Consider the following 56,330-nt stretch of genomic DNA (forward strand, 5'->3'; position numbering starts at 1 on the left):
GCGGTGGCCATCGGGCGGAGTGCCGCTTCGGCCGGCGGGGCGGCGGGCCGGGCCCCGCCGGCGGCCCGCCGCCGCCGACGGCCACCTCGCCGCCCACCTCGCGGCCGCTTCACCGCCCGGGTTGGGCCGCCCGGAGCCGGGACAGGAGCGCTTCCTGGCCGGCCGTGCCTTCCCGGATGGCCGCCGCCCGGTCCATCCGCCCCCAGCCCGCGCCGCTCTCGGCGTTCACCTCTTCCCTGGCGTCCCGGATCCCGTAATGCGCGAACAACTGCTGCTCCTCCGCCACCGAGAGGACGCTGCCGCAGTCCAGCGCCGCGCAGGGGGCCCGTTCGATCAGGGAGACGGCGTACGGCAGCACCAGACGCTGGTCCTCCAGTTCCGCGTGGCGCAACGGGACGAAGACGCCTCCCAGCCCGGAGGCCCGGTCGGTGATCCGGACCCATTCGGGCCTGCCGGTGGTGTCGTCCACCAGGACGTAGTCCACCCCGCCCACCCGCTGGCCCTGGTCCGTGTACGCCGTACACCCGACCATGGCCGTCACCTGCTCCTGCGTGATCATCGTTTCCCCTTGTCTTCGCGCCGTGCGCTGCTGTCACCGCCCGGCTACCCGTACTCGGCCCGGCGAAGCGGACGAATCCGCTCCGTCCGGTGTGCGGGCAACGGCAGACCGCGTCACGCGCTGTCCTGCGGAGGGGTGGGATGCAGGCCGCGGCCCGCCGCCGGGCCGGCCAGGGAGGTGGGGGAAAGGGTGGCGGGTTCTTCTCCCGGCTCCAGCAGGGTGTCGGCGGCGCCGACGATCAGGGGGTCGGGGCGGCCGACGGCCCGGTCGTCCTTGTTGTCGTAGTCGACGCGCCACAGCAGGTAGCGCATCGCCGCCAGCCGGGCCCGCCGTTTGTCGTTGCTCTTGACCACCGTCCACGGCGCCTCGGCGGTGTCGGTCGCGCGGAACATCTCCACCTTGGCGACGGTGTACGCGTCCCACCGGTCCAGCGAGGCGAGGTCGGTCGGGGACAGTTTCCACTGGCGCACCGGATCGACCTGCCTGATCGCGAAACGGGTGCGCTGCTCCGCGCGGGAGACCGAGAACCAGAACTTGACCAGCAGCATGCCGTCCTCGACCAGCATGGCTTCGAACTCCGGGCACTGCCGCAGGAAGAGGGCGTGCTCCTCCTCCGTGCAGAAGCCCATGACCTTCTCGACGCCCGAGCGGTTGTACCAGGAACGGTCGAAGAAGACGATCTCTCCCTTGGCCGGGAGGTGGGAGATGTACCGCTGGAAGTACCACTGCCCCGCCTCCCGCTCGGTCGGCTTGTCGAGGGCGACGATCCGAGCGCCCCGGGGGTTGAGCCGTTCGGTGAACCGCTGGATGGTTCCGCCCTTGCCCGCGGCGTCCCTGCCTTCGCAGATCACCACCAGCCGCGCCCCTGAGGCCTTCACCCAGCGTTGCAGCTTCAGCAGCTCGATCTGCAGGACCCGCTTCGTCCTTTCGTACTCCTTCCGGCCGATCTTGCGCTCGTAGGGGTAGTTCTCGCGCCATGTGCGGATGGGAGCGCCGTCCGCCTCCAGCAGCACGGGCTGTTCCGGCTGGCTCGTGTCCACGCGCAAGCCCGCGAGCAAATCATCGGCCTTCGGTTCGTTCCGCATACCGTCCATGTCCCGTACCTACCCGGCAACGGCGCCCTCACGTGCGCCACCGGCAATGCCTCCGAGGGGGTGCGGGGAGTCCCCGCCGGGCGGTGCGGGGGCGGGGGATGCCCGGTACTCCGTACGAGGGTCCGGCCGGCCCGCACGGCCGTGCCCGGTAGGCGCGGGACGCGCCCGCGCGGCGCGCACCGCGGAAGACCGTCGCGTTTTCCCCGGCGTTGTCAGTGGCTCCGCCCAGCTTTCCGGTCATGACACGGAGCGCACACACTTCGCCTATGCCCGCCCGTCCTCGCCGACCGCGCGGAGACGGGGCAGGCACTCGGCCTGGAGACGGCGGGTGGTCTGACCCCTGCCGGGGCGGAGGCCCATCCACGGTTCTTCGCCGGGTTCCTGAGCCCGCCTCAGGCGGCGGCGCGGGCGCTGCTCACGGTCGCGGCCACGGACGTGGCCGCGGCCCGCAACCACCGGCGCACCCTGCGCGCCTCCCTCGACCCGGTGGTCACGGGCAACCGACACGGGGCACGGCACCACCGACGTGGACGTCAAGAATCCGCTGCGCGAGACGTTGTCCCGGCTCACGGGTGATCATCCGCCGCACCCACGGGTCGGTCCCGACGAGATGGCGGTGACCACGCTGGAAGGCCCGGTCGTCGAGAAGAAGGTTCCGCTGCCCGAGCACTGGCTGCGCGGCTTCGCCGAATCGCAGGTCGTCACCACCGGGTTCGACCTGCGGGCCCGACTGAGCGGCGCCGAGGCGACCCCGATTCCCACGCTCCCTCCCCCGCACCCGGCGGGCGGCGCCCTGTGGGTGGTTCCCTCGGGCCGTACGCTGCGCCCCACCACCCGTCCGGTGCCCGGCGCGGTCTGTCTGCCCGGTCCCGAGCGCCTCTCCGCCCTCCAGCGGGTACTGCGGCACCCCACACCGGCCTGCGGGTGTACGGCTCCCTGGCCGCCTGGTGGCTCCCGGCGGTCACGGCCTGCGTCCTCCATGACGGGCGCGGCGGGACCGCCGTACCGACCTCGCTCGCCGCGGCCGGCGGAGAGGCCGGCCCGGCGCTGCACCTCGGGGTCGCCACGGGCCCGGGCGTCCGGAGGACCGGCTGAGGGCCGTGGACGCGCTAGTCACCCTCGCCGCCGCCGATGAGCTGGATGCCGCGCGCCTCGGCGGTGACCTGAGCGAGCTGCTCGCTCTGGGGACGGTCAGGCCCAGCCGGCTCGGGGATGCGCTGCGCACCGCCGCCGCGACGGGCGCCTGCGCCACCACCCGGGCCGCGAAGGCGGCCGTACTGCCCGCACCGCCCGCGCTGCTCACCACCGCGGGTGACCCGCGGGGCACCGGGGAACTCCTCGCGACGGCGACGGACTGCGTGGAAGAGGCCGGAGCGTCCTCGCCCGAACCGGCCGGGCTCGCCGGGGTCGTCGCCCCGGGGGGCCGGTCCCGCCTGGTCACGGAAGCCGGCCGGCTGCGGGAGGCACTGCGCCGCAATCGGGAGGGGTGATCGGCTTCAGGGGGCGCCGTGGGCCCGGACGGGTCCCTCCGTCCTCCGGTCGGCCCGTGCGACGGCCCCGCGGCTCATCGCCGTGTGGAGGAGCCAGCCGGCCGCCGCGCCGACGGCGTACCAGAGGAGATCGGGTGCGTTGAAGGTGGAGCCGAGTACCAGCCGGGCGACGGTGCTGTGCTGCGAGAGTTCCGCGGGCAGGGTGCTGAGCTGGAGGAGTTCGACGGCCCAGCTCGCGGCCAGCGCCGACGCGGCGGCCTTCGCGGGCCGCATCCGGGGCGCTGCCAGGACGATGAGGGTGAGCAGCAGGACGGTGTACAGCGCGTCTCCGCCGTACTTGGCCACGCTGCCCGCCGCCACGGCCCTCAGCCCCAGCCCCGCGCCGACGGTCAGCACCGCGGCCGCGGCGGCGGCCCGGCGGATCCGCACGGCCCCGGGGGCGGGTCCGGCGGCGCGGTCACGGGTTCGGGTCAGGGGGTCCACGGGGTCATCCTGCCGCAGCGGGTGCGGGGCACTCCGGCCCCGGGCCCCCGGTGGTGCCCCGGGAGCGGGCGGCAGCCGCGCAGGCCGCCGGCCGGGAGCGGCGCCCGCGTGTTCGCGGCAACCCGTACGTGATCATCGCGGTGGACGGGGAACAGGCGAGGGTATGCCCCGATTCGCACGTCCCTTCCCTCCCTTCCCTCCCGCCCGTCACCTCCTGCGCCGGCTGCTGTCCCGGCGGCGGGACCCCGTGGTGGTGCAGAGCGTCCGGTCGACCGGGGCCGCCGTGGTGTCGTACGTCGTCGCGCTCCGCCTCAGCCACGAGCCCGCGCCGCTGACGGCCCCTCTCACGGCCCTGCTCGTGGTCCAGGTGACCCTCTTCTCCACCCTCACCACGGGGGTGCGCCGCGTGAACTCGGTCGTGGCCGGCGTCCTGATCGCGATCGGCTTCAGCGCGCTCGTGGGCCTGACCTGGTGGAGCCTCGGGCTGGTCATCCTGGCCTCGCTGGTGGTCGGACACCTGGTCAGGGTGGACGAGTTCGTCCCCGAGGTGGCGATCAGCGCGATGCTGGTCCTCGGCGTCACACGGGTGGCCGACACCGCCTGGGACAGGGTGCTGGAGACGCTGATCGGCGCGGTGGTCGGGCTGGGCTTCAACCTGCTGTTCGCCCCGCCGGTCTGGGTGGAGCCCGCCAGCCGGGCCATCGACGACCTCGCCTCCCGCATGGCGGCGCTCATGACCGGTATGTCGGACGAGCTCACCGGGCGCACCACCCTGGCCGGGGCCTCGCTGCGGCTGCACGAGGCACGCCGGCTCGACAACGACATCGCCGAGGTGGACGCCGCCCTGCGCCAGGCGGAGGACAGCCTGCGCATGAACCCGCGCGTACGGGAAGGGCTGATGTTCCGGCTGGTCCTGCGTACGGGCCTGGACACACTGGAGATCTGCGCGGTGGTCCTGCGCGTCTCGGCGCGGGCGCTCACCGACCTGGCGAAGGCCCGCGCCGACGAGCCGCTGTTCACGCCGGCGGTGACCGCGGCCCTGCAGGACCTCTTCGGGCACATGGCACTCGCCGTGCACAGCTTCTCCCGGCTGATCACCGCCCAGGTCACCACGAACGCCGAGGAGCAGGAGGAGCGGCTGACGCGCGAGCTGGGGATGGCGCGGGAGAGCCGGGACCTGCTGGCGCGCCTGCTGCTAGAGCAGTTGCACACCTCGCCGGCGCAGTGGCAGCTGCACGGCGCCCTGCTCGCCGACGTCGACCGGGTGCTGGACGAACTCGACGTGGACAAGCGGTCCCAGCGGCTCATGGAGGAACTGGACCGGCACTCCCGGCTGCGCCACGAGCGCGGCAGCCGGGTCCACCGCGCGGTACGCCGGGTGGGCCGGCGCCGGCCCGGCTAGTGTGCCCGCAGCGCGGCCAGTCGCTGTTCGAAGGGCACCACCGTGAAGCCGTCGGCCGGGTCCACCGAGGTGACCGCCCCCGTCGCGGAACGGGGTGCGACCGCGGCCGCGGTGTCGGCGTCCGGGGCGTTCCTCCCGGCGGCGGAGTTCATGGAGCGCGCCAGCTCCGCGCCCGCACGGGTGATCCGCTGCGCCGGCCCCTCTTCGCCCCAGTCCTCCGAGGCCGCGTACACGGCGGTCGGTACGACGAGCGCGCGCAGGTGGGTGAAGAGCGGGCGCAGGGCGTGTTCGGTGACCAGGGAGTGGCGGGCGGTGCCGCCCGTCGCTCCGAGGAGCGCCGGCTTCCCCGTCAGGGCGTCCTTGTGGATGAGGTCGAAGAACGATTTGAACAGGCCGCTGTACGAGGCCGCGAACACCGGTGTCACGGCGATCAGGCCGTCCGCGGCGGCCACCGCGTCGAGAGCGGCGGCCAGCCGGGCGGGCGGGAACCCGGTGACGAAGTGCTGGGCGATCTCCGTCGCCAGGTCCCTCAGCTCGATCACCTCGGAGTCGGCCGGCACCCGGTCGAGCGTCGCGGCCGCGAGGCGGTCGGCGAGCAGACGGGTCGAGGAGGGGGAGCTCAGCCCCGCCGATACGACGACGAGCTTCATGCCCGTCCCTCCCCCGTCGTGGTGGTGTTCCGGGCCGCCGCCACGCGGGCCGCGTGCGTCGGGGCGTCCGGCACACCGGCCGGGCGCAGGTTCGCGAACTCCTCGTGGAGCACCGGGACGACCTCCTCGCCCAGCAGGTCGAGCTGCTCCAGGACGGTCTTCAGGGGCAGGCCCGCGTGGTCGAGCAGGAACAGCTGGCGCTGGTAGTCGCCGGCGTAGTCCCTGAAGGAGAGGGTCCGCTCGATGACCTGCTGCGGCGAGCCGACGGTCAGCGGGGTCTGGGAGGTGAACTCCTCCAGGGAGGGGCCGTGGCCGTACACCGGCGCGTTGTCGAAGTAGGGGCGGAACTCGCGGACCGCGTCCTGCGAGTTCTTGCGCATGAACACCTGGCCGCCGAGTCCGACGATGGCCTGCTCGGGGGTGCCGTGCCCGTAGTGGGCGTACCGCCGGCGGTAGAGGTTCACCATCTGCCGGGTGTGGGAGGCCGGCCAGAAGATGTTGTTGTGGAAGAACCCGTCGCCGTAGTACGCGGCCTGTTCGGCGATCTCCGGCGAGCGGATGGAGCCGTGCCACACGAAGGGGGCGACGCCGTCGAGCGGGCGCGGGGTCGCGGTGAAGGACTGGAGCGGCGTACGGAACTTGCCGTTCCAGGTGACCACGTCCTCGTCCCACAGGCGGCGCAGCAGCGCGTAGTTCTCGATGGCGAGGTCGATGCCGTCGCGGATGTCCTTGCCGAACCAGGGATAGACCGGACCGGTGTTGCCGCGTCCCGTCATGAGGTCGACGCGTCCGTCCGCGATGTGCTGGAGCATCGCGAAGTCCTCGGCGATCTTCACCGGGTCGTTCGTGGTGATCAGCGTCGTGGAGGTGGACAGGATCAGCTTCTCGGTGCGCGCGGCGATGTAGCCGAGCATCGTCGTCGGCGAGGAGGGGACGAACGGCGGGTTGTGGTGCTCACCGGTGGCGAAGACGTCGAGGCCGACCTCCTCGGCCTTCTCCGCGATCGCGAGCATCGCCTTGATCCGCTCGTGCTCGGCGGGCGCCCGTCCGGTCGTCGGATCGGGCGTGACGTCACCGACGGTGAAGATCCCGAACTGCATGGCTCCCCTTCCCAAGATTGTTTACAATTCAACCACACTCGGAACGGAAGGGGGTACCGCGGTATTCCCGACTCCCATGGGTTCACCGCAGCGGGGCGCACGTCGCAGGCCTGGATGACGGCACGGCGGGTAGACGCGGCGCATGACCGACGAGAAGACCTCCTGGCACCCGGGCGAGATCGTGCCGGCCAGCGGGATCTACGAGTGCGACTGCGGCGGCGAGCACCACTGGAGCACCGACGTGAAGGGGCACCGCTTCCCGCCGCTGCAGGACGTGTGCCTGGGCGAGTACTGGACGCTGAAGACGCAGGCGCATCCGGACAACGAGCCCGGCTGACCCCCGGGTCCGGACTGCCGACGTGACCGCCGCACCCGGGCCGCCGGAGCGCCCTGTGCCCGTACGGAGTCGCCCGTGGCCGCGCGTGCGCCCGGCCGGCCGCCGTGACCGAGCGGCGGTCACGCCGGCCGGCCGGTCCCGTTCAGAAGCCGCAGGCCGCTCGCGCGTCCCGGAAGCGGTCGGGGATCCGCCGCCGGTACTCGACCAGGGACTGGGCGACCGCGGCGCCCTCGCCGACCGCGGCACCGACCCGCTTGACGGATCCCGACCGTACGTCGCCCACCGCGAACACCCCGGGCACGCTGGTCTCCATCTGCAGGGCGTCGGGGCCGGCTCCGCCGCTTCCGGTCAGGACGTAGCCGCGCTCGTCGAGCTTCAGCGCGCCGCCGAGCCACTCGGTCGAGGGGCGGCCGCCGATGAGGACGTACAGACAGTGCGCGGTGACGGTCCGCTCGCAGCCGTCGCGCTCGCGCAGCCTGAGCCCGGTGAGGCATGCCCCGCCGAGGCATTCGGCCACCTCGGTGCCCAACAGGACCCGCAGCCCCGGGGCCCGCTCGATGCGCTGCACCAGGTAGCTGGACATGGACGCGCGGAGGTCGGTGCCGCGTACCAGCAGGGTGACGGAGCGGGCGTAGCGCGCGAAGTAGAGGGCGGCCTGTCCGGCGGAGTTGCCCGCGCCCACCATGTACACGTCCTCCCCGACGGTGGAGGGGGCGTCGGACAGGCACGAGCCGTAGTACACCCCCGAGTGGAGGAGGCGGTCGACGCCGGGAGCGGTCAGGCGGTTCCATTCCACTCCGGTGGCGACCACCACCGCGGCGGCGGTGACCGAGGCCGTCTCCTCCGTGCCGGCCTTGACGAACTCGACGCGGTGGTCACCGGTACCCGTGGGGGTGACCCGGCTGGCCACCCGGGTCGGCTGCCACTCGACGCGTGCCCTGCGGGCCTGTTGCAGGGCGCGCTGGGCCAGGTCGCCGCCGGTGAGGCCCACGGGGAAGCCGAGGTAGTTCTCGATCCGCGAGGTCGATCCCGCCTGCCCGCCGGGCGCGTCGTCCTCGATCACGACGACGCTCATGCCCTCGGCGGCGGCGTACACGGCCGCGGACAGGCCTCCGGGGCCGCCGCCGATCACGGCGACGTCGTAGTGGTCCTGCTCGGCCGGCCGGATGAGGCCCAGCCGCTCGGCCAGCTCGCTGATCGAGGGGTCGGTCATCCGCGTGCCGTCGCCGAGCCGGACGGTCACCGGGGCCTCCCGCCCGTCCTCCTCGGGCAGCCAGCGGAAGATCACGCCGCTGCGGCCGAGGAAGTCGCGCACCGCGTAGGCGGCGGGCGAGAAACGGCTTCCGCGCACCTCGGCGGTCGGCAGATCACCGTGGAAGTCGGCGTTCCAGGTACACAGGGAGTCGTCGAGCGCGCCGCGGAGGTGCTCGGCCTGGTCCTCGTCGCTCCCGGACCCGCCGCGGGCGCCGGGCACTGCGCCGGAGTGCCCGGCCAGGGGCAGCCAGCGCACACCGGGGTGGGCGGCGCCGGGCTCGGGTGCCTCGTCGGCGAGCACGGCCGCGACGGGCACGTTCCGATCGGCGAGCGAGTGCAGCGCGCGGACCACCTCCGCCGGCCCGCCGACCTGGAGCACGCGGAACGACGTCCGGTACCAGCTTTGCACCAGCTCGGCCGTCTCGTGCCGGCGGAGCGGATCGGAGTCGGAGAGAACGATCACCGGCAGTGCCGCATCGGCCATCAAGGGGTCCTCCAGGGTTGTGCGAAGATCGGCTTCCCTCCGGTCAACGAGCGGGGACGCGATACGAATCGGCCGCGGAGCGGCCGCTGCGGCCCGGCGGGAACGTCCCCCGGACGGGGGGCGGGGAGCCGCGGTGCCGCTCCCCGCCCCCGTGCACGTCTCAGAGACGGCCGAAGAACTGGTTGCCGCGGGCCGCGTGGTTCTCGCTCGTGTAGTACTCCTTCATCGCGGAGCTGATCTCCTCACGGCTCAGCTGCCCGTCGCCGTCGACGTCGAGCCGGTCGAAGGCCTCGTCGCAGGTCTGGTGGGGCAGGCGGAACATGCCGTGCAGCAGGGAGGTGTACTCGTCGCGGCTCAGCATGCCGTCGCCGTCACGGTCGCCGAGTTCGGTCCAGGCGTTGCTCATGTTCCTGATCCGCTCCCAGATCCGGTTCTGGTCCGTGACGATCCGGGCCCGGAACGCCGCCCGGAACTCCTGCCGGTCGACTCCGCCGTCGTCGTTCCGGTCCATCCGCTGGAAGACGGTGTCCCAGAGTTCCGCCAGCGAGTCGCGGAGCCCGGCCACGGCGTCCGGGGCCAGACCGAGCGACTCGGCGAGCCTGTCCGAGAGGCCGATGACGTCGGACTTGTCGAGCCGCCCGTCGCGGTCCGCGTCGAAGACGTCGAACGACCGGTCCAGCTTCATGTCCAGAACGCTCATGACACCATCCCCTTCACTGCACGTAGCCGCACCGCCACGGTGCGAAGCGGGCCCAGGAAACCACAGGCCGGGGCCCGCCCGCATGGAAGGAACGGGAGGAATGGGCATTCCGGGTGACGGCACCCGCCCGGGGCCGGAGCCGGCTCACCGCGCGCCGGCCCCCGTGCCGGGGCGCCGCTGGTGGCGCAGCCAGGCCGTCAGAGCGGCCTGGAGCTCGGCGACTTCGCGGTGGGTGAGGTCCTCGCCGACGGCACCGGCGTGCAGGCGCACGCCCGCGCCCGTGACGGTCCATCCGGCGCCGCGCCTCGGGCGGGAGGCGAGGGTGTGGCCGTCGGCGAGGGTGGTCAGGGCCTGGCGGACCGCCGGGGGGATGCCGGCCGGGCCGGGCGGGAGGGCGGTGCGGGGCCGGGGGACGAGGCCGATCGCCGCGTAGAAGGTGCTCAGCGCGTCGTCGAGGGTTCCGGGGCCGGCGGGGGCGGCGCCGGTGAATTCGGCGATCAGCTCCGGATGCGCGCGGGGTGCGTGCTCGCCCCACGGGCGGGGGTGGAGCGGGTGTTCGTCGGTGTCGAGGCGGACACAGACCGGCGGGATCAGCTCCCGGCCGTACCCCTGATGGACCAGCCCCGCGTACACCCGGCGCAACGTCGCGGCCTGGCGCGGCACCGGATGCGGGTCCGGGGCTGCCGGAGCCTGCGGCCGTGAAGGGCGCGGCGGCAGCCCGAGGAGGCCACTGCTGTGGTGCAGGACGCCCGCCCGCGTGAGCACCACCGTGGCCTGCCGGCCCTTCCTGTCCCAGCCGAGCCGGAACCCCACCGCTACGGTCCCCATCCACCCGCTCCTCCCCGGCCGCCGCCGGGGGCCGGCCGTCCCTCAGCACGGTAGCCACGGCCGCGTACCCCCGGACGGGCATCCCCGAGGTCCTCCCCCGGCCGGCCCGAGTGTGCTACGGCGCACGACCCGGCGACGGCTCTGCCTGGGGGGCGGGTGGGCTACGTGCGCAGGGGGGCGGGTTCCGGGTCGTTCAGCTCGGCGATCAGGGCGTTGCGGCCGGCCAGCATCTCCGTGAGGATCCTGCGGGCCGCACGCAGGAGTTCGGCGACGTCGCCGCCGGCGAGGGCGTAGGTGACCGTCGACCCCTCACGGGTGGAGACGACGATGCCCGAGCGTCGCAGGACGCCCAGTTGCTGCGAGAGGTTGGACGCCTCGATGTCGATCTCGGCCAGCAGGTCCCGTACGGGCATCGGGCCGTCCTGGAGGAGCTCCAGGACGCGGATGCGGACCGGGTGGCCGAGCATCCGGAAGAACTCGGCCTTGGCCTGGTACAGCGGGACCTGCATGGCCACGACGCTCCTGTTCTCCTGCGGACGGGCTCCGGCTCGGGTGGGGATCACCACCTCACCCATCGTCGCGTCCTGCCGGCCCACGCCGAACCGATGTTGACCGATTTCACATGTGCCGAGTTGAAGAGTTCTTCAACTCATGGGCGTGCGTGGGCCCGACGGACACGACGGTCAGACCTCCAGATCCGCTTCGATGCGGCTCAGCTGGTGGCGGGCCATCGCCAGGTTCGACCTGCCCCGGTCGAGCACCAGGTAGAGGAAGAGACCGCCGCCCGAGCGGCTGCGCCGGATCCGGATCAGGTGGTACTGGCTGCCGAGGGTGATCAGTACGTCCTCGATCTCGTCCTGCATGCCGAGCATTTCCATCGTGCGGATCTTGGCCCGGATGACGTCGGTGTTCCCGGCGGCCGCCACCGTCAGGTCCAGGTCCTTGCCCCCGCCGAGCGTGCCCAGGGCCATCCCGCTGGCGTAGTCCACCAGCGCCACTCCCAGCGCCCCCTCGATCGAGGTCATCGCTTCCTTCAGTGACACTTCCACGTTCGCCACGGCTGTCCTCCGGGTGTCATGTGCCGGGACCGGCACGGGTGTTCCGTACGGGGACGCTACCGAGCGTGCGGCTCCGTACGGCCGGATCAACGGAAATGGCGTGATCGCGCCCGTCGTTACTCGGCGTGCGCGGCCGGCTCGCGCAGACGCGCGGCCGCCGTGCGCCAGGCGTCGGTGACGGCGGCGTGCGCTTGGAGGGTGCGGGCGGCGGTGTCCCCGGTGAGTCGCAGCGGGGGTCCGACGTGGACGTGCAGCCTCGGCCGCCGCAGCGGGGCGGTGACGAGCCCGGCGACCTGTTTGGCGGCGCCGCCCGAGGTGACGCGTCTGGCCCCGGCCTGGCCCACCGGGACGACGGGCACTCCGGTGCGCGCGACGAGCCGGGCGAGCCCGGTGCGGAAGGCCAGGGGCGCGGCTTCGGCGGCGTCGCGGCGGGTGGGCAGGCCGCCCTCGGCGTACATGAGGACCGAGCGGCCCACCGCCAGCGCCGACGCGGCGTGGTCGAGGGCTTCGGCGGCCCGCCGGTCCCCCCGGTGGACGGGGATGTGGCCCTCCCGGACGAGCAGCCGGCCCAGGACCGGGGTGCGCCACAGCCCGGCGGCGGCCATGACGACGGGCTCGACGCCGCAACGGCGCAGGGCGGCGAGGACCACGGCCGGATCGGCGAGGGAGGTGTGGTTGGCGACGATGACGCTGCCGGGCGGCAGGTGGGCGCCGGGCGCCGTGGTGACGCGGACGCGTCCGAAGGCGGGGACCAGGAGCTGGGCGAGGCGGCTGAGCATGGCGTTCTGTCCCGTTCGTGACGGCGGCTGTGAGGGCTGCCCCCAGCGTCGTCGGTGACGTGCTGGGGCCGCCTGAGTCGTCGTACTCAAACCCGCCGGTCGCCCTACTCGGAGGACGCGCGGGCTCCGGGGGCCGGCGGGGCGGCGTCAGCTCCGGTGGAGGACGTCCCGGGCCCGTCCCTTCCGCGTGATCGGGCAGGGTGGTGAGCACCCTGGCGGCCTGCGGGGAGAGCCAGACCGCGTACGGCCGGCCGGTCATCGGCGCCTGCTCCGGAGCTCTTCCACGCCGACGAACGCGGTCTCGTCCCGGCCGGTGGTGAGGAAGGCGTCCACCGCCGGGGCTGAGGCGAGGCGGGCCTGCCAGGTGTGGGCGACGCCGCCCCGCCGGGCCCGCTCGCGGTCGGGCGGAACCGGTCATCCTGCGGTCACGGAGCGCCGGTCCCAGGACGACAAGTGGTCACGGGCGTCCACGCTCAGGAGGTCTCGGCTGTCGGGCCAAGGGCGTTGAGGTCGCCGTACGCCCTGGGCCGGGCGCCGGGGCGGGTGACTCTCGGTCAGGCCCGCGGCGGGCCGGTTTGACGGGCAACCCTCCGTGCCCGTCTCGCCCCGCCCCCGCGGTGCTGATAGATCCCTCTCCGTACGGAGTCTGCCCCGGGCGACCACCCATCGGAAGAACGGGAACAACCATGCTCACACGCGCGAAGGCCGCTGTCGGTGTCACGGCCGCCGGTCTGGTCCTCGGTCTGACCGGCGCCCTCACCGGTGCGACCGCCGCCACCGCGGCGCCGGTACCGCAGGCGACCGTCCGGACCGTCACCGTCCAGGCCGTCAACAACCTCGGCCTCAACACCGGCGAAGCCAAGAGCGTGCAGTGCTACGTCCGCATCGCCGGATTCAGCCCCGGCCCCATCGACGGCCGGCTCGGCCCCGACAGCTGGAAGGCCTGGCAGCGCTTCCTCAACGACCGCGGGTACCCGGCCGGGGCCGTCGACGGGGAGGTCGGGCCCAACACCATCCGCGGCCTGCAGAGGTTCCTCAACTACGTGGGCTACGACACCGGCGGCGTCGACGGCGTCGCCGGTACGAAGACCAGGGCTGCCTGGAAGGCGTTCTCGCACATCGGCGACAACGGAACCTGGTGCTGACACCTCGCGCTCCCGGCCGTCCCGGGCACGTGCCCGGGACGGCCCTCGCCGGACGGCCGCTACGGTCGCCCCGTCGGCAGCGGCCGGAGGCCGGGCCAGCGGGCGAGCACGCGCCGGCGCATCCCGGTGCTGAGGCGGCTCACGCTGCCGAGCGCCGCGTGACCATCCGTCATGTCCGCTACGACGCCGAGCCGGTGGACGAGCCGTTGCCTGGCCGTGGCGGTGCCCCACTTCCAGTCCTTGTGCGGGATCCGGGCCAGGTGATCGGTGCTCTGGCGGCGGGCACGTTCCACCAGTCCGTCGCCGCGGAGCAGCCAGCCGGCGCACGCGTCGGTGAGGTCGGCCGGGGTTTCCGAGCCGGTCGCGGTGCGCCACGCGTCGCGGTACGCGTCCTCCGCCCGTTCCAGCAGCCGCGCCGGTGCCGAAGTGACGCACCAGCAGGTCGGGAAGCCGATGCGCAGATAGGCGAGTTCCATCAGGCCGCTGCCCAGTGAGGCTTGTTCCAAGTCGACGAATCTGACCCCCCTGTCGGTGTGGAGATCGTTTCCGGGGCAGGGGTCCCCGTGGAGCAGGGCATGCCCGCCCGTCCGGGCGAGTCGCTCGACCAGTTCCCCGAGTTCGCCGGATGCGCCGGGCGGCACGGGAACCTCCAGGGCCCCGGCCAGCCGCAGGAAGGCTTCGACATCGGCCTGGTCCGGGCCCTGCCACCGGGGCAGCGAACCGGCGTCCTCCGGGCGGCCGGTGGCGTGCAGCCGTGCCAGCGCCTCCGCATGGCCGACGATCCAGTCACCGGCCGGGCGCCGGTGATCCAGATGCTCCAGCACCAGGACCCGTTCGCCGGGATCGGTGGCCAGCAACGCGGGCACCACGGGAGCTTCCCCCCGGGCGGCGAGCCGCAGGGCCGTCACCTCGCGGACGTATCGCTCGTCGGCGTCAGGACCGCCGACGATCTGCTTCATCACCACCGTCGCCCCCGGCAGCACGACGCGCCACACCCGCGAGCGAGGGCTGCTGCCCAGCCTGCGCCACCGTACCGGCGGCCCCAGCTCGGCCCGTAACGCGTCCCCGAAGGGCGGCAGTCGCAACCACATGCGCCCAGCCTCCCACGGGGGCCGCCGGCCTGCCCCGGGCGGCCGGCGCCCTCAGGCCGTCGGCCGGCCGTCCACGGGGATGTCCAGCCGCTCGGCGACGGCGGTGAGGGCGGCCCCCAGGGGGAGGGCGATCCGCGTGACGGCATACCGGTCGCCGCGGGTCGGTTCCTGGTTGACGATCAGTACGGGCTTTCCCGCGCGGGCCGCCTCGCGGACGAACCGGAGTCCGGACATCACCGTCAGGGAGGAGCCGAGGACCAGCAGCGCGGTGGCCTCGCCGACCAGTTCGCGGCAGCGTTCGACCCGCCGCGCGGGGACTGACTCCCCGAAGAAGACCACGTCCGGTTTGAGGATGCCGCCGCATCGTGCGCAGGGCACCACGCGGAAATCGCCGACCTGCCGGTCCGTGAGGTCGGCGTCACCGTCCGGGTTCATCGCGGCCGCCACCGGCTCGAAGCCCCGGTTGGCCTCCTCAAGCCGGCGGGCGAGTCCGTCTCGCGAGCCGGTGTCCCCGCAGTCGAGGCAGACGACCCGCGCCAGGTTTCCGTGGAGCTCCACCACACCGTCGCTGCCGGCCGCCTGGTGCAGGCCGTCGACGTTCTGCGTGATCACCCCGGTGAGCAGGCCGTGCCGCCCGAAGGCCTCCACCGCCCGGTGCCCGGCGTTGGGCCGGGCCCGGCCGAAGGTGCGCCAGCCGAGGTGGCTGCGCGCCCAGTACCGGCGGCGGGCCTGAGCACTGGCGGTGAAGTCCTGGTAGGTCATCGGGGTGTGCCTGGTGAGGCTGCCGCCCTCGCCGCGGTAGGCGGGGATCCCTGACTCGGTGGAGATGCCCGCGCCGGTGAGCACCAGCACCCCTCCGGTGCCGAGCGCGTCGGCGACCGGGCCGGGATCCGTGGTGGCCGGCGGCGGGTCCTCGCTCGGGGTCCAGCTCAGAGTGGGGCGCATGCGCATGCTGCCAGCGTACGGAAGCGGCAGGGTGCGGGCACCCGGCCGGCTCCCCCGCCGGGCCGTCGGGCGGGCGGCCGCTCCAGGGCGCCCGGCCGTGCGGGCAGGCTCCGCCGCGCCCCGCTCCGCCGTGCCCGCCTGCCGCGCGCGGCGGCCGTACCCGGCGGAGCCTGCGGCGTGAGCGGGGCATCCACGTCCGGGCCGGCCGCCGCCGGGGTGTCGGAGTCGGAGCGGCTGCTGTTCGGCGGGCCCCGGGCGTACGACATCGGCTGGGACCAGCACGAGGGGGCCTGGCTGAAGCTCGGCCGGTGGACGATGGCCCGGGATGCCCGCCATGGTGGGCACCGCCTTACGGCTGGCCCGCCTGGCCGACGCGCCGGCGCTGCGGACGGTCCTGGGCGCCGAGCTGGGGCTGGGCATCGGCCAGGCCGCCGGGCTGGGCGCGGTGAACTCGGTCCACGGCCACCTCATGGCCCCGGGCCCGACCACGGCCCGGCTCACGGCAGCGGTCCCGGCGCTGGTCCTCGTAGCGGTGACGGGGGTGCTCGGAGCACTGCTGCGGTCGGCCTCCACCGCGGCGACGGGTGCGCTGGAGCCGAAGGTGCACCGGCCGGTCACCGAGCAGTACCTGGCCCTGGGGCACCGGGTGGAGCTGACGGCGATCGAGGACGACGAGTTCCACCGGCTGATGGACGCCGCCCGGTACGGCGCCGACTCGGCCCGCCGCATGATCCGTTACTGCGCCAACGTGCTCAACTCGGCGGTCTCCCTGATCGCCGCGGCCGGCATGCTGACCGTGTTCCATCCGCTGCTGCTGCCCCTGCTGGTCCTGATGACGTTCCCCAGCGCGTGGGGCCCTCGTCATCAGCCGTCAGCGCTACGTCTCCTTCCGCTCCTTCCTGCAGCACGCCCGTGCCGGGCACCTCCTCGGCCAGCTGCTCACCCAGCAGCAGGCCGCCGCCGAGGTACGGGTCCACTACGTGGGACCGTTCCTGCTCACTCACTTCCGCGGCATGGCCGAGACCAACGAACGCGAGCAGACCCGGCTGGCCGGGACGTTCCGAGCACGGCCCCCGCGCGCGCCACCGGCCGCCGCATCCTGCTGATCGCGTCCGGAGGCGCCGCCGACCTGCGCCAAGTCGACCCGGCTCTCCTGCACCCCGCCGACCGCCTGGTCCTCAACGACGTCGGCCCCAATGCCCTCCAGTACGCCTCACGCACCTGCCGCCCGCGGCCGCGCCCAGACCGCCGCGCGGAGGCCTCTTCGACTACCTCGAAGAACGCTTCACCCGAGCCCTGATCCGCACCACCCTGTCCCGCCTGTGCCGCCCCGGAGACACGTTCTACTTCTCCAGCATCGCGACCGCGAGCCCGTACGCCGCCCTGATGACCCGCATCGGCCGCTGGAACCTCGTCGAACGCACCCCCGCCGACATCGAGGCCGACGTCCGAGCCGCCGGGCCGGCGGGAACCGTCGCCGGACCGGACATCACCGCCGATGCCAGGGCCTGACGCCTTTCGCGACGGTGCGGCGCGCTGACGAGCCTCCCTGACGCAGCATCGGTCGTCAGTCGAGGCCTTCGATGATGCGGAAGTCGCGCTCGAAGCCGTCGGGGAGTTCGGCCAGCGCCTTCTTGTAAGCCGCACTCTCGTATGCGGCGACCGCCTGTTCGAAGCTGTCGAACTCGATCAGGACAACGCGCTCGGCGATTCCGGCTTCGTGTGCGACGACCCGGCTGCCGATGCCGGCGAGCACCCGCCCGCCTGCGGCCCTGACGGCCAGACCGGCCAGTTCGTTGTAGACATCAAGCCCCTCAAGGTCCGTGATGGTGGGGTAGACGCTGACCCAGTAGCCATTGGCCACGGTTCCTCCTGTATTCGGAATTGATCACCAGAAACATACTCAGATCCATCGCCGGCGCGCTGTGGGTCAGCGAGCCGACGGAGACGGCGTCGAAGTCGGACGGCTGCGATCAACCGGCTGGGGCTGCGGTCGGAACCGGTCGAGTCGATGACCGGCCTCGCCGGAAGGGCGGCGGCCTGAACTGGAACGAAGAGAAGCCGACAAGTAGGGAGGAGTCGCACCAGTACGGCGTGATCGGCCATCAAGCCTGAGCCCCTGCCACAGATGCCGCCAGAACTGGCCGCGCTCTCACCGGAGCAGTTGGACCTGCTGCGCACCGGCACCCCCGCCTTGGGCGCGGGCCTCAGCGCATGACCGTGCGCACGATCGCTGCCTGGCCGCCGACTCGGATCCGGTGTCCCGTGCGGTCCCGGTGGACGGTCGCCGTGATGGTGGACGGGCTGCCGAGGTGGTCCCCCATGTCGACAGCGAGGCGGTGTGTGCCGAACCCGGCAGCGTGCGCTGCCAGGCAGGCCGTGCTGTTGGCGTTGGCGATGTCCTCGGGGACGCCGATTGACGGGGCGAACATCCGGGCTGCTGCTCGGCCGTGTCGGTCCGGGGGCGAGTAGGCGTAGCACCCCAGCAGGCCGTAGCGGTCACAGGCTGCGCGTAACAGGGTCGAGTCCGGGGTGAGTTCGGCCAATGCGGCGCGGGATCGGATGGGCAGCAGAAGCCTCGGCCGCCCGTTCGACGCCACGCAGGCGTCGCCGGCGACCGCGTCCTCCGTCAGTCCGAGGCCGCCTGCGACTGCCCTCAGTTCGGGTCCACCGGCGCTACGCAGGCTGACCGGGCCCGGGTCGAACGACGCCGTCAGGCCGTCACCGTCTCGGCTTGCCCGACCGTCGAAGCTGCGGTGGGCTGTACGCAGGACGGCGCGGTAGTCGTGGTCTCCGCCTTCCCGTTCGGCGAGCACGGCGAGGGCGGCGACGGTGCCGTGGCCGCAGGCGGGCAGTTCGCCCTGGGCGGTGAAGAACCGCAGTGTGTACGCGGGCCGGCGACGCTCGATTCCGGTCGCGCGGAGGAAGACGGCGTGCGATGTTCCCAACTCCGTGGGAATGCGGCATCGCTCCTCGTCAGTGAACGGCGCATCATCCAGAACGGCGGTCGGGCTGCCACCCGCGCCGTCTCGCTGACACGCGTCGACGACCGCTACCTCGGACATGGCACCGGGCCGGCGGTCGGCAGCATGGTCAGGTCCAATGCGGGCGCGCTGCGCGTCAACGCCCCGACCGAGATGAGGTCGACGCCCGTCCCGGCGATGGCGAGAACTGTGTCCAGGCGGATGGTGCACGAGGCCTCCAGCAGGATCCGGGAAGCGTCGGCCCGCCCGGCCCGGAGCTTCACGACCTGCTCGATGTCAGCCACCGGCATGTTGTCGAGCATGATCCAGCGGGCTCCGGCGCCGAGGGCCTCGACGGCCTGTGTGACGGTCTGCACCTCGACATCGCTCTCCACGGTCTGCCCGGTGCGCGCCATCGCGCGCCTGACCGCCTCGATCGCGGCGGTCACCCCGCCCGCCGCGGCGATGTGGTTCTCCTTGGGCAGGACCATCGCCGCGAGATCGAGGCGGTGGTTGTGGCCGCCGTCGGCGGTGACCGCGTACTTGTCCAGGGCGCGCAGGCCCGGCGGCGTCTTGCGCGTGTCCAGGATGCGCGCCCTGGTCCCTGCCACAGCTCGGACGTAGCGGTCGGTCAGCGTCGCGAAGCCGCACATGCGCTGCAGGAAGTTCAGCGCCGTACGCTCCCCGGTGATCAGGCTGCGCGCCGAACCGGACAGGTGCACCAGGACCTGGCCGTCGGGCCAGTCGGGCGCCGTCGGCGACGGCCGGCTCGACCTTGACCTCGGGGTCGACCTGCGCGAAGACCTCGGCGACCACGGGGAGGCCGGCGGCGATGCCGCTTTGCCGGGTGCGGATCTCGGCCGTGGCCGCCAGGTCCTCGGGAACGCTCCACTCGGTGGTGATGTCCTTCCCTGAGGCGTCCTCGGCCAGGGCGGCAGCGGTGGCCCGTGCTGCCGCCGAGGGAAACTCGGTCGTGGCCATCTGGTCTTCAGCTCTGAGTGGATGTCGGCTTGGTGGCGGCAACCGCTGACGAAGCAGCACTGAAGTTCCGCTGGGCCGGTTTGCGGGACCTGGTGGATCCTGTAATCGATCTCCCGCGTGCCGGTCACCCGTCCCCCGCCACGAACAGGTTCCGGGTGAGCCGTCCGTGCGACTCGGCGCCGGCGTAGAACTCGGGGCACCATGCGCATGTACTGGTCCTCCCGGCCGGTCTCGCCTCCGTCGTCTCGGGCTTTCAGGAACGCCTCTCTCCCAGGCCGTCAGGGTAGGTGCCACAACAGACTCCTCCGTTTCGGTTTCCGAAGCGGTCACCGATGCTAGCGTGTCGGAATTCGAAGCATCAACCCTGGAGAGCTGGACATCCCGACATGGCAACACCCAGACCTGGCAGTCCTGTTCGCGGCTCGACCACCGGCCGCCCCCTCATGGCCGCACTCGATCTGTTCGGGCGGCGGTGGAGTCTGCGCATCCTGTGGGAGCTTCGCGCGGGTCCGCTTGGATTCCGCCCCTTGCAGAAGCGGTGCGACGACATGTCCTCCAGCGTGATGCGGCAGCGCCTGACCGAACTGCTGGATGCCCAGGTGATTCACCAGCTACCGGACAGCCGCTACGAGCTCACCCCGCTGGGACAGGAGGCGCGCCACGCCCTGAACCCCCTCGTCCGCTGGGCGGAACGCTGGTCGGCCACGATCGACCCGCAAGGGGCGGACCACACCGACGACCAGTCCGCCGGCCGCGTCTCCCATCCGGACACAGTGGGCGACGGGGCGCCGGAGAGGGGCTCCGCGCACTGACGCCCCGCCTCGGATCGGAGGCGGGGCGGGACCGCCGGGTCACGAGGTTGCCATGGCTCGGCCGAGCGCCGGGGGCAGGCGCGAAACCTCCGCCCATCCTTCTGCTTCGGGTTTCGCAGCGATGGGGTCCAGCCGCGACAGCGCTTCGATATACGAAGCGCACTCGGCCCAACTTCGGTCAAGGGGGCGGCATGACTCGGCAGAACACCGACACGGAACGTTCCACCATCCTGTCCTGGAGGCCCAAGACTGGTCACCGACCTTGCCTGAGCGCGTGCTGCGAAGCCTGTACCTGCTGACCGCCGTCCACGGCCCGCACGAGAACATCAAGGCCGGCACCGTCGCCACGCTGCCGCGCCAGCGAGCCGGACGCGCCATCACCCGGGTCACTGAGGTCCTCGCCCACCTCGACCTTCTCGACGACGACCGCATCGACCCCCTCGACGCGTGGATCCAACCCCGGCTCAGCAATGCGCCCCCGGAGACCCGCGCAGAAGCCCTCGTGTGGATCCGCATCGTCCGACACGGCGGACCCCGCCGCCGTCCACGCTCGACCGCCACTGTCCGCAACCAGGTCATGGCCTCGATCCCGTTCCTCCTCGACTGCTCGAAGCGCTACCGCACCCTTCGCCAGGTCGCCCGCGCCGACCTCACGGAGTGGCTGTCCCAGTGCGCGGCACCGCACAACGAAGCCGTCGCGCTGCGCAACATGTTCAAAACGCTCAGGAGCCAACGGCTGCCGTTCGCCAACCCCGCACGTGGCCTGAGCCGGGGGGCCAGGCCCGCTTCGGTGCCCACGCCGCTGTGCCCCGAGGCGATCCAGACATCAGCCCGCGGCCGCCGAGGGCGACCCCGCCCTGAAGCTGCTGGTCCCCCTCATCGACATTCACGCGCTCTACCCCCACCAGGCCCGCGAGTTGCCCTTGGCTGCCGTCGACTTCACCGGCGGCCGGCTCGTGCACGGCAACATCGACCACCCCCTCGACGCTTTCACCCGTCAGGCCGCCGCCGCCGACTACATCCGACTCCGCCACTCACGCTGCCACACACCCGCAACCCCCACCTGTTCCTCAGCTCGCAGACGCGCACTCGCGCACGTCGGTCACCATCGGCTGGATGCAGCCCTTGCTCAAGGGCCTTCCGGTCACCGCTCGACGACTCCGCGAGGACCGGATCCTCGAAGAGGCCGCCGTCACCGGCGCCGACCCGCAACACCTGTGCGCGGTTTTCAACATCACCCCCGACACCGGACTGCGCTACACCCGGACATTCCACCCCGACCCCTTGTCCGACCGAGACCAGGAGGACACGCTTGTTGTGATTGACTCCCAATGAGGGGTGTGACCCAGATACGCCAGAAACCCGCCAGAACTTGATCTTGGCCTGCTGAGTGCCTGACGATCAGCTCTGCGTCTCCTCGCTGCGTCCAACAGGGGCCGCACCGGGTACGACGAGCAGCTTGCCGGTGGTACGCCGAGCCTCCAGATCGCTGTGGGCCTGGGCGGCCTCGGACAATGCGTAGCGGCCCGTTACGGTGACCTCAAGCGCCTTGGAGCGCACCCACTCGAACACATCGGCGGCCCGTCGGAGCAGTTCGGACCGATCGGCGATGAAGTCCCCGAGGCTGGGCCGGATCAGGGTCAGCGAACCGCCATGGGCGAGCCGCATCGGATCAAACGGAGGCACGGCACCACTTGCCGCGCCGAAGAGCACGAGATGGCCGCGGGTCCGCAGGCTGGCGAGGCTCGCATCGAAGGTGTGCGCGCCGACACCGTCGAAGACAACCGGCAGTCCCGGACCGCCGTTGAGCCGCCTCACCTCGGCTGCGAGATCGTCAACTGCGGAGGAAAGGATCACCTCGGCGGCCCCGGCGCGCTTCGCCAGCTCGGCCTTGGCCGTGGTCGACGTCGTGCCGATCACCCTGCCGCCGAGATGGGTGATGAGCTGGGTCAAAAGCAGCCCCATGCCACCGGCAGCCGCATGCACGAGCACCGTGTCGCCCCCCTGAACCGGGTAGGCGTCCTTGACGAGATAGTGCGCGGTCATGCCTTGGAGGAGCACGGCGGCGGCTGTCTCGAAGCCGATATCGTCGGGCAGCGGCACCAGCCGGGAGGAGTCCACGACGGCCCGCTCGGCATACGTGCCGGGAATCTCCACCCAACCGACCCGGTCCCCGACTGCGACGTCAGCGACGCCGGGTCCAACTTCGACGACCGCGCCGGCGCCCTCAGCGCCCGGGGTGAAGGGCAGCGGGAGGCTGTACCGGCCTTCGCGGTGGTAGACGTCGAGAAAGTTGACCCCGGATGCGGCGACCTCCACGATCGCCTCGCCCGGACCCGGCCGCGGCTGGTCCACCTTGGCCACCTGCAGTACCTCGGGACCGCCCACTTCGTACACCTGAATCGCTCGCATGACCCCTCCAATAACGGCTCACCCCCACCAACCCCGTTGACGGCGATCCGATTCCCGGCAAGCAGACCAGCCAGCCGCCCCCGCCGAGAGCTGAGACGCCTGCTTTGCACCCAGGTCTGGGGCAGGAGACCGAGGGTTCGCCGGCCGGCTGCCCACGCCGCGGACCGGCGGCCATGAGCAGCTGCCCGCCGGGGAGCACTCGTGACCGCCCGGGCTCCGGCGCCCGGGCGGATCGGGGCCGGCGGTACCGGTCAGGCGGCGCGGGTGGCGGTCAGGAGCCAGCCGGTGCCGCGCAGCCGGACGGCGCCTTCGGCTTCGTACGCGCGGAAGGTGTCGGCCAGGCGTTCGCGGGCGCGGGCCCGCCGGGCGGGGCCGACCGCGCTCAGCAGGTGGCGGCCGGGTCCGGAGCCGAGGAGGAAGTCCGCCGCGTCGCGGGCGGTGCGGCCCCAGGTCCCCGTGGCCCGGACGTGTTCGGCGCGGACGTCACGCAGGCCCGCCGTACGCAGCAGGCCGGTCGCGGCGTCGGGGTCGGCGAGGGAGAACATGCCCGGTCCGCCGGGGGTGCCGAAGCCGCCGACCGGCAGGACGTCCCGCAGCGCGGTGAGCGCCGTCAGCCATTCGTTGCCCTCGGGTTCGGCCGCGCACAGGAGGGCGGCGCGGCCGCCCGGCTTCAGGGCGGAGGCGATGTTGGCGAACGCCGCCGCGGGGTCGGAGAAGAACATGATGCCGAAGCGGCTGATCGCGACGTCGTAGGCGGCTTCGGGCAGCGGGTGGGTCTGGGCGTCGCCGTGGGTGAAGGAGATGTTGGCGATGCCCTCCCGGGCGGCGGCCGTACGGGCCTGCTCCAGCATGGGGCCGGAGAGGTCCACGCCGTGCGCGTGGCCGCGGCCCGCCGCCCGGGCCGCCAGCCGGGTGGTGGCGCCGGCCCCGCAGCCGATGTCGAGGACGTGCTCGTCGGGCCGGATGGAGGCGGCGGCGAGCAGGGGCCGGTCGAAGCCGGCGTTGACGGCGTTCCAGCGGTCATGGTGGGCGGCCCAGTGGGCTCCCTCGTAGCCGTTCCATGCCCGCGCCTGGGCGGTGTTGGTGGTGGAGTGCATGCCGAAGGGCCTCCGGTGAAGTGGGGTACGCCTAGAATGGGCGTATGCCCAAACAGTATGGGCGGACGCCCATACTGGCAATCCCCTTACACCGGGAGGATGTTGATGTCACCGCGAGGAGTGGCCATCGAAGGCCTGCGGGAGCGGCTGTTCGAGGCGGCGGACCGCGTCCTGGCCCGGGACGGCGCCGCCGCCCTGACGAGCCGGGCCGTGACCGAGGAGGCGGGCTGCGCCAAAGGCGTCCTGCACACCCACTTCTCGGGTCTGGACGAGTTCGTCGCCGAACTCGTCCTGCACCGTTTCGGCGCCGCCGCCGCGCTCTCGCAAGACCTCCCGTCCCGGGCGGGCACGGGCGGGGTGGCGGACAACCTCGCGGACGTGACCTCGGCCGTACTGTCCCTGGACCCGGGGCTGGTGGGGCTGGCCGTGACCCGGCCTGCGGCGGCGCGGCGGGTCCGCGAGGCCTGGGCCGGGGGCGCCCCCGGCTTCGCAGCCGTCGAACGGGCCGTCGGCGCGTACCTGCGGGCGGAGCAGGAGCTGGGGCGGGTGGCGGCCGCCGTGGACGTGGAGTCGGCCGCGCTGGCCCTGGTCGGCACGCTGCACCACCTGCTGATGACCGGCCCGGCGGATGCGGAGGCCTCGTCACGAGCCCGGGTCGGTCGCCTGGTCCGGGCACTGACCGGCACGGCCTGAACCCCGGCCGGACGGGGAGCGGGAGGCGGCTGCCGCGGTGTCCCACTGCCGTCAACCCCGACCATCGTCGGGGGTGGGGGCAGCCCTTCGGCCGGGGCGGCCGCAGAGCGGCGCTCCTACCGTCGGCCGCATGGAATCGATCGAACGATGGAACGGAGGGCGTCGCCTGACCGCGGCGCTCGCCTCGGCGGGTGCGGGAGCGGCGGCGGTGCTCTGGCTGACGCCCGGCGGCTCACTCGCGACGGACGCGCCGGTACACGTCACCGCGGGCTGGTCGGCCGGCGCCTACCGCGCGCTGACCCGGGGCGTGGCGCAGGGCCCGCCGTGGGCCACGGCCGTCCTGGAGGCGGCGAGCGAGGCCACCTTGCTGCTGCTGGTGCTGCTGCTGGCCTGGGCCGGCTGGAGCGCCCTGCGCCGCCGGGACGCGCCGCGCCTGGCCGGGGCGGCGGCGGCCGCCGCCGGGACCGTCGCCGCCTACGGGACCAGCGAGGCGCTCAAACTGCTGGCCGGCGAGGAACGTCCGTGCCGCGCCCTGACGGGGATACCGGTCCTCGCACCGTGTCCCGTGCCGGGCGACTGGTCGTTCCCCAGCAACCACTCCACCCTGGCGGTCGCGCTGGCCGTGGGGGTGATCCTCGTACGGCCCCGGCTGGCCGCCCTGGCCCTGCCGGTCGGCGCGGCGGCCGCCCTGCTGCGGGTGCTGGTCGGGGTGCACTACCCGCACGACGTACTGGCCGGCGCGGCACTCGGCACGGCGGCCGCGGTGACGGTACGGCTGCTCGTACAGCCGTTCGCCGTACGGACGGTGTCAGCCCTCCTCGCGCGGCGGCCTGCCGGACGGCACCGGGACCACACCGGCCTCGTGAGCGACCACGGCCGCCGCGGCCCGGTTGTCGACGCCGAGGCGGGCGAGGATCGAGCTGACGTGGGCCTTCACCGTGCCCTCCGCCAGGCCGAGCCGGCGCGCGATCTGACCGTTGGAGAACCCGCCGCCGAGGTGGCCGAGCACCTCCCGCTCCCGGCCGGTCAGGGCCTCGACCCGGGCGCGCGCCCCGGAGCGGCGGCCGGCTCCGGCACCCGCGCCGCCGGCCGCCAGATGGGCGACGACCCGGGCCGCCACCTTGGGTGAGAGATAGGCGGCCCCGTCGGCGACCGCCCGGATGCCGGCGATCAGTTCCTCGGGTTCACCGGACTTGATCAGGAAGCCGGCGGCGCCGTCGCCGAGGGCCCGCAGGATGTACTCGTCCTCACCGAAGGTCGTCAGCATCACGACTCCCGTTCCGGGGACGATCCTGCGGATCTCGGCAACGGCTTCCAGGCCGCCGGTTCCGGGCATCCGGATGTCGAGGACGGCCACCTGCGGGCGGTGGGACTGGACGAGTTCCACCGCCCGGCGGCCGTCGCCCGCCTCCGCGACCACGGTGATGCCGGGGTCGCGGGCGAGGACGGCGCGGATGCCCGCGCGGATCATGGGTTCGTCGTCGGCGATCAGGATCCGGATCATCGGACGGCCTTCCCTGTGTAGTCGTCGGTGGAGACCAGGCGCCCGGCCCGGAAGCAGAGGCGGTAGACGTCGCCCGAGCGGTCGTCGAACGGGTCGCCGGTCTGTACGTAGAACTCGCAGACCGCGTCCTGCGGCGCGGGCCCCGGTGCGGCCGGGCGGCGGGTCGTCTGGCGTTCGGGCAGGTACGGCGCCACCTCGGCGCGCGGCTGGCCGATGCGCGGGCGGGCGTAGTCCCCCGGTGCGAGGACCGACTGCCGAGCCGTCACGGTGTCCCACGCACGCACGCCGCCCACCAGCACGGCGGCGGTGCACAGCGGTACGAGCACGGCCGCGGCGGCGGTACGGCCCAGTCGGCGACGGGCCCTGCGGTGCTCGGGCGGCAGTACGTCGCCCGTACGACGCGGTGGCGGGGGCGGCACGGTGCCGGGGCGGTGCGGGAGCGTGGCCCGTACGGCGAAACCGCCGCCCTCGGGGCCGGAGGTGAAGGATCCGCCGGCCAGCCGGACGCGTTCGTCGAGGCCGATGAGCCCGAAGTGGTGGTCCTCCGCGGGCACCGCGTGCCGGTCGGCGTCGTCCCGGGGCGCGGACACGCCGGGCACCGGCTCGTCGGTCACACTGACCCGGGTCCGGTCCCCGGTGTGGCGCACGAGGACGGTCACGCGGTGCCCGGGCGCGTGCTTGGCGACGTTCGTGAGGGCCTCCTGGACGACCCGGTGCACGGCCCGCCCGACGGCGGGCGGCCCGTCTTCCGACCCCGGTTCGCCCTGGACGTCCAGTCGTACGTCGAGGCCCGCGGCGGCCGCCCGGTCCACCAGGTCCTGGATCTCGGCGAGCCCGGCACCCGGCCCGGAGCCCGGAGCCGGCTCGGACGGTTCGCGCAGGACTCCGATCACCTCGCCGAGCCGGTCCACGGCGGCCCCCGCCCTGGCTCGGATGTCCTGGGCGGCGGCCCGGTGTTCGTCCGGCAATCCGGGTGCGAGCTTCAGCGCGCCCGCCGACAGGGCGATGAGGCTGAGGTCGTGGCCGAGGAGGTCGTGCATGTCCCGCGCGATCCGGGTCCGTTCGCGCAGCCGGGCCTGTTCGGCGACCAGCCGCTGTTCCCGCTCCAGCCGCGCGGCCCGCTCCCAGCCCGCTTGTACGAGTTCGCGGTACTGGCGCAGGAACCGGCCCGCGAACCACGGCAGCATCGCCGCCACGAGGAGCAGCCCGACGAACCGGCTCGCCCACCCCAGCCACGCCGGCACCAGCAGTACGGCCACCACGGCCGCCGCGAGGACTCCGGCCAGGGCCGCCACCGTGCTCCGGTTCCGTCCGGGCCGCCGGCCGCCGAGGAAGGCGCAGACGGCGGCCGGCAGGCCCCACCACAGGGTGGACACGCCGGTGCCCACGCCGGCCACCGCCCCGGCGAACAGGACGGCGGACAGGACCGGGACGGGTACCGGCACCCGTCGCGGTACCCGGATCCGGCACTCGTCGATCATCTTTCTCACGGACGCGACCCTACGGAACCAGGCCGGGCCCGCAGCACTGCCGAAAGTCCACTACCGCCGGCCGGCTCCGGTGAGGACGACGAGCTGCCGGGTCGCCCGGGTCATGGCGACGTAGCGGTCGACCGCGCCTTCCACGCCCGTGCCGAAGTCCTCCGGGTCGACGAGGACGACCAGGTCGAACTCCAACCCCTTGGACAGCTGGGGGGTCAGCGACCGGACGCGGGAGGTCGTACGGAACATGGGGTCGCCGATGACGCAGGCGACGCCCTCCGCGTTCGCGGAGAGCCAGGCGTCGAGCACCGAGTCCCGGTCCGCGGCGGATCCGTGGACCACGGGGATGCCGCTGCCGCGGATGGAGGCCGGCACGTTGGCGTCCGGGAGGACGGCCCGGATGACCGGCTCGGCCTCCTCCATGACCTCGCGCGGCGTGCGGTAGTTGACGCTCAGGGAGGCCATGGTGATCCGGTCGAGCCCGATCCGCTCAAGCCGCTCCTGCCAGGACTCCGCGAAGCCGTGCCTGGCCTGGGCCCGGTCGCCGACGATGGTGAAGCTGCGGGAGGGGCAGCGCCGCAGCAGCATCTGCCATTCCGCGTCGGTCAGTTCCTGGGCCTCGTCCACGACGATGTGGGCGAACGGGCCCGCCAGGAGGTCCCGGTCGGCCGCGGGCAACGCGGTCTCGTCGATCAGGCTGTCCTGGAGGTCCTTGCCGTGCAGCATCGTCACCGCCCCTTCGCCGTCGGCGTCGGCCGCGATGACGCTGTCGATGACGCCGGCCATCCGCTCGCGTTCGGCGGCGACGGAGGCCTCGTGGCGGCGCTTGCGCAGGGACGCCTGCGAGTCGCCGAGCCGCTGCCGGGCGGCGTCCAGCAGGGGCAGGTCGGACACCGTCCAGTGCCCGGCGTCCTCGCGCTGGAGCGTGCGCACCTCGTCACGGCTGAGCCAGGGGGCGCACTTGCGCAGGTAGGCGGGCACCGACCACAGGTCGGCGACCAGCTCGGTCGCCTCGAGCATCGGCCACGCCCGGTCCAGGGCGGTGACCAGCTCCCGGTTCTGCCGCAGCGACCTGCGGAACAGCCCGGGCGAGAGGTCGTCGTCGTCCCCGTCGCCCTCGTCCTGGTGCTTGTCGAAGAGGATCGTGACCAGTTCCTCCCAGATCTGCTCGCGCGCCTCGTTGTGCGGGGTGCCCGGTTCGACCGCGTCGAACGCCGCGGCCCAGTCGTCCGCGGTCAGCCGGACCTCGCCCCAGTGGGTCGTGACGGTCATCCCCTGGGCGGGCGGCTCCTCGTAGAACCTGACGGCCGTCTCGATCGCCCGCACCAGGTCCGCGGACGACTTCAGGCGGGCCGCCTCCGGGTCGCTCTCGGCGGCCGCCGTGGCGCCCTCGGCGACCAGGTCCCGGACGGTGCAGGTCTGGACGCCCTCCTCGCCGAGGCTGGGCAGGACGTCGGCGACGTAGGACAGGTAGGGGCGGTGCGGGCCGACGAAGAGCACGCCGCCCCGGCGGTGGCCCAGGCGGGGGTCGGAGTACAGGAGGTGGGCGGTGCGGTGCAGGGCGACGACCGTCTTCCCGGTGCCCGGCCCGCCGTCGACGACGAGGGCGCCGCGGGATCCCGCACGGATGATGGCGTCCTGGTCCGCCTGGATGGTGCCGAGGACGTCCCGCATGCGGGACGACCGGTTGCCGGCGAGGCTCGCGATGAACGCCGACTGGTCGTCGAGCGCGGCGTGCCCCTCCAGCCCGTCGACGGTGAACACCTCGTCCCAGTAGTCGCCGATCCGGCCCGCGGTCCAGCGGTACCTGCGACGGCTCGCCAGGCCCATCGGGCTGGCGTGGGTGGCCGCGAAGAACGGCTCGGCCGCCGGGGAGCGCCAGTCGATCAGCAGCCTGCGGCCCGTACTGTCGGTGAGGCCGAACCGTCCGACGTACAGGGGCTCGGGGTCGTCGGCGAGGACGATGCGGCCGAGGCACAGGTCCAGGCCGAAGCGGCGCAGCACGCGAAGGCGCGCGGTCAGCCGGTGGATCTCCGCGTCCCGGTCCATGGCCTCCCGGCCGATGCCGCCGGGCGCCCTGCGCGCGGCGTCGAGCCGCTCGGACACCTCGGCGATCGTCTGCGCGAGGCACTCCTCGATGGCGGCGAAGTGCTGCTCGTCGCCGGCGACCAGCTTCGCGTCGGCCTTGGCGGACAGGTGCTCGGGGAGGTTGAAGACGCTGGTGGTCAGCGGGTTCACGGATGCGGCTCCGATCTGAGGTCGCTCGCGACCTGTGGGGTGCGGTGAGTGCGGTGGGGCGGTGGGATGGGTCTTCCGGGGGCCCGGTTCGAGCAGTGGCGGCCGGTTCGCGCCGAGACGGCGGCCCGGTTCACGCGGAGACGGCGGCCCGGTTCACGCCGAGACGGCGGCCCGGTTCACGCCGAGGCGGGCACCGGGGCCGCTACCGGCCGAGCTCGTCGAGCAGGCGCCGGGCGGCGACGGTCGTTCCGTCCGTACGGACGGTGGCGGCCACGGCGGTGGCGCGTTCGCGGACCGCGGGCGTCAGGACGGCCCCGAGCACGGCCGACAGGGAGTCGGCGGTGGGAACCGGCCCGTCGTGTTCCGCGCCGATGCCCAGCTCGCGGACCCGGCCGGCCCAGTACGGCCCGTCCCCGCCCCCGGGTACGACCACCTGAGGAGCCCCGGCCAGGGCGGCGGTCGTCGTGGTGCCCGCGCTGCCGTGGTGGACCACGGCGGCGACCCGGCGGAACAGCGCCTGCTGGTTGACCTCGCCGACGAGGAAGCAGTCGTCGTGGCCGTCGGGCAGGGTCAGGCCGGCCCAGCCCCGGGACAGGAGCACGCGGCGGCCCCGGGCCCGGACGGCTTCGACGGCCGTCCGGGCGAGGCCCTCCGGATCGGGGACGGGCGTGCTGCCGAAGCCCACGTACACCGGGGCCTCGCCGGCGTCGAGGAACTCCACCAGGCCGGCGGGGAGCGGCCGCTCATCCGGCAGGACCCACGCGCCGGTCTGTACGACCCCCAGCTCCGTCGGCTGCCACGGGGACAGGGCCGGATCCGTGGCCAGCCACGGCCGGTCGGAGAAGGCGTAGTCACGCACGCCGTCGACCGGCGGCAGGCCCGCCGAGGCGCGGTGGGTGTTGAGCATCTCCCCGAACATCGTGTGCGCGATCCGGGCGTCCTCGTCCCACAGGGTCCGGTTGGCGACGGTCTCCGGCGGCACCGGCTGGCCCCGCCGCACGGGCGGCCTGCGGTGCGGCGACGGGAGGCTGACCGGCTGGTGGCTCGCGTGGACGTAGCGGATGCCGAGCTTGTCGGCGACCGAGCGGGCGGCGGCCGTGACCGGCAGCGGGCCGGTCACCACCAGCGCGTCGCAGCCCTCGGCCGCCGCCGCGACCGTGCCGAACTGGGCGGCCATCAGCTCCGAGGCGCGCTCCGCCAGACCGGCCGCCGACCCGGGCGTCACCGTGGTGACCACGGGCCGCACCGGCCGGCCGGCGGGCACCGTCTCCACCCCGAGCCCGGCCAGCCGCTCCACGAACTCCTCGTCGGGCGGGGCGCACACGCGCACCTCGGCGCCCAGCTCCCGCAACCGCACGGCGAGTGCCACGATCGGCTCGACGCTCCCGCGCGATCCGTAGACCGAGAACAACACACGCATGACCGGCTCCCCCACTTCGATGATCTTGGCTTAGGCCGGTGATTCTGCTGCACGACCAGGGCCTTGCGGCAAGCCCCCCGGTGCGTTATAACTTGAGAGTGGCAAGGAGTGGTCATCCCTCCTTGCCTTTGTCGTTTCCGCCCTCCTCGTGTGGAGCGTGCCGAGGGATCGGCGGACGACACTCCCCCTCACCCAGGGCCCGAGCGGCCCAACACCCGCCTGCGCGCGTACGCGTGCGCGGCGGTTCCGGCGGACCCGCACCCGGGCATCCCTCCCCCGCACCCCGGGGGCCCGCCGGGGTGTTCACGGAGGCCGTTCGCGGCCGGCGCGGCCGGAAAGCGGCGGTGACGGCGGGACCCTCCGGCCGACGGCGTCCGCCCCGCCGCCCGTCGCACTGCCTTTCGGCCAACCTCCGCCGTTTCACATGGAGTTATTGCGCATTGTCGAAAAGCGTCCGCTGCGCCCGGATCACCCCGGGAGCTACCGTTGCGCTCGTTCGTCCGCAACACGGATCCAGCCATCACACGTCGTCCCACACCCTTGGGAGTTCTCATGGCAGATTTCGACGCGGCCACGTCGTTCGAGGCCCACGACCTGGACCTCGGTGGCATCACCGTCACCGCGATGCGCGACACCGCGGGGGTTTCGGCCTTCGCCGCGGGATCGTCCACCTCCACCTGTGGCATCCCGACCGCCACCGCCTGTCAGTGCATCACGCAGCAGCCACAGACCGTTCCCGGCGTCATCTGACAGTGATCCGGCCGACGCCCGTTCCGGCGCCCGTACCCGGGCCCGGAGCGGGCGATCCGCTTCCCGCCCCCGATCAGGCCGAGCCGGAAGGACCCCGGGACGCCATGACTGCCTCCGCCGTGCGCATCTCCTCGTACGCGATGGTGCGCGCGACCACCCTCGCTCACCCCGCGCAATCGCCGGACGCGGCCGCCTTCCGCACCGCGCTCGGGGAACTGACGCGGCTGGAGGGCGCGCTGGCCCGGCTCGTGCCCCGGCTGACCGACGCCTTGTACGCGAGCCGGGGCGGCCATCCCGACCGCTTCCACCGGGACGTGGTGCTGCCGCTGCGCCGGGCCCTGCACAACGGGCGCGAACCCCGGCCCGCCCTCCTCGACGCGCTCGGCGACCTGCCCGGCCGGGTGCCGCCGCTGCGGGAGTGGCTGGAGCTGCGCGGCCGGCTCGCCCCGCTGCGGGCCCGGCTGCTCGGCCCGGCGGCCGCCGCCATGGCGGCGGAGCGGCACGCCCTCGCCGCCCAGTGCCGCGAACCGGCCCTCGCCCTCGCCGCTTCGGCGACCAGCGCCGACCTGCTGGCCGCCGTGGAGCGGGCCGCAGCCGGGACGACCGGGCGCCGCGCCCGCAAGGAGGAGCCTGGGGTGCTGCGGCACGCCGTACGCGCCGCCACCCGCAGCAGCCCGGTGTCCTGGTACACCGCGGTCGGCTGGGGTCCGCTGCCGGCCGGGCCCGGCTCCCCGGAGCCGGCCGGCTCCGACTGGGGGGAGGGCGACCCGCTGGACCCGGTCGGCAACCCGGTGCGCACCGGCCGGAGCCTGGTGGCGGCGCTGTGCGAGGCGCTCCTCGCCGACCCCGCGCGGCGGGCCCGCCTCCCGCACCGGATGGCGAGTGCGGCCCGTACGGCCGGAGGGCGCGCCACCTTCGCCCGTAGCCGCGGCCTTTCCGCCGTCGGCCGGTTCGTCGTCCCCGGGCAGGACGAGGTCGAGGTCGCGGCGAGCGCGCCGCTGGAGCGGCTGGCCGAGCTGTGCCGCACTCCCGCGACGCCCGCGCGTCTGGCGGCGGCGCTGGCCGCGCCGCAGGACCGGGCGGCCGCCCTGGCGTACCTGGAGCAGCTCGTGGACGCCGGGCTGCTGGTGCCCGTACCGCCCGTCGGACCGCAGGAGGACGACCCGCTGGGGCGGATCGCCACCTGGCTGCGCGACGGCGGCGAGCAGGCGCTCGCGGCCCGTGTCGACGAAGCCGGCGACCTGACGCGGAAGTTCGCAGTGGCCGGCCCCCGCGAGCGCACCGCGCTGCTCGGACTCCTGCGCGAGCGCTGGACGGCGCTGCTCGCCTCGGCGGGGCGGGCGCTGCCCACGGGGGACCCGGTGCCGCCGGTGCTGGCGGAGGACGTCGTGGCCCGGCGCCCGCTGGACACCGGCGGCCTGCTCACCGGCGAGGACCACGAGGCGCTGCGCGAGGTCGCCGCCCTGGCCGAGCTGTACGACCTCGGGCACCTGGTGCGCCGGGCCCTGCGCGACCGCTTCGTGGCGCGCTACGGCCGCGGCGGTGTCTGCCACCCGGTCTGGGACTTCGGGCCCTCGACGGTCGCGGCCTGGGAGGACACCGTCCGGGACGCGCTCCTCACCCCGGACGACGGCCTCGGCTCCCTGCCGACCCGCGCCGCAGAACTCGTACGCCTGCGGGCCTCCTTCGAGGCGGCGGTGCGGGAGCGGGCCGCCCTGCGGGAGGATCCGGACTCCGATGTGGTGCTGCCCGCGGAGCTGGTCGGGGCGTACGCGGCGCGGCTGCCCGGCTGGGCGGCGGCGCGCCCGCTGTCGTACGCCCACTTCCTCCAGCGGGACGCCCGGCGCGGGCTGCTGGTCCTGAACCACGTCTACGGCGGCTGGGGACGGACCGGAAGCCGCTTCTTCGGCCTGCTCGGCCCGGAGGCCGTCGAGGCGGTCGCGCGGGAGGTCGCCCGCGGAGCGGGACCCGGCGCGCGGCCGGTGCAGTTCCGCCCCGTCCAGGGCTTCAACGCCAACCTGCAGCCCCGGTTCATGCCGGAGGAGATCGTCTCGCAGGAGTACCCGCCGGAGGGGGCGGCAGGTACCGGGAACCGGACGCCCCTGCGCGACTCCGACGTGGAACTGGTCCACGACGAGACCACCGACCAGGTGCGCCTGCGCGTACGGGACACCGGCGAGCCGCTGGACGTCTTCTACCCGGGCCTGCTGGTGAGCGGTCTGCTCCCGACGCGCGACGCCCCCCTGGTCCACGACCATCCGGAGGGCGTCGTCTCCTTCGCCTCGCTGGTCCCCCGGATCGTCACCGACGTGCCCGGCGGGCCCCTGGTGCGCACCCCCCGGCTGCGCCACCGGCACGTCGTGCTGCGCCGCCGCCGCTGGAAGCTCGCACCCGGCACGGTCAGGGCCCTGCGGACCGCGCTGGCCGACGGCGCGGCCGACGGCGAGGTGCCCTTCACCGCCGTCGCCCGCTGGCGGGCCCTGCTGGGCGTTCCCGACCAGCTGTTCCTGCACCCGCCGCTCGTGACGGCCGCGGAGGCCGCGGCGACGGCGGAGGAGTCCTCCCGCCGGCAGGCGCTGCCCAAGCCGCAGTTCGTCGACCTCGGAAACGCCCTGCACCTGCGCTGCCTCGACAAGTGGCTCGCCCGCCATCCCGACGGGCTGGTGCTGGAGGAGGCGCTGCCCGCGCCCGGCGGGCGGGACGTCCCCGCGCGCGCCGTCGAGGCCGTGGTGGAGACCTACCGTGCGGGGAGCCCCTCATGACCGCCGCGCCGCCCGCGGTGTCCGCCGCTCAGGACGGGGCCGCCGGGTCACGGGCGCCGGACGCCCTGGACGGCCCGGACGCCCTGCACGCCCTGCGGCACTGGCGGCTGCGGCCCGGGGTCACCGCGAGCACCCTCACCGAGGGCCTGCACCTGCGGGGCTGGAGCAGCAGCGTCACCCTGGAGGGCAGCCCCGCGCTGCCGGCGCTGTGGCGGATGGTGGAGGAGGCGTTGCGGCAGGGCGGGGCGGCGGAGCTCGCCGACCGCGCCGGGGCCGGTACGCCGCTGCGTGCCGCGCTGTGCACGCTGATCGGGCAGCTCCACGCGCACGGCATGCTGGTCGAGGACGCGGCTCCGGCCGAGGGCGCCCCCGCGGGCGAGTGGCTGCTCACGGTCGCCGACCACCCCGCCCGGGCAGCGGCCGCCCTCGCCGGGTCCCGGGTGGAGGTACGGGCCGGCGATCCGGACGCGCCCCTGGCCTCCGCGGTCGTACGGGCCCTGGCGCGCGCCGGGATCACGGCGGCGCGGGCCGGGTCCCGCACCGGCGGTGCCGGGCGGGTGCTGGTCCGCGCCACCCGCGCCGACGGCATCGAGTGGGCGGTGGGCGCGGCCGTCGGCCCCGGCGGGGCGTTCGTCACCCCGGCCGGCGCCCCGGAGCGGGCCGGGGCGGACACGGCCGCGCTGGCCGAACGGCTCGGGCTGGGCGGGGAACCCGGGCCGGCGGCGCCGCCGGGCCCTGAGCTGACCGCGCTGGTGGCGGGAGCTGCCGTGCAGCGGCTGCTGTGCGCGGTGGCGGGACTTCCCGATCCGGGCTCCGGGGACGCCGACGGCCCGCGGTCGGGGCCACCGCGGCTCCCCTCGGTGCTGGTCGCCGGTGAGCGCCCCCTGCGGTCGGCGTACCACCCCTGGCCGCAGGGTGCCGCGGAGCCGGCCGCGCCGCCGCCCGGCACGCTCGCCGAGGCGCTGGCCGGGGTGGCCGCGCTGGGCGACGAGCGGCTCGGGGTGGTGGCGCCTCCCCTCACCGGCACCCTGCCGCAGCTTCCGGTGGCGCTGGCCGGCTGCGCGGCGCCGGGCGGCGGGCGGCTGACGGCCGGGGCCGCGCGGGCCGACCTGGCCCGCCTCGACGCTGTGTGCCGTGCCGCCGAACTGCGGTGCGGCGGCCGGGGGGTGGTGGTCGGGGCGGGGCCCGGGCACGCGCTGGGGCGGGCGCTGCGGCGTGCCGCGCTGCGGCTGCCCGCGCCGGGGGCTGGAGCCGCGCCCTGGGACCCGTACGGGAGCGGGCATCCGCAGGCCCGCCACTGGTGGCGCGTCCTGACCCGCCGGCTGGGGGTGCGGGCGCGGCTGAGCGTGACCCCGCTGGACGCGCACGGTACGGCCTACCGGGCCGAGGTACGCGCGAGCGGTCCGCCGGGGCGGCTGCTCGGGCGGGCGGTGGAGGCCACCGCCGGGGACGCGGCCGCCTTCGCGGCGCTGGCCGCGCTGGTCCGCGTACAGGCCTCGGCACTCGACCCGGCCCCGCGTCACACCACCTCGCCCGGCGGGGAGTTGTGTCCGCTCGCGGCGGCCGGGGCGGATCCGGCGCCCTGGGAGGACGAGAGCTGGACCGCGGGCTGGTGGGCCGGGACCGCCGCACGGGAAGCCGGCCTGCACGCCGGCCTGCGTGCGCTGACCGGCCTGCGGGCCCGTCCTTGGGAGCCCGCCGGGCCCGGGGCGCGGGCCGTCGTCACGGCGCTGCGCGGATGCGGGTTCGCCGTACTGGCGGGCCACGACGAGCCCGGCACCGACCCGGAAGGGGGATCGCGGTGAACCCGTCGGCACCACCCGTCACCGGCACTCCGCTCGGGGCGGCCCTCGCCGCGCTCGGGCTGACCGTCCTCGACGCGCGGGGCGCGCTGGAGGCCACGGCCGGCCGGGCCGTGGTCGTCCTGGACGACTGGTCCCTGGAGACCGCCTCCGAGCTGTCGCGGCACGCGCTCCGCCATCCGGTCGCACTGGTCCCGGTGCGCGGTGACGGCGCACTGACGGTGGTCGGCCCGGTGCTGCGGCCCGGCGCCGTGGGCTGCCTCTCCTGTACGGAGTACCGCCGGCTCGCCACCATCGGCGGCCGCGTCCCGTGGCACAGTCCCGGCCTGCGGCTCGGCGGCCGCCCCTCCCCCGCCCTGGCGGACGCCGTGGCGGCACTGGCCGCCGGCCTGCTGGCCGAACCCGTCCCGGGGCCGGGTGCCGCGGCGTCGGTGCGGGTCGTGCACGGCGGCCGGGCCGACTGGTCGAGCCACGGCTTCCGGCCGGCCGGCGGCTGCCCGGTGTGCCTGCCCCTGCCCGACGACGACCCCGCGACGGCCCGGCCCCGCTGGAGCGGGGCGAGGCTGCCGGATCCGGCGGTGCTGCGCGGCGCCAACGACCGTACGGGCAGGGAGGATCTGCGCGCGGAGCTGTACGACGAACGGTTCGGGCCGGTCCACCGGGTGGTGGCCACCGAGGACTCCGCGCACAGCCTGACGAGCGCCTACGTCACCCTCGGACGGGACCTGCCCGACGGCGGCTACGGCCGGTCCGGCGACTACGGCAGCAGCGAGCGGGTGGCGCTCTTCGAGGGCGTCGAGCGGCTCACCGGGATGCGCCCCCACGGGAAGCGGACCGTCCTGCGGGCCTCCTACGCCGCGCTGGGGCCCCAGCGGGCGCTGGACCCGGAGCGGCTGGGACTGCCCGATCCCGCCCATCACGGGCATCCGGCGTCACCGACCGTCCCCTACACCCCCGACCTGGAACTGGACTGGGTGCACGGCTGGTCCCTGACCCGTGGGCGCACGGTCGCCGTGCCCGAGCACGTCGCGTACTGGGACCCCGGTCCGGGCCGGCCGCGCGTCGTCTACGAGTGCTCCAGCGGCTGCGGTCTGGGCAACAGCCCCGAAGAGGCCGCGCTGTACGGGCTGTTCGAGGTCGCGGAACGCGACGCGTTCCTGATGGCCTGGTACGCGAGGACCCCGCTGCGCCGGATCGCGCCGCCGGACGACGACCTCGAGGTGCTGCACCTCGCCGACCGGGCGGAGCTGGCGGGCTACGAGCTCGCGCTGCTGGACGCGACCAACGACTTCGGGGTCCCGGCGGTCGTCGCGGTCGCCCGGCACACCGATCCGCGGTCGGCGGCGCCGCAGGTGTTCCTGGCGGCCGGTGCGCACCACGACCCGCGTGCCGCGATCCGCTCCGCCGTGGTGGAGGCGGTGACGAACGTCTTCAACGCCGCCCAGCGGCTGCGGGCGGAGCCCGGCAGCTGTGATCCGCGCCGGCTGCGTCCGATGCTGGAGCGGCCGGAGCTGGTGGTCACCCTGTCCGACCACACCGCGCTGTACGGGCTGCCCGAGGCCCGGCCGAGGCTGGACTTCCTCTACGAGGGCGATGACCGCCCGACGCCCTGGCGGGAGGCCTGGCCGGGCGCGCCCGAGCCGGTCGCGGAGCCGGCCGGGCTGCTGGACGCCACGGTGCGGCGGCTGGCGGGGGCGGGGCTGGAGGTGATCGTGGTCGGGCAGGACGAGGCGGGGGTGCGCGAGCGCCTCGGCCTCCACACGGCCAAGGCGGTGGTGCCGGGCGCCCTGCCGATGACCTTCGGGCACGTCAACCGGCGCACCCGGGGGCTGCCCCGGCTGCTGGAGGTCCCGCACCGGCTGGGCCGGGCCGCGGGGCCGCTGCGCCATGACGAACTGCCGCTGCATCCGCACCCGTTCCCGTGAGGAGCCGTACGTGACCACCGCCCCCGAAGGCCCCTGGCCCGCCCTGCGCTGCTTCCCCCGGGAGGGGCCCGGGGGCGCCGACGCCTTCCTCGTGGAGGACCTCGCGCCGCTGCTTGACGGGCTCGTCGCCCGGGGCGGGGCCGCGGGGTGGGACTTCGTACGCCAGGCGGAGGGCGAACCGCACCTGCGGGTACGGGTGCACGGCGTCCGGGCGGGGGGCGAAGCCGGACTCCCCGCCCTGGTGGATGCGTTGACGGAGGCGGCGGAGGTCCGTGGGGCGGCCGGGCCGACGCCCGCGGCCGAGGGGCTCGCGGCGCTGTCCACCCGGATCGCGGTGGACTGCGTCGCCGGGACCCCGCGCGGGAGCCGGCGCCTGGCCGTCGCCGGGGACCTGGCGCACGCCACGGCCTGGGCCCTGGGGATGGACCGCTTCGCGGCGGCGCGCTGGCTGCGCGGGCTCGCGGTGGCCGTACGGCCCGGGTCGGCGGAGGCGGGCCGGCTGCCCGCCCGGCTGGTGCACGCCCAGGTGAACGCCGTGTACGCGGCTCAGCGCGCCGGACTCGCCGGCCGGGCGGCGGCCTTGCGGGAGGCGCTGGCGCGGGGCACCGCGACGGGGCCGGCCGCGGCCTGGGCCCGGGGTGTACGGGCGGCGGAGGGGGCCGGGGAGCGGGACGGCGGGCTGCACCTGCTGCTGAACCGGCTCGGGGTGGCCCCGGACGAGGAGCGGGCGGTGTACCGGCTGGCCGCGCACGCCCTGCTGGACACCGGCGAGGCGGCCGCGTACTTCCCCGAGGGGCACCTGGCGCCGGACTGGCGGTACCTGGAGCGGAGCAAGGTCCGGGCGGGCTGGGACGCCCAGGGGGCGCTTCGCCCGGCTCCGGCCGAGACGGTGCCGCGCGGGGAAGAGGTGGCGCTGCCCGGCGGGCCGGTGCCCGAGGTCTCGCTGTGGGCCGCCGTCACCGGGCGGACCAGCGTGCGCAAGGGGCTCAGCGGTCCGCTGAGCGCGCGGACGCTGGGCACGCTGCTGTGGGGCGCCCACGCCACCAGTCACACGACCGGCTCCGACGCGCCCTTCGCGCACCGCCCCTACCCGAGTCCGGGCGGTCTCTACGCGGTGGGGATCCGGCTGATCGTGTTCGGGGTGGAGGGGCTGGAGCCGGGGACGTACCAGAGCCTGCCCGGCCGGCGCGCGCTGCTGCGGGTCGGTGGGGCGCCCGCGCTCGGCGAGTTCAAGGCGCTGTCCGCGTACCTGGACGCGCCGCCGGAGGATCCGATGGCGCTGGTCGTGGACGAGGCACCGGTGGTGCTGGGCCTGTACGTGGACCTGGGCCGGATGCGGCGGCGCTACGGCCTGCGGGCGCTGCGGCTGGGCCTGCTGGAGACCGGTCACCTGGCCCAGTCCCTGCTGCTGACGGCGTCGGCGCTGGGGCTCGGCGCGATGCCGCTGGGCGGGTTCCAGGACGACCTGGCGCACGAACTGTTCGGCCTGGACGACCTGGACCGCCCCCTCCAGTACGTGCTGCCCGTGGGCCGGGCCACATAATGGCACCGCCCGCACCGGCCCGGGCCGGCCCGGCCGGGCCCGCACCGACCCGCACGACCCGAGGGACGAACGATCCATGACGTTGAAGGAAGGCCGGCGGGTGAGGCTCGCGGCGGACATCAGGCTGGCCGACGCGCTGGCCGCCGCGGACGGCTCCGCCGGTTCCCCCGCGCCCGTGCCCGGGTTCCTGGCCTTGGCGGCGGGCACCGAGGGGATGGTCGAGCGGGTGGACGACGAGGAGCGGCGCGAGAGCCACGAGGTGCGCGAGTACCAGCGCCTCACCTCGCTCTTCGAGTCCTTCGGGCACGCCATGCCCCCGGAGAGCAAGCGGCAGCTGGAGGAGCGGATCGCCGCACTGGAACCGGAGTGGGCCGCCTTCCGGGAGCAGCGGCCCGGGGTGCGGCTCCGCGTCCGCTTCGACAGCGGGTTCGTCCTCGACGGGGCGCCCGGGGGGCTGTTCACCGAGGCGGCCGGTGAGGCCGGCTGAGCGGGTGCGCCCCGGGGCGGCGGACCGCCCCGTGCACAGGGGCCCGGCAGGGCGCGCGCGGCCTCACCACCGCGCCGTGGGGCCTTTGCCGGATTTGTGAGAACGGTTACCTTCTCACCTGAATGGCGCGCTTCCGGGTTCATCATGGTTGACCGGAACTGTCGTCTACGCGCCCCCCGCCCCGGCCCACGAGGCCGCCCGGCGACCGGGTCGGCGCCACAAGGGAGAGCCGTGCGACCTGCGGGCAGCTGGACGGGGAAGAACTGGCGGATCGCGCTGCCGGTGGCGGGAGGCGCCTTCGTGCTCGGGTTCGGCGGCCTGTACGCCGCCGGACTCGCCGTCGGCGACGACATAGCCGACGGCACCCGCGTGCGGGGCGTCGACATCGGCGGCATGAGCAGCGCGGCGGCGCGGAGCACGCTCCTGCGGGAGCTCGGGCCGCGGGCCGGCGCCCCGATCCCGGCGGGGATCGGGGACCGCGTCGAGCAGGTCGTACCGGCGTCCGTCGGACTCTCCCTCGACGCCGCCGCGACCGCCGACCGCGCCTCGCACACCGGATACGGGCCGGTCGGGGTCATCGGCCGGCTCTTCGCCTCCGGCGACCCGGACGTCGAGCCCGTGATCCGTACCGACGAGCGGGCCGCCCGCGCCGGGATCGACCGGCTCGCCGCCAGTACCGCGCAGCCGGTCCGCGACGGATCCATCACCTTCGACGACGGCCGGCCGGAGGTCGTCACCGCTCGGACCGGCGTCTCCCTGGTCCGGGACCGGGCCCTCGACACGCTGCGGGAGGCCTACCTGCGGCCGCGCCCGGCCGGCACCCCCGTCGCCCTCCCGGTCACCCGTACCGAGCCCCGGGTCGGCGCGGACGAGACCGGACGCGCCCTGCGCGAGTTCGCCGAACCGGCCGTCTCCGGGCCTGTCACCCTCACCGTGGCGGGTGCCCGCATACCCGTCAGCCCCGTGGTCCTGGGCGAGCACCTGAAGATGACCGCCGACGGCGGCGGGCGCCTGGTCCCGGCCCTGGACTCCGAGGGCCTGCTCAGCGAGCCCGCGGTGGCCGGCCCCGTCACGGACGCGGCCGGAGCGCCGCGCGACGCCGCGCTCGGCGTGGACGCGGACGGCCGCGTACAGGTCACGGAGCGCAGCCGCGACGGGCGGCAGGTCACCGCGGAGGCCATCGGCCGTGCCGTGATGCCCGCGCTGACCCGCTCGGGCGCGGACCGCAGCGCGGAGGTGGCCACCACGGCCGTCGAACCGGAGCTCACCGACGCCGAGGTGCGCGCCCTCGGGATCAAGGAGGAGATGTCCTCCTTCACCGTCGAGTTCCCGGCCGCCCCGTACCGGACCAAGAACATCGGCCGGGCCGTGGAGCTGATCAACGGTTCCCTGGTCATGCCCGGCAAGGAGTGGAGCTTCAACCGCACGGTCGGTGAGCGCACCGCGGAGAACGGCTTCGTCGACGGAATCATGATCAACGACGGCCGGTACGTGAAGTCGCCCGGCGGCGGTGTCTCGGCGGTCGCCACCACGATGTTCAACGCCATGTTCTTCGCCGGCCTCAAGCCGGTCGAGTACGGGGCGCACTCGTTCTACATCGAGCGGTACCCGGAGGGCCGGGAGGCCACCGTCGCCTGGGGCAGCCTCGACCTGCGCTGGCTCAACGACTCGGGCCACGCGGTCTACGTCAAGGCGTCCTCGACCGACACCTCGCTGACGATCAGCCTCCTCGGCACGAAGAAGTACGACGAGGTACGCGCCACCAAGGGCCCGCGCACCAACGTCAAGCCGCCCGCCAAGCACCGGGGCACGGGACCGGCCTGCGAGGTCCAGACGCCCCTGGAGGGCTTCGACGTCACCGTCGGCCGGATCTTCGTCAAGGACGGCCGGGAGGTCAGGCGCGAGGAGCGCACGACGCACTACACTCCGCGCGACGAGGTGACGTGCGAGCCGGAGGCCGCCCCCGGCACGGTCCCGGGCGGAGCCCCGGCCGCCGCCGCACCGGCGGGCGACGCTCCGGCCGCGGCCCCGGCACAGGGCCGGTAGGGGGAACGGGCCCTCACCCGCCGTGACCGGCGGCGCGCGCGGCGCGCACGTCGGGGCCGTGGGGCGCCGGAGGTGCTACAACTGGGGACGTGACCCTTCCTCGCCAGCCGTACCGGGCAATGCGGTGCGGTCACCCCTGAGCAAGGGATTCAAGAGCGTCGCCGGACAGGTGTTCGTCCTCCAGGTGGCGATCGTGGTGTTGCTCGCCGCCGGTGCCCTCCTGGCGCTGCTCCTGCAGTCCCGCCACGACGTCGACCGTGAGGCCCGCAACCGGTCGATCGCCGTCGCCCAGACCTTCGCGCACTCCCCCGACCTGCGGGAAGCGCTGCGCACGGCCGATCCGTCCGCCATCCTGCAACCCCTCGCGGAGGCCACGCGCAAGGCCGCCGGGGTCGACTTCATCGTCGTCATGGACACCGGGGGAATCCGCTACAGCCATCCGAAGCCGGACCGCATCGGCAAGCGCTTCGTGGGCACCATCGAGCCCTCGCTCGCCGGCCGGGTCCACACCGAGAGCGTGCGGGGGCCGCTCGGCAAGGAGATCCAGGCGGTGGTGCCGGTCACCGCGCCGGACGGCAGGGTCGTCGCGCTGGTGTCGGCGGGCCTGACCGTGGAGAACGTCAGCGGCGCCTTCGACCGCCAGCTGCCCGTCATCCTCCTGGTCATGGCCACCGGCCTGGCCCTGGCCACCGCCGGCACGGCGCTGACCAGCCGCCGCCTGCGCCGCCAGACGCACGGGCTCGGCCCCCAGGAGATGACCCGGATGTACGAGCACCACGACGCGGTGCTCCACTCCGTCCGCGAGGGGGTCCTGATCACGGACGGCGACGGGCGGCTGGTCCTGGCGAACGACGAGGCCAAGCGGCTGCTCGGGCTGCCCGAAGGGGCCGAGGGCCGGCACATCGGCGAGGTACCGGGCCTGGACAGCCGGATGGCCGACCTGCTGCTGTCGGGCCGGGTGGCCACCGACGAGGTGCTGGAGACCGGGGACCGGCTGCTCGTCGTCAACCAGCGGCCCACCCACCCGCACGGCCGGCCCGAGGGCGCCGCCGTCACCATCCGCGACTCCACCGACATGCAGGTCCTCTCCGGCCGCGCGGAGGCCGCCCGCAAGCGCCTCAAGCTGCTGTACGACGCCACCGGTGACATCGGTACCACCCTCGACGTGGAGCGCACCGCCCAGGAGCTCGCCGACGTCGCCGTGCCCCGCTTCGCGGACTTCGTCACCGTCGACCTGGCCGACCCGGTGCTCGACGGCGAGGAGCCCGGCCCCGGCTCCGACATGCTGCGCACCGCGGTCAGCGGGATCCGCGCCGACCACCCGCTGTACCCGCTCGGCCGGCTGATCGAGTTCAAGCCCACCACCCCGCAGGCGCGCGGCTACGACACCGGGAAGACGGAGCTGGTGCCGGACCTGGCCGACGCGCCGGGGTGGCACGTGCAGGACCCCCGGCGGGCCTCCGCCATCGTCGAGTACGGCATCCACTCGCTGATCGCGGCGCCGCTCAAGGCCAGGGGCGTGGTCCTCGGCGTGGTCAACTTCTGGCGGGCCGAGAAGCCCGAACCCTTCGACGAGGACGACGTGTCGCTGGCCGAGGAGCTGGTCGCCCGCGCCGCGGTCGCCATGGACAACGCCCGCCGCTACACGCGCGAGCACACGCTGGCCGTCACCCTCCAGCGCAGCCTGCTGCCCCGCGGCCTGCCGGACCAGAGCGCCGTGGACGCGGCGCACTGCTACCTGCCCGCGCAGTCCGGGGTCGGCGGTGACTGGTTCGACGTGATCCCGCTGCCGGGCGGCCGGGTCGCCCTGGTCGTCGGGGACGTGGTCGGGCACGGGCTGCACGCCGCGGCCACGATGGGCCGGCTGCGCACGGCGGTGCACAACTTCACCTCCCTCGACCTGCCGCCCGACGAACTCCTCGCCCGCCTGGACGACCTCGTGCAGCGCATCGACGAGGACGACACCGACGGCGCCGCCGGCGTGCTCGGCGCGACCTGCCTGTACGCCGTCTACGACCCGGTCTCCCGGTACTGCACCCTGTCCCGGGCCGGGCACCTGCCACCGATGGTGGTCGCCCCGGACGGCGCCACGGAGATCGTCGACGTGCCGGCCGGTCCCCCGCTCGGGCTGGGCGGCATGCCGTTCGAGACGAGCGAGCTGCGCCTGGCGGAGGGCAGCCAGCTCGTGCTGTACACGGACGGCCTGGTGGAGCAGCGGACCCGGGACATCGAAGAGGGGCTGGAACTGCTGCGCGCGGCGCTCAGCCACCCGGACCGGGACCCGCAGGAGAGCTGTCTCGCCGTCCTCGACGCCATGCTGCCGTCCCGGCCCACCGACGACGTGGCCCTGCTCATCGCCAGGACCCGGACCCTGGGCCCCGACCGGGTCGCGCAGTGGGACGTACCGCCGCGGGCGAGCGGGGTCGGTGTCGTACGGAACCTGGCGTCCGCGAAGCTCGCGGAGTGGGGGATGGAGGAGCTCGCCTTCACCACCGAGCTCATCCTCAGCGAGCTGATCACCAACGCGCTGCGGCACGGAAGCCCGCCGGTCCGGGTCCGGCTGATCCACGACCACGCCCTGACCTGCGAGGTGTGGGACGGCAGCAGCACCGCCCCGCACCTGCGGTACGCGGCCACCACGGACGAGGGCGGGCGCGGGCTGTTCCTGGTGGCGCAGCTCAGCGAGCACTGGGGCACCCGGTACACGGCCGAGGGGAAGGTCATCTGGTCGGAGCAGGGGCTGACGGGCCACCCGGACGGCGTACCGCTGGAGGCCTTCGGGGATCTCGGACCGTAGCGTGGAGGGGTGCGCCCCAAGCGCTCCGTGTCCGCCTGCCTGACCGCGGTCGCCGTGCTGTACGCGAGCGCGACGCCCGGTTGCGCGCCCGCCGCCCGCGAGCGCTCCGGGGCGCCGGTACGGGCCGCCGCGCCGGTGCTCGCGGCGCAGGTCACGGAGGTGCCCGCGGGGAAGCTGGGGGCGAGCATGCGGGCCGGGTGCCCGGTGACGGCGGACCGGCTACGGCTGGTCCGGATGAACCACTGGGGCTTCGACGGGAAGGTCCACCGGGGCGAGCTGGTCGTCCACCGGGACGCGGTGCGGCCCCTGCTGTACGTGTTCGGCCGGGCCCTGGACGCCCGCTTCCCGATCCGGAGGATGCGGGTGACGGCCGAGTACGGCGGCGACGACCGCGCGGCGATGGCCGATGACAACACCTCGGCGTTCAACTGCCGGCCGGTGACCGGGGACTCCGGGAGGCTTTCGCGGCACTCGTGGGGTCTCGCGGTCGACGTCAACCCGGTCGAGAACCCGTACGTGGACCGGCAGGGCGTGGTGCACCCCCCGGCGGGCCGGGCCTACCTGCGCCGGGACCCGGTCCGCCCCGGGATGATCTCCTCGGACGGGGCGGTGGCCAGGGCGTTCCGCCGGGTCGGCTGGCACTGGGGCGGCGAGTGGTGGTCCAGCCCGGACTACCAGCACTTCTCGTCCGACGGCGGATAGGCCCTGCCGCCGAGGCGGCGCGGCGAGCCCGGGGGGGCAGGGCGCAGCGCCGGCCCACGATCGGGGCGTCGGGGAGCGACGGCGTACGGTCACCGGCGTGCCGCGGCGCGCGTCGGACCACCGCGGGCACACGTCGCCAGGCGGGTATCGCACGGATGATCCACTCCCGGACGGCCGTATCATCGAGGCCGGTCGGCCCCGTCCGGGGAGGGCCGCACACGCCTGCCGCCGCCCGAGAACTCCACGATCACAGAGGCGAGGACCTGCACGTGCACAGGACCGTCACCGAACTCGCGGACGGCCGCGAGCTCATCTACTACGACAGCGCCCCCGGCCGGGACCGCGGTGCCAAGGACCTGCGGCCGCTCGACCCCGTGGAGAGCACGCCCGAGCTGCGCCGGGATCCGGCCACCGGCGACTGGGTCACCATCGCCGCCCACCGGCAGTCCCGTACTTATCACCCGCCCGCCGACGCCTGCCCCCTCTGTCCGTCGCGGGACGGCCGGCCGAGCGAAATCCCGGCCGTCGACTACGAGGTGGCCGTCTTCGAGAACCGTTTCCCCTCGCTCTCCGGCCCGGCCGGCCGCTGCGAGGTGGTCTGCTTCACCCCGGAGCACGACTCCGGTTTCGCCGCCCTCACCCCCGAGCGGGCCCGGCTGGTGCTGGACGCCTGGACCGACCGCACCGCCGAACTGTCGGCCCGCCCCGGCGTGCGGCAGGTCTACTGCTTCGAGAACCGGGGCGCCGAGATCGGCGTCACCCTCCCCCACCCGCACGGCCAGATCTACGCCTTCTCCGCCCCCACCCCGCGCACCGCCAAGCACCTCGCCGCGGCCGCCGCCCACCGGGCGGCCACCGGGCGCAACCTCTTCGAGGACCTGCTCGGCGAGGCCCGCGCGGCCACCGAGCGCGTGGTCCTCGCCGGGGAGCACTGGACCGCCTTCGTCCCGTACGCCGCCCGCTGGCCCTACGAGGTCCACCTGTACCCGCACCGCAGGGTGGCCGCCCTGACCGGCCTCGACGAGGCGGAGCGGGCCGAGTTCCCCGGGCTGTACCTGGACCTGCTGCGGCGCTTCGACCGGCTCTTCGGGCTGGCGGAGCCCACTCCGTACATCTCCGCCTGGCACCAGGCCCCGCTCGTGGGCGGTGAGGAACTCGCCCTGCACCTCGAGCTGTTCACGGTCCGACGGACCGCGGACAAGCTGAAGTTCCTGGCCGGCACCGAATCCGGCATGGACGCCTTCATGAACGACGTGGCTCCCGAGACCGCGGCCCGGCGACTGCGGGAGGTCCGGTGAACACGCGGGTGCGACGGGACTTCGAGCGGATCCACGGCCGCGCCCCGGAAGGGGTCTGGGCCGCCCCGGGCAGGGTGAACCTGATCGGTGAGCACACCGATTACAACGACGGTTTCGCCCTCCCCATGGCCCTGCCGCAGACCACGGTGCTCGCCGCCGGCCGCCGCGACGACGGTCTGCTGCGGGTGCACAGCGCCCAGGGCGACGGGCGGGTCACCGAGTTCGCGGTGGCGGAGCTCGCCCCGGGCGGGGGCGGCGGCTGGGCCCGCTATCCCGCCGGGGTGGTCTGGGCGCTGCGCGAGCGGGGTCTGGCCGTCGGCGGCGCCGACCTGCACCTGGACAGCTCGGTGCCCACCGGTGCGGGGCTGTCCTCCTCGGCGGCCCTGGAGTGCGCGGTGGCCGTCGCGTACGACGAGCTGTACGGGCTGGGGCTGTCCCGGCCGGAGCTGGCGCGGGTGGCGCAGCACGCGGAGAACGCCTTCGCCGGTGTGCCGTGCGGGGTCATGGACCAGATGGCCTCGCTGTGCTGTGCCGAGGGCGGGGCCCTGTACCTGGACAGCCGCGGTCTGGACGTCCGGCAGGTCCCCTTCGACCTCACCGGGCACGGCCTGACGCTGCTGGTGCTGGACACCCGGGTCAAGCACGACCTCGCCGACGGGGCGTACGCCGCCCTGCGGGCGGGGTGCGAGCGGGCGGCGCGGATGCTGGGCCTGCCCGCCCTGCGGGACCTCGACGAGACGGAGCTGCCGGGGGCCCTGGCGGACCTGCCCGGAGAACTCGTCCCGCTGGTGCGGCACGTGGTCACGGAGAACGGGCGGGTCGGCCGGGCCGTCGAGCGTCTGGCGGCGGGCGAGCCGGAGGCCCTGGGCCCGCTGCTGACCGCCGGGCACGCCTCCCTCCGGGACGACTACCGGGTGTCCTGCCCGGAGACGGACCTCGCGGTGGAGGCCGCCGTCGCCGCGGGTGCGCTGGGGGCCCGGATGACCGGCGGCGGATTCGGGGGCTCGGTGATCGCCCTGGTTCCGGCGGAGCGGGCCGCGTCCGTGGGCGGGGCCGTGACGGATGCCTTCGCGGCGGCCGGGTTCGCTCCCCCGGCGGTGCTGGAGGCCGTGCCCTCGGCGGGAGCCCGCAGGATCGCCTGACCCGGCCGGAGTGGAAGGCGGCGTTCCTACTCGGGTGGGGATGAGTATCCACGCTCTGCCGGGACGGCCGGGCGGGCCGAACACTGGAGGCATGAACAAGCGAACGCACGGACCGGCTCACGGACTGTCGACGGGCCTGGTGCTGGCCGGGGTGGCGATGGCGGCCTGGGCCGCCTGGCTGGGGTGGGACCAGCGGCGGGACGTCCAGCCCGACGGTTCGACGACCGGCCCCTACGAGGCGTGGCAGGTGGCCGGGCTCGTGCTCACCCTGCTGGTGCCGGTGTACTGGGCGGCCGCCCGGCAGTACGTTCCGGCCGCGGTGCTCGGCACCAGCGCCGGTCTGGGCGCCGCCGCCTTCGTCGACTGGTCGGACGACGGGAGCGGGCTGTTCGTGATCGGCGTGGGCATGGTCGTGATCGGGAGCCTGGTGGTGACCTGTGCCCTGGCGCTCGCGGTCGCCTCGCTGAAGCGGAGCCCTTGAGACCGCCCACACCGCCGATACCTCTAATACCGCTGATACCGCCGGATGTTCCGCGCGCGGGTCCTGACCGCGCCGACGGGTCCCGGCCCGGCCGGCGCCCCCTGGAGGGCGGCACGGCCGGGCTTCTCTGCCTTTCGGCAGAGGAACGGATCCCCCGCGAGGCTCACGCCGCCGTGGGCACCGGCATCAATACTGGTCAGCGTGGTCCGCATCCCCTCCTTCCGCCGTCCTGCCCGCAGCGTCCCGTCCGGGGCGCTGCCGTCCGGGTGCGCGCGTACGGCGGCTGGGACCGCCGGCGTGGCCCTGCTGGGGCTGGGGGTGTTCGCGGCCGTCGCGGGTCTGGGGCTCGTGCGTCACCCGTCCTTGCAGCTGCAGGTGATCCTTCTCGGCGTCGGCCTCTTCCCGCTGCGCGGCCGGTTCCCCGGGCCGGTGCTGCTCGCGCTGGCCGCCCTGACCGGGCTGGCGAGCGGTGTCGGGCCCCTCACCGCGGTGGCCGCGTACGCCCTGGCGCGGCGCACGGCCGTGGCCCGGCAGCGGGCCCGGCTGCCGGCCGCGGCGGGCTGCCTCCTCGTGGCGGTGGCGACGGCGGCCGCGCCGCTGGCCGGTCCGGGGCGGATGCCGTACGGTCTGGCGCTGGGCCTGGTGCTGGCCCCGACCGCGGTGGTCGTGCCGGGGCTGGTCGGTACGGCGCAGGGGCAGCAGCGGCGTCTGGTACGGGCCCTGCGCGAGCGCGGGGACGCGGCGGAACGGGCGCGCCGGGCGGCGGACAGCGAGGCCCGCACCCACGAGCGTTCGCGCATCGCCGCCGAGATGCACGACCTGCTCGGGCACCGGCTCAGCCTGATCTCGCTGCACGCGGGCGGGCTGGAGATGGCCCTGGGCCGGGCGGATCCCGAGCTGCGCGAGGAGGCCGTCCTGGTACGGCGGACCACCCGCGACGCGATGCGCGAACTGCGGCAGGTCCTCGGGGTGCTCGGGCCGCTGGGCCGGGACGCCGGGCCGGACGTCCTGACGGACGCGACGGGCACCCGCGCCGACATCGCGGCGCTGGTGGCGGAGTCCCGCGACGGCGGGGTCGCCGTGCGGCTGGACTGGACGGGCCCGGACCTCGACGCCCGTCCGGCGGCGGTGCGCCGGGCGGCGCACCGGGTGGTACGCGAAGCCCTGACCAACGTCCACCGGTACGCCCCGTCGGCGCACGTCACCGTCAGCGTCACCCACGACGCGGAGGCGGTACGGATCACCGTGCGCAACGGGGCTCCGCCCGGACCCGCCGTCGCCGGCGCCGGGGACGCGGGCGTGGGCACCGGCCGCGGGCTCACCGGCCTCAGGGAGCGGGTGGAACTCCTCGGCGGAGCCTTCGACGCCGCCCCGCTGTCCTCCGGCGGGTTCCGGGTGGACGCGGCGCTGCCGGCGGAGCCCGGTGACGCCCTCGTCCCGGAGCCGTCCGCCGGGCCGTACCCCGCCGGGCCGGACGCCACCGCTCCCGGTCCGCGGGGCACCGGCTCCGAGGGCGGCGCCGCGAACACCCTGACGCTGGCCCTCGGTCTCGGGGCGCTGTGCGTGCTGATGGCCCTCGGGACCGCCTTCGTGTACGGCAGCGCGCCCGGGCGGGACGCGGGACCGCGCCCGCTGCCCCGGGTCGGCATGACGTACGCGGACGTGACGGGCCTCGGCGTCGTGGACAACGCGGCGGTCCGGGCCGCCGCCACCGGGCACGAGCCGCCGCGTCCTGCCGGCACGGCCGGCTGCGTCTACCCGTTCAACGGCGCGACCGAGGCCCGTCCCGGCGGGCTGCTGGTGGCCCGCTACTGCTTCGACGCCGGACAGCGTCTGACCGCCATCGACCGTTTCACCGTCCCGTCGGTCCGGGACGCCGCACCCTGGGAGACCCCGTGACCGAGACCGACCGGCCGATCCGTGTCCTGCTCGCCGACGACGAGACGATGATCCGGCACGGCGTACGCCTGATCCTGCGTCATGCCGACGGCATCGAGGTCGTCGCCGAGGCGGCGGACGGGAGGCAGGCCGTCGAACTGGCCGCCGCCCACCACCCCGACGTGGCGCTGGTCGACATCCGGATGCCGGTGTGCGACGGGCTGGCGGCGATCGCGCCGTTGCTCGCCCTGGATCCGGCGCCGCGCGTGGTGATGCTGACGACCTTCGGTGACGACGACAACGTCGTCCGGGCTCTGCGGGAGGGCGCCGCCGGGTTCCTGCTGAAGGACGAAGGGCCGCAGGAGCTGATCAGCGCGGTACGGGCCGCCGCGGCGGGTGACGCCGTGCTCTCCCCGGGCGTGACCGGGGCGGTGATTTCCCGGATGCTGGGCGCCCCCGAGCCGGGGCCCGCCGACGGCGCGGACGGGGACGAGCGGCTCGCCCGGCTCACGGGCCGCGAGCGGGACGTGCTCGCGGCGCTCGGCGAGGGGCTGTCCAACCAGGAGATCGCGGTCCGGCTCGGCATCGGGACCGGCACGGTGAAGACGCACGTGGGAGCGATCCTGGACAAGACGGGTTCGGCGAGCCGGGTGCAGGCGGCGCTCCTGGCGCACCGGACCGGGCTGGCCTCCTGAGCCTCTGTCCCGGGGCGGGGGCGGAGGCCCGGACCTCTGCCCTCCGGCAGAGGAGCACGGGCCCGGGCCGCTCTTTCGGCAGAGGCCCACTCGGTCCTTGAGACCGATGTCCGCGCAGGTCAGGGCCGTGAGGATGGATGTGTCCCCGGCGCGCGGCAGGTTCGCGCGGGCCGTCGTCCTCCAGGTGGAGCATCCATGTCGCACGCGTTTCCGTCCTCCCCCGTGCCGTCCTTTCCCGTGCCTCCCGCGGCCGTGCCCCCCGGGGCCGCGGAGGCCGTCGAGCCCGCCGCCCGCGCGACCGGCCTGACCAAGACGTACGGGAAGGGCGAGACCCGGGTCACGGCGCTGGACGCGGTGTCCGTGGAGTTCGCGCGGGGCCGGTTCACCGCGGTCATGGGACCGTCCGGTTCCGGCAAGTCCACGCTGATGCACTGCATGGCCGGCCTGGACACGGTGACCTCCGGTTCGGCGCGGATCGGCGGGGTGGAACTGTCCGGCCTGAACGACCGGCAGCTGACGCGGCTGCGCCGGGAGAAGGTGGGCTTCGTCTTCCAGGGCTTCAACCTGCTGCCCACGCTCACGGCGCTGGAGAACATCACCCTGCCGCTGCGGATCGCCGGGCGGCAGCCCGACACCGCGTGGAGGGACACCGTCATCGCCACCGTCGGGCTCGCCGGCCGGCTCGCGCACCGTCCGGCCGAACTGTCGGGGGGGCAGCAGCAGCGCGTCGCCGTGGCCCGCGCGCTGGTCTCGCGTCCGGAGATCGTGTTCGCCGACGAGCCGACCGGCAACCTCGATTCCCGTTCCGGCGCGGAGGTACTCGGCTTCCTGCGGGACTCGGTACGGGAGCTGGGCCAGACCGTGGTGATGGTCACCCACGATCCCGTCGCCGCCGCCCATGCCGACCGCGTGGTGTTCCTGGCCGACGGCCGCCTCGTGGACGAGCTGCGGGAGCCGACCTCCGGCGCCGTCCTGGACCGGATGCTCGCCTTCGAAGCCCAGGGCCGGGCCCGCTGACCGGCACCCCTCCTTCGCCCCCCGCTGCCGACGCCTTCCGAAAGCCCACCCATGCTGCGAACAGCCCTGCGCAACGTCCTCGCCCACAAGACGCGCCTGATCATGACCGCCCTCGCCGTCTGTCTCGGAGTCGCGTTCATCTCCGGCTCGCTCGTCTTCGCCGACACCACCACCGCCGCCTACCGCGCCTCCATGTCGCGCAACTACTCCGGCATCGCCGTCACCGTGGAGCCGAAGCACCCCGTGGGCGCCCCCGCCGACGAACGCGCCGGCGTCCTCGACGACGCGCTCGTGGCCGGGCTGGCCGCCGTGCCCGGTGTCGCCGCGGCCCGTCCGACCGCCGACGGATCGGTGACCCTGGCCGCGAAGGACGGCTCGCCGATGCGCGCCGGCAACGCGATGGGCAAGCTGGCGGCCGCCTACGTCCCCGGCGCCGACGGCACGGACGCCCGCTACCCCCTGACGGCCGGCCGCGCGCCCCGCGACGGCGGCGAAGTGGCCCTGGACCGGGGCACCGCACGGGCCGGCTCGTACGCCCTCGGTGACACCGTCACCCTGGCCTCGGACGGCCCCGTGCTGCGGCTGCGGCTGGTCGGCATCGTCTCCACGGACGACACCCGGGTCACGTCCGGCGGCACCCTCGCGGTGTTCGACAGGGCCACCGCCCAGAAGCTCTTCGCCGCCCCGGGCCGTTACACCGGGATCGACCTGTCCGCCTCGCCCGGCACCGACCCGTTCGACCTCGCACGGCGAGTGGGGGCGCTGCTGCCGGCCGACCGCGCCGAGGCCACCACTGCGGCTGCCAAGGCCCAGCAGCAGTCCGTCTTCATCGGTGCCAAAACGCGCGGCTACTCCCGGCTGCCGCTGGTCTTCGCCGTGGTGTCCCTCTTCATCGGCTCGTTCCTCATCGTCAACACCTTCACCATGCTCATCACGCGACGGACCCGGGAGATCGCGCTGCTCCGCGCGATCGGCGCCACCCGGCGCCAGGTGGTCCGCTCCGTGCTCGCCGAGGCCGCCCTCGTGGGCCTGCTCGCCTCCGTGACCGGATTCGGCCTGGGCCTCGGTGTCGCCGCCGCGCTGCCCCACGTGCTCGGCACCGGGGAAGCCCCCCTGCCCGACGGCCCGTTGGTGATCGGCCCCACCCCGGTCATCGCCTCCCTCGCCGTGGGCGTCGGCGTCACGGTCCTCGCCGCGTGGCTGCCGTCGCGCCGCGCCGCGCGGATCGCTCCCGTCGAGGCGATGCGCACCGCCGGGCAGCCGCCTTCCGCGAAGCCGTCCCGGATCCGGGCGGCGGTCGGCGCGGCCGTCCTGCCGGCGGGCGCCGGCCTGCTGCTCTCCCTGGGCGGCGCGAAGGACGCCTCGGACGAGAACCTGCGGACCGCGATGTTCGGCTGCGGCATCCTCGTGACCGGGCTCATCGTGCTGGCGCCGCTGCTTGCGGGTCCGGTGATCCGGTCGATCGGCCGGATCACCCGAGGGACCGGCTTCGTGGGCGGCCTCGCGAAGGACAACGCCCTGCGCGATCCCCGGCGTACGGCCGCCACCGCCGTGGCCCTGATGATCAGCACGGCGCTGGTGACGGGGCTCGCCGTCATCGGGCACTCCTCCAGCCGGGCCCTGGACGCCCAGGCGGCCGCCGGTCTGAGCGCCGATTACGTCATCGGCACCCGCAACACCACCACCGCCGTGGACGATGCCGCCGTCCGGCGGGTCGCCGACGTCCCCGGTGTCACGGCCGCCTCCGCCGTGTCGGACTCCGTCATCACCGTCGGGGGCGGGGCCGGGCAGGTCTCGGGCGTCGACCCGAAGAGCGTGGGGGCCGTCATGGAACTCCGGTTCACCAGCGGCTCCGCCGAGGGGATCGGGCCGGGCCGGATCGCGGTCTCCAGCGGCTTCGCCCGGGACCACCGGATCAGCACCGGTGACCGGATCACGGCGGCCATCGGTCCCGGCCGGGGTGATCGCGACCGGCCCTACACGGTCGTCGGGATCTACCGCGACAACCCCACCGCGCGGGACGTGCTCGCCGACCGCGGCGATGTCCAGCGGTACGGCTACCTGCGTGACTCCGTGCAGCGCGTCCTCGTGGCCGCCGCTCCGGGAGCCGCCACGGCCGACCTCGGGAAGCGGCTGCGCGCCGCCGTCGACAACAGTCCCCTGCTGAAGGTCCAGAGCCGTGCCGAGCTGGTCCGGGAGCAGGCGGGCGTCGCCGGTGACCTGCTCACCATGGTGTTCGGACTGCTCGCCATCGGGGTGGTCGTCTCGGCCCTCGGCATGGTCAACACGCTCGCCATGTCGGTCGCCGAACGCACCCGGGAGATCGGCGTCCTGCGCGCCATCGGGATGGACCGCACCGGGATCCGCCGCATGATCCGCCTCGAGTCCCTCATGGTCGCCGCCTACGGCACCCTGCTCGGACTGGCCGGCGGCCTGTTCGGGGCGTGGAAGGTCAGCGGACTGGCCAACGGGGCCATCCCGCAGTACGCCTTCTCCCTGCCCTGGGGCACCCTCGCCCTCGTCGTCCTCCTCTCCCTGGCCGTCGGCGCCGCGGCGGCCGCCCTTCCCGCCCGACGGGCCGCCGCGCTCAGCCCGCTGCACGCCGTCGCGGACGCGTAGCGCCCGTTCCACGGGGTCTGGCGTTTTGGACCTTCCGCTGACACGATCCGGCCGTCCTGGTCGGGAACGCGCCTTGCGCGCGGGTCCTCTGACGGACTGGAATGCCAAGGTCAGGGCCCGTCACCGCGCACCACGACCCACACGGTGCCCCGTCCGGAAACCGGCATGGAAGGAACCGCATTGGCATCCCTGCTCGACGGCTGCACCCCCTGGCCCGGGGAATGCGTCGACCGCTACTGGGCGGCCGGTCACTGGGGCGGCAACACGCTGGACAACCTGCTGCGCGGGTGGGCCCTGGAGTACGGGCCGCGGACCGCGCTGGTGCACGGCGGCACCCGCGTCACCTACGCGCACCTCAACCGGCGCGTGGACCGCATGGCCGCCGGGTTCCGGCTGCGCGGCCTGCGGCCCGGTATGCGGGTCGTCGTCCAGCTGCCGAACGTGCCCGAACTCGTCGTCACCGTGTTCGCCCTGATGCGGGCCGGCGTGGTCCCCGTCCTCTGTCCGGTCGCGTACCCCGCGTCCGGGGTGCCCGAGCTCGTACGGGTCACCCAGGCCGTCGGGTACGTCGGCCCGGCCACGTACCGGGGCTTCGACCACACGGCGTTGGCCGCGGACATCGCGGCCCGGTGGCCCTTCCTGCGGCGGGTGTTCACCTATGAGGCGCCAGGGACCGAGTCCCCGTACGGCGGTATGACGACCGACCCGTCGAACTGCCAGTACGCCCCGCTGGGTTCCATCGACGCCGCACCCGAGCCGGCGCTGCCGCTGAGCGCCGGCCAGGTGGCGTTCCTGCTGCCCGCCGACGGCGACGGGGGCACGCCGCGGCTCGTTCCGCGCACCCACAACGACTACGCCTACCAGGCGCGGGCCGCGGCCGGGCTGGTGTCGCTCACCGGGGACGACGTGTACCTCGCCGCGCTGCCCGCCGCGTCGGCCTTCGCCCTCGGGTGCCCCGGTGTCATCGGCACGCTCGGCGTGGGCGGCACCGTCGTCCTGGCCGACGGGACGGACCCCGCCGCGTGCCTGCAGGCCGTCGAACGGGAGCGGGTCACCCTGACCTCGCTGCCGCCGGCCGCCGCCGAGGCCTGGCTCGACGCGCTCGCCACGGTCCGGGCCGACGTGAGCAGTCTGCGTCTCGTACAGATCGGCGGCGGGCCCCTGTCCCGGGCGACCGCCGAGCGGGTGGAGCGCGAACTGGGCGGGCGGCTCCAGCAGGTGTTCGCCATGGCCGAGGGGCCGCTCGTGCTCACGCGGCCCGGCGATCCGGACGAGTCCGTGCTCACCACGCAGGGGCGCCCGCTGTCGCCCGACGACGAGGTCCTCGTCGTCGACGCCGACGGCCAGAACGTGCCCGACGGAGAGCCCGGCGAACTCCTGGTCCGC

At 74.7% G+C, this 56,330-nt stretch carries 50 protein-coding genes and 3 pseudogenes (1 of these 53 running past the window's edge); 29 read left to right on the plus strand and 24 right to left on the minus strand.

Features of this window, described 5'->3' with window-relative positions; genetic code table 11:
* Positions 1-109: 109 nt before the first annotated feature.
* Both ACFY7H_RS22720 and ppk2 read right to left on the minus strand, forming a co-directional pair.
* Positions 110-559, minus strand: a complete 450-nt coding sequence (locus ACFY7H_RS22720) for a PRC-barrel domain-containing protein (protein ID WP_388940608.1) — start codon at positions 557-559, stop codon at positions 110-112.
* Positions 560-672: 113 nt separating this feature from the next.
* A complete protein-coding gene (ppk2, locus tag ACFY7H_RS22725) occupies positions 673-1,653 on the minus strand; it encodes a polyphosphate kinase 2 (protein ID WP_388940610.1) in 981 nt (326 codons plus the stop codon).
* A gap of 285 nt (positions 1,654-1,938) precedes the next feature.
* Here ppk2 and ACFY7H_RS22730 point away from each other — a divergent pair.
* The 3 genes and pseudogenes from ACFY7H_RS22730 to ACFY7H_RS22740 all read left to right on the plus strand — a co-directional run.
* Positions 1,939-2,595 (plus strand): annotated as a pseudogene (locus tag ACFY7H_RS22730) (SWIM zinc finger family protein); the annotation flags it as partial.
* A complete protein-coding gene (locus ACFY7H_RS22735; protein WP_388940745.1) occupies positions 2,578-2,748 on the plus strand; it encodes a hypothetical protein in 171 nt (56 codons plus the stop codon). The pseudogene ACFY7H_RS22730 and the gene ACFY7H_RS22735, both read left to right, overlap by 18 nt.
* Positions 2,749-2,753: 5 nt before the next feature.
* Positions 2,754-3,143, plus strand: coding sequence for a hypothetical protein (locus tag ACFY7H_RS22740; RefSeq protein WP_388940612.1), 390 nt, complete (start codon positions 2,754-2,756; stop codon positions 3,141-3,143).
* A gap of 6 nt (positions 3,144-3,149) precedes the next feature.
* On the opposite strand, the gene ACFY7H_RS22745 is transcribed toward ACFY7H_RS22740, so the two are convergent.
* Entirely contained in the window at positions 3,150-3,626 is a 477-nt protein-coding gene (locus ACFY7H_RS22745; protein ID WP_388940614.1) for a DUF2809 domain-containing protein, read from the minus strand.
* A gap of 163 nt (positions 3,627-3,789) precedes the next feature.
* Between ACFY7H_RS22745 and ACFY7H_RS22750 the strand changes: the two genes are divergently transcribed.
* Positions 3,790-5,028, plus strand: a complete 1,239-nt coding sequence (locus ACFY7H_RS22750; protein ID WP_388940615.1) for an aromatic acid exporter family protein — start codon at positions 3,790-3,792, stop codon at positions 5,026-5,028.
* Here the strand turns inward: ACFY7H_RS22750 and ACFY7H_RS22755 are convergent.
* Positions 5,025-5,678 (minus strand): CE1759 family FMN reductase, encoded by a 654-nt coding sequence (locus ACFY7H_RS22755; RefSeq protein ID WP_388940617.1) that lies wholly within the window; start codon positions 5,676-5,678, stop codon positions 5,025-5,027. The genes ACFY7H_RS22750 and ACFY7H_RS22755 overlap by 4 nt on opposite strands.
* Entirely contained in the window at positions 5,675-6,778 is a 1,104-nt protein-coding gene (locus ACFY7H_RS22760; RefSeq protein ID WP_388940619.1) for an LLM class flavin-dependent oxidoreductase, read from the minus strand. Before ACFY7H_RS22760 ends, ACFY7H_RS22755 begins: the two co-directional genes overlap by 4 nt.
* Before the next feature lie 142 nt (positions 6,779-6,920).
* On the opposite strand from ACFY7H_RS22760, the gene ACFY7H_RS22765 reads away from it, so the two are divergent.
* Positions 6,921-7,115 carry a hypothetical protein gene (locus ACFY7H_RS22765; protein ID WP_388940620.1) on the plus strand — a complete coding sequence of 65 codons (195 nt, stop codon included), beginning with the start codon at positions 6,921-6,923 and terminating at the stop codon, positions 7,113-7,115.
* Positions 7,116-7,257: 142 nt separating this feature from the next.
* Here the strand turns inward: ACFY7H_RS22765 and ACFY7H_RS22770 are convergent, their stop codons facing one another.
* The 6 genes from ACFY7H_RS22770 to ACFY7H_RS22795 all read right to left on the minus strand — a co-directional run bounded on the left by ACFY7H_RS22770 (position 7,258) and on the right by ACFY7H_RS22795 (position 12,218).
* Positions 7,258-8,853 (minus strand): NAD(P)/FAD-dependent oxidoreductase, encoded by a 1,596-nt coding sequence (locus ACFY7H_RS22770; protein ID WP_388940622.1) that lies wholly within the window; start codon positions 8,851-8,853, stop codon positions 7,258-7,260.
* 160 nt (positions 8,854-9,013) lie between these two features.
* Positions 9,014-9,553: an EF-hand domain-containing protein gene (locus ACFY7H_RS22775; protein WP_388940623.1), complete on the minus strand. Its 540-nt coding sequence runs from the start codon at positions 9,551-9,553 to the stop codon at positions 9,014-9,016.
* 144 nt (positions 9,554-9,697) lie between these two features.
* Positions 9,698-10,381, minus strand: a complete 684-nt coding sequence (locus tag ACFY7H_RS22780; RefSeq protein WP_388940625.1) for a hypothetical protein — start codon at positions 10,379-10,381, stop codon at positions 9,698-9,700.
* Positions 10,382-10,542: 161 nt separating this feature from the next.
* Entirely contained in the window at positions 10,543-10,890 is a 348-nt protein-coding gene (locus tag ACFY7H_RS22785) for an ArsR/SmtB family transcription factor (protein ID WP_388940737.1), read from the minus strand.
* A 174-nt stretch (positions 10,891-11,064) separates the two neighbouring features.
* Positions 11,065-11,439 (minus strand): hypothetical protein, encoded by a 375-nt coding sequence (locus ACFY7H_RS22790; protein ID WP_388940627.1) that lies wholly within the window; start codon positions 11,437-11,439, stop codon positions 11,065-11,067.
* A gap of 116 nt (positions 11,440-11,555) precedes the next feature.
* Positions 11,556-12,218: a lysophospholipid acyltransferase family protein gene (locus tag ACFY7H_RS22795; RefSeq protein WP_388940629.1), complete on the minus strand. Its 663-nt coding sequence runs from the start codon at positions 12,216-12,218 to the stop codon at positions 11,556-11,558.
* A 686-nt stretch (positions 12,219-12,904) separates the two neighbouring features.
* On the opposite strand from ACFY7H_RS22795, the gene ACFY7H_RS22800 reads away from it, so the two are divergent.
* Positions 12,905-13,363, plus strand: coding sequence for a peptidoglycan-binding protein (locus ACFY7H_RS22800; RefSeq protein ID WP_388940631.1), 459 nt, complete (start codon positions 12,905-12,907; stop codon positions 13,361-13,363).
* A 59-nt stretch (positions 13,364-13,422) separates the two neighbouring features.
* Here the strand turns inward: ACFY7H_RS22800 and ACFY7H_RS22805 are convergent, their stop codons facing one another.
* Together ACFY7H_RS22805 and ACFY7H_RS22810 are read right to left on the minus strand one after the other, a co-directional pair.
* Positions 13,423-14,454, minus strand: coding sequence for an aminoglycoside phosphotransferase family protein (locus ACFY7H_RS22805; RefSeq protein WP_388940632.1), 1,032 nt, complete (start codon positions 14,452-14,454; stop codon positions 13,423-13,425).
* Positions 14,455-14,505: 51 nt separating this feature from the next.
* Positions 14,506-15,405 carry an NAD-dependent protein deacetylase gene (locus tag ACFY7H_RS22810; protein ID WP_388940634.1) on the minus strand — a complete coding sequence of 300 codons (900 nt, stop codon included), beginning with the start codon at positions 15,403-15,405 and terminating at the stop codon, positions 14,506-14,508.
* 319 nt (positions 15,406-15,724) lie between these two features.
* Between ACFY7H_RS22810 and ACFY7H_RS22815 the strand changes: the two genes are divergently transcribed.
* Entirely contained in the window at positions 15,725-16,699 is a 975-nt protein-coding gene (locus ACFY7H_RS22815) for a hypothetical protein (RefSeq protein ID WP_388940636.1), read from the plus strand.
* Between the two features lie 86 nt (positions 16,700-16,785).
* The gene (locus ACFY7H_RS22820) at positions 16,786-16,911 is read left to right on the plus strand and encodes a hypothetical protein (RefSeq protein WP_388940638.1); all 126 of its coding nucleotides are present in this window, start codon (positions 16,786-16,788) and stop codon (positions 16,909-16,911) included.
* A gap of 55 nt (positions 16,912-16,966) precedes the next feature.
* On the opposite strand, the gene ACFY7H_RS22825 is transcribed toward ACFY7H_RS22820, so the two are convergent.
* The 4 genes and pseudogenes from ACFY7H_RS22825 to ACFY7H_RS22840 form a co-directional block, all read right to left on the minus strand.
* Positions 16,967-17,263, minus strand: coding sequence for a DUF1330 domain-containing protein (locus ACFY7H_RS22825; RefSeq protein ID WP_388940640.1), 297 nt, complete (start codon positions 17,261-17,263; stop codon positions 16,967-16,969).
* A 343-nt stretch (positions 17,264-17,606) separates the two neighbouring features.
* A complete protein-coding gene (locus tag ACFY7H_RS22830) occupies positions 17,607-18,464 on the minus strand; it encodes a PhzF family phenazine biosynthesis protein (RefSeq protein WP_388940642.1) in 858 nt (285 codons plus the stop codon).
* Positions 18,452-19,084, minus strand: coding sequence for a carboxylating nicotinate-nucleotide diphosphorylase (gene nadC / locus ACFY7H_RS22835; RefSeq protein WP_388940644.1), 633 nt, complete (start codon positions 19,082-19,084; stop codon positions 18,452-18,454). Before nadC ends, ACFY7H_RS22830 begins: the two co-directional genes overlap by 13 nt.
* A gap of 73 nt (positions 19,085-19,157) precedes the next feature.
* Positions 19,158-19,343: pseudogene (locus ACFY7H_RS22840) on the minus strand (hypothetical protein); the annotation flags it as partial.
* A 443-nt stretch (positions 19,344-19,786) separates the two neighbouring features.
* On the opposite strand from ACFY7H_RS22840, the gene ACFY7H_RS22845 reads away from it, so the two are divergent.
* Entirely contained in the window at positions 19,787-20,155 is a 369-nt protein-coding gene (locus tag ACFY7H_RS22845; RefSeq protein WP_388940646.1) for a winged helix-turn-helix transcriptional regulator, read from the plus strand.
* 253 nt (positions 20,156-20,408) lie between these two features.
* On the opposite strand, the gene ACFY7H_RS22850 is transcribed toward ACFY7H_RS22845, so the two are convergent.
* Entirely contained in the window at positions 20,409-20,681 is a 273-nt protein-coding gene (locus ACFY7H_RS22850) for a hypothetical protein (protein WP_388940647.1), read from the minus strand.
* 590 nt (positions 20,682-21,271) lie between these two features.
* Here ACFY7H_RS22850 and ACFY7H_RS22855 point away from each other — a divergent pair.
* Entirely contained in the window at positions 21,272-21,490 is a 219-nt protein-coding gene (locus tag ACFY7H_RS22855; protein ID WP_388940648.1) for a hypothetical protein, read from the plus strand.
* A 66-nt stretch (positions 21,491-21,556) separates the two neighbouring features.
* Here ACFY7H_RS22855 and ACFY7H_RS22860 read toward each other — a convergent pair whose 3' ends face one another.
* Both ACFY7H_RS22860 and ACFY7H_RS22865 read right to left on the minus strand, forming a co-directional pair.
* Positions 21,557-22,567, minus strand: a complete 1,011-nt coding sequence (locus ACFY7H_RS22860; protein ID WP_388940649.1) for a quinone oxidoreductase family protein — start codon at positions 22,565-22,567, stop codon at positions 21,557-21,559.
* A gap of 251 nt (positions 22,568-22,818) precedes the next feature.
* A complete protein-coding gene (locus ACFY7H_RS22865) occupies positions 22,819-23,664 on the minus strand; it encodes a class I SAM-dependent methyltransferase (RefSeq protein WP_388940652.1) in 846 nt (281 codons plus the stop codon).
* Positions 23,665-23,769: 105 nt separating this feature from the next.
* Between ACFY7H_RS22865 and ACFY7H_RS22870 the strand changes: the two genes are divergently transcribed.
* A complete protein-coding gene (locus ACFY7H_RS22870) occupies positions 23,770-24,357 on the plus strand; it encodes a TetR/AcrR family transcriptional regulator (RefSeq protein WP_388940653.1) in 588 nt (195 codons plus the stop codon).
* A gap of 130 nt (positions 24,358-24,487) precedes the next feature.
* A pseudogene (locus ACFY7H_RS22875) lies at positions 24,488-25,081 on the plus strand (phosphatase PAP2 family protein); the annotation flags it as partial.
* Positions 25,082-25,165: 84 nt separating this feature from the next.
* Here the strand turns inward: ACFY7H_RS22875 and ACFY7H_RS22880 are convergent.
* The 4 genes from ACFY7H_RS22880 to ACFY7H_RS22895 all read right to left on the minus strand — a co-directional run bounded on the left by ACFY7H_RS22880 (position 25,166) and on the right by ACFY7H_RS22895 (position 31,000).
* A complete protein-coding gene (locus tag ACFY7H_RS22880; protein WP_388940655.1) occupies positions 25,166-25,861 on the minus strand; it encodes a response regulator in 696 nt (231 codons plus the stop codon).
* A complete protein-coding gene (locus ACFY7H_RS22885) occupies positions 25,858-27,342 on the minus strand; it encodes a sensor histidine kinase (RefSeq protein ID WP_388940739.1) in 1,485 nt (494 codons plus the stop codon). The genes ACFY7H_RS22880 and ACFY7H_RS22885 overlap by 4 nt, the downstream gene beginning before the upstream one ends.
* 60 nt (positions 27,343-27,402) lie before the next feature.
* Positions 27,403-29,580, minus strand: a complete 2,178-nt coding sequence (helR, locus tag ACFY7H_RS22890; protein ID WP_388940657.1) for an RNA polymerase recycling motor ATPase HelR — start codon at positions 29,578-29,580, stop codon at positions 27,403-27,405.
* 202 nt (positions 29,581-29,782) lie between these two features.
* Complete coding sequence (locus ACFY7H_RS22895; protein ID WP_388940659.1) at positions 29,783-31,000, minus strand: glycosyltransferase; 1,218 nt, start codon at positions 30,998-31,000, stop codon at positions 29,783-29,785.
* A gap of 552 nt (positions 31,001-31,552) precedes the next feature.
* On the opposite strand from ACFY7H_RS22895, the gene ACFY7H_RS22900 reads away from it, so the two are divergent.
* The 17 genes from ACFY7H_RS22900 to ACFY7H_RS22980 all read left to right on the plus strand — a co-directional run.
* The gene (locus ACFY7H_RS22900) at positions 31,553-31,750 is read left to right on the plus strand and encodes a thiazolylpeptide-type bacteriocin (protein WP_388940661.1); all 198 of its coding nucleotides are present in this window, start codon (positions 31,553-31,555) and stop codon (positions 31,748-31,750) included.
* A 104-nt stretch (positions 31,751-31,854) separates the two neighbouring features.
* Positions 31,855-34,512, plus strand: a complete 2,658-nt coding sequence (locus ACFY7H_RS22905; protein ID WP_388940662.1) for a hypothetical protein — start codon at positions 31,855-31,857, stop codon at positions 34,510-34,512.
* Entirely contained in the window at positions 34,509-36,317 is a 1,809-nt protein-coding gene (locus ACFY7H_RS22910; RefSeq protein ID WP_388940664.1) for a hypothetical protein, read from the plus strand. The genes ACFY7H_RS22905 and ACFY7H_RS22910 overlap by 4 nt, the downstream gene beginning before the upstream one ends.
* Entirely contained in the window at positions 36,314-38,239 is a 1,926-nt protein-coding gene (locus ACFY7H_RS22915) for a TOMM precursor leader peptide-binding protein (protein WP_388940666.1), read from the plus strand. Before ACFY7H_RS22910 ends, ACFY7H_RS22915 begins: the two co-directional genes overlap by 4 nt.
* A 10-nt stretch (positions 38,240-38,249) precedes the next feature.
* Positions 38,250-39,782: a nitroreductase family protein gene (locus tag ACFY7H_RS22920; RefSeq protein ID WP_388940667.1), complete on the plus strand. Its 1,533-nt coding sequence runs from the start codon at positions 38,250-38,252 to the stop codon at positions 39,780-39,782.
* Between the two features lie 76 nt (positions 39,783-39,858).
* Positions 39,859-40,269, plus strand: a complete 411-nt coding sequence (locus ACFY7H_RS22925; protein WP_388940669.1) for a hypothetical protein — start codon at positions 39,859-39,861, stop codon at positions 40,267-40,269.
* A gap of 231 nt (positions 40,270-40,500) precedes the next feature.
* Positions 40,501-42,315 carry a VanW family protein gene (locus ACFY7H_RS22930; protein WP_388940670.1) on the plus strand — a complete coding sequence of 605 codons (1,815 nt, stop codon included), beginning with the start codon at positions 40,501-40,503 and terminating at the stop codon, positions 42,313-42,315.
* Between the two features lie 124 nt (positions 42,316-42,439).
* Positions 42,440-45,112: a SpoIIE family protein phosphatase gene (locus ACFY7H_RS22935; protein WP_388940672.1), complete on the plus strand. Its 2,673-nt coding sequence runs from the start codon at positions 42,440-42,442 to the stop codon at positions 45,110-45,112.
* Positions 45,113-45,121: 9 nt separating this feature from the next.
* The gene (locus ACFY7H_RS22940) at positions 45,122-45,814 is read left to right on the plus strand and encodes a M15 family metallopeptidase (RefSeq protein ID WP_388940673.1); all 693 of its coding nucleotides are present in this window, start codon (positions 45,122-45,124) and stop codon (positions 45,812-45,814) included.
* Between the two features lie 269 nt (positions 45,815-46,083).
* Positions 46,084-47,112: a galactose-1-phosphate uridylyltransferase gene (gene galT / locus ACFY7H_RS22945; protein ID WP_388940674.1), complete on the plus strand. Its 1,029-nt coding sequence runs from the start codon at positions 46,084-46,086 to the stop codon at positions 47,110-47,112.
* Positions 47,109-48,254 carry a galactokinase gene (gene galK / locus ACFY7H_RS22950; protein WP_388940677.1) on the plus strand — a complete coding sequence of 382 codons (1,146 nt, stop codon included), beginning with the start codon at positions 47,109-47,111 and terminating at the stop codon, positions 48,252-48,254. Before galT ends, galK begins: the two co-directional genes overlap by 4 nt.
* 91 nt (positions 48,255-48,345) lie before the next feature.
* Complete coding sequence (locus ACFY7H_RS22955; RefSeq protein ID WP_388940679.1) at positions 48,346-48,735, plus strand: hypothetical protein; 390 nt, start codon at positions 48,346-48,348, stop codon at positions 48,733-48,735.
* A gap of 201 nt (positions 48,736-48,936) precedes the next feature.
* On the plus strand, positions 48,937-50,634 hold the full coding sequence (locus ACFY7H_RS22960) for a sensor histidine kinase (RefSeq protein WP_388940681.1): 1,698 nt from the start codon (positions 48,937-48,939) through the stop codon (positions 50,632-50,634).
* A complete protein-coding gene (locus ACFY7H_RS22965) occupies positions 50,631-51,308 on the plus strand; it encodes a response regulator (protein WP_388940682.1) in 678 nt (225 codons plus the stop codon). Before ACFY7H_RS22960 ends, ACFY7H_RS22965 begins: the two co-directional genes overlap by 4 nt.
* A gap of 195 nt (positions 51,309-51,503) precedes the next feature.
* On the plus strand, positions 51,504-52,325 hold the full coding sequence (locus ACFY7H_RS22970; protein ID WP_388940684.1) for an ABC transporter ATP-binding protein: 822 nt from the start codon (positions 51,504-51,506) through the stop codon (positions 52,323-52,325).
* Positions 52,326-52,376: 51 nt separating this feature from the next.
* Complete coding sequence (locus tag ACFY7H_RS22975; protein ID WP_388940686.1) at positions 52,377-54,944, plus strand: ABC transporter permease; 2,568 nt, start codon at positions 52,377-52,379, stop codon at positions 54,942-54,944.
* A 180-nt stretch (positions 54,945-55,124) separates the two neighbouring features.
* Positions 55,125-56,330 carry the 5' portion of an AMP-binding protein gene (locus ACFY7H_RS22980; protein ID WP_388940689.1) on the plus strand. It continues 159 nt past the right edge of the window, so the window shows 1,206 of its 1,365 coding nt (coding positions 1-1,206); its start codon is at positions 55,125-55,127; the stop codon falls past the right edge of the window.

The organism is Streptomyces sp. NPDC012794 (assembly GCF_042901085.1).
Lineage (GTDB): Bacteria > Actinomycetota > Actinomycetes > Streptomycetales > Streptomycetaceae > Streptomyces.

Excerpts from the sequence above, each read along its gene's own strand:
- ACFY7H_RS22845 (WP_388940646.1), top strand. The coding sequence starts at position 19,787 with ATGGCCGCACTCGATCTGTTCGGGCGGCGGTGGAGTCTGCGCATCCTG.
- ACFY7H_RS22880 (WP_388940655.1), bottom strand. The coding sequence starts at position 25,861 with ATGATCCGGATCCTGATCGCCGACGACGAACCCATGATCCGCGCGGGC.
- ACFY7H_RS22815 (WP_388940636.1), top strand. The coding sequence starts at position 15,725 with ATGCCCGCCATGGTGGGCACCGCCTTACGGCTGGCCCGCCTGGCCGAC.
- ACFY7H_RS22805 (WP_388940632.1), bottom strand. The coding sequence starts at position 14,454 with ATGTGGTTGCGACTGCCGCCCTTCGGGGACGCGTTACGGGCCGAGCTG.
- ACFY7H_RS22905 (WP_388940662.1), top strand. The coding sequence starts at position 31,855 with ATGACTGCCTCCGCCGTGCGCATCTCCTCGTACGCGATGGTGCGCGCG.
- ACFY7H_RS22855 (WP_388940648.1), top strand. The coding sequence starts at position 21,272 with ATGCAGCCCTTGCTCAAGGGCCTTCCGGTCACCGCTCGACGACTCCGC.
- ACFY7H_RS22860 (WP_388940649.1), bottom strand. The coding sequence starts at position 22,567 with ATGCGAGCGATTCAGGTGTACGAAGTGGGCGGTCCCGAGGTACTGCAG.
- ACFY7H_RS22885 (WP_388940739.1), bottom strand. The coding sequence starts at position 27,342 with ATGATCGACGAGTGCCGGATCCGGGTACCGCGACGGGTGCCGGTACCC.
- ACFY7H_RS22895 (WP_388940659.1), bottom strand. The coding sequence starts at position 31,000 with ATGCGTGTGTTGTTCTCGGTCTACGGATCGCGCGGGAGCGTCGAGCCG.
- ACFY7H_RS22910 (WP_388940664.1), top strand. The coding sequence starts at position 34,509 with ATGACCGCCGCGCCGCCCGCGGTGTCCGCCGCTCAGGACGGGGCCGCC.
- ACFY7H_RS22830 (WP_388940642.1), bottom strand. The coding sequence starts at position 18,464 with ATGTCCGAGGTAGCGGTCGTCGACGCGTGTCAGCGAGACGGCGCGGGT.
- ACFY7H_RS22785 (WP_388940737.1), bottom strand. The coding sequence starts at position 10,890 with ATGCAGGTCCCGCTGTACCAGGCCAAGGCCGAGTTCTTCCGGATGCTC.
- ppk2 (WP_388940610.1), bottom strand. The coding sequence starts at position 1,653 with ATGGACGGTATGCGGAACGAACCGAAGGCCGATGATTTGCTCGCGGGC.
- ACFY7H_RS22795 (WP_388940629.1), bottom strand. The coding sequence starts at position 12,218 with ATGCTCAGCCGCCTCGCCCAGCTCCTGGTCCCCGCCTTCGGACGCGTC.
- ACFY7H_RS22820 (WP_388940638.1), top strand. The coding sequence starts at position 16,786 with ATGACCCGCATCGGCCGCTGGAACCTCGTCGAACGCACCCCCGCCGAC.
- ACFY7H_RS22955 (WP_388940679.1), top strand. The coding sequence starts at position 48,346 with ATGAACAAGCGAACGCACGGACCGGCTCACGGACTGTCGACGGGCCTG.
- ACFY7H_RS22775 (WP_388940623.1), bottom strand. The coding sequence starts at position 9,553 with ATGAGCGTTCTGGACATGAAGCTGGACCGGTCGTTCGACGTCTTCGAC.
- ACFY7H_RS22760 (WP_388940619.1), bottom strand. The coding sequence starts at position 6,778 with ATGCAGTTCGGGATCTTCACCGTCGGTGACGTCACGCCCGATCCGACG.
- ACFY7H_RS22800 (WP_388940631.1), top strand. The coding sequence starts at position 12,905 with ATGCTCACACGCGCGAAGGCCGCTGTCGGTGTCACGGCCGCCGGTCTG.
- ACFY7H_RS22720 (WP_388940608.1), bottom strand. The coding sequence starts at position 559 with ATGATCACGCAGGAGCAGGTGACGGCCATGGTCGGGTGTACGGCGTAC.
- ACFY7H_RS22975 (WP_388940686.1), top strand. The coding sequence starts at position 52,377 with ATGCTGCGAACAGCCCTGCGCAACGTCCTCGCCCACAAGACGCGCCTG.
- ACFY7H_RS22810 (WP_388940634.1), bottom strand. The coding sequence starts at position 15,405 with ATGCGCATGCGCCCCACTCTGAGCTGGACCCCGAGCGAGGACCCGCCG.
- ACFY7H_RS22900 (WP_388940661.1), top strand. The coding sequence starts at position 31,553 with ATGGCAGATTTCGACGCGGCCACGTCGTTCGAGGCCCACGACCTGGAC.
- ACFY7H_RS22865 (WP_388940652.1), bottom strand. The coding sequence starts at position 23,664 with ATGCACTCCACCACCAACACCGCCCAGGCGCGGGCATGGAACGGCTAC.
- ACFY7H_RS22970 (WP_388940684.1), top strand. The coding sequence starts at position 51,504 with ATGTCGCACGCGTTTCCGTCCTCCCCCGTGCCGTCCTTTCCCGTGCCT.
- ACFY7H_RS22770 (WP_388940622.1), bottom strand. The coding sequence starts at position 8,853 with ATGGCCGATGCGGCACTGCCGGTGATCGTTCTCTCCGACTCCGATCCG.
- ACFY7H_RS22780 (WP_388940625.1), bottom strand. The coding sequence starts at position 10,381 with ATGGGGACCGTAGCGGTGGGGTTCCGGCTCGGCTGGGACAGGAAGGGC.
- ACFY7H_RS22750 (WP_388940615.1), top strand. The coding sequence starts at position 3,790 with ATGCCCCGATTCGCACGTCCCTTCCCTCCCTTCCCTCCCGCCCGTCAC.
- ACFY7H_RS22765 (WP_388940620.1), top strand. The coding sequence starts at position 6,921 with ATGACCGACGAGAAGACCTCCTGGCACCCGGGCGAGATCGTGCCGGCC.
- ACFY7H_RS22925 (WP_388940669.1), top strand. The coding sequence starts at position 39,859 with ATGACGTTGAAGGAAGGCCGGCGGGTGAGGCTCGCGGCGGACATCAGG.
- ACFY7H_RS22870 (WP_388940653.1), top strand. The coding sequence starts at position 23,770 with ATGTCACCGCGAGGAGTGGCCATCGAAGGCCTGCGGGAGCGGCTGTTC.
- ACFY7H_RS22755 (WP_388940617.1), bottom strand. The coding sequence starts at position 5,678 with ATGAAGCTCGTCGTCGTATCGGCGGGGCTGAGCTCCCCCTCCTCGACC.